Raw genomic sequence first — 57,671 nt, 5'->3', positions numbered from 1 at the left:
GTAATGGGTTCCATGAGTAATTTGCTCAGACAGCATCTGAATTATTCCTTACCCATGTATTTAGAAGATACGGTCGAACACTTGTTGGGTTCTAAGCAATTAGAACCTAATACTACCGTGTTATTAGCTCAGGCTCGATTTACCATTGAACAGCTCCAAATTGCGGGAGATATTATCTTAATTTTTAAGGTCGGGTCCTTTGATGCCTTACTAACAGCCCTAGAGATGATAGAAGAGAGTGAGGAAGAATGAATGAGATCCAACAGGTTGAGGATAAATTTGGAATTCTCGACCGAGTTCCCGTGGGGGCTTGCGTCCTGCGGGAAGATTTTATTGTTCTGTTTTGGAATAGTTGCCTAGAGGATTGGACAAAAATTTCAAAAAGCGAAATCGTGGGCAAGAATTTGGGCGATCGCTTTCCTCATTTAATTCAACCGAAGTATCACCACCGTCTTCAACAAGTATTTGAAGGCGGTCCTCCCACTATTTTTTCTTCCCAACTGCATAAACACCTGATTCCAGCCCCTCTTCCCGATGGGGAATTTCGGATCCAACATACCACAGTAACCGGGGTTAAATCTTTTGAGGGTCAGGGGTTTTACGCTCTTTTAGCCATCGAAGATGTCACGGACCTCACTCGCCGCCTTCAGGATTATCGATCTATGCGCGATCGCGCCCTAGAAGAAATTGAGGAACGCAAGCAAGCCCAAGAAGCATTGCATCAAAAAACCCTAGAATTAGAAGTGCGTCAGCGAGAATTAATCTTGCTCAGTGAAATGAGCGATTTACTCCAAGCTTGCCTAACGGTTAAAGAAGCCTACAGTGCGATCGCCCAATCCTGTAAATTACTTTTTCCCAACATTCCCGGTGCCGTTTTTATTATTAACTCCCTCAATAATTTGCTCGATGTCGTTGCTAGTTGGGGGATTACTTTTAGCAGTCAGAAAGTATTTGCGCCCAATGAATGTTGGGCTTTGCGACGGGGGCGGGTGCATTTTGTCGGGAATATGCAAAATGGATTAATTTGTCAACATCTCCATCAAAATCTCTTACCCGCTGAATATTGCTGCGTCCCGATGATGGCTCAAGGAAAAGCCCTAGGCGTCCTCTATTTATGTGCCCCAGATAAAGGACCGTTATCGAATACAACCCAACTGTTAGCCATGACCGTTGCGGAACATATTGCCCTAGCCTTAGCGAATTTAAAATTGCGCGAAACCCTGCATAACCAAAGCATCCGCGACCCCCTAACAGGTTTATACAATCGCCGCTATTTAGAAGAAGCCCTGGAACGGGAAGTCTATCAAGCTGAACTGAAAGCTTATCCCCTCTCCCTGATCATGATCGATGTGGATCACTTTAAACAATTTAATGATACCTTTGGTCACGAAGCGGGAAATCAAGTCTTACGACAATTGGGAGAGTTTTTCCAAAAAAATATCCGCCCTACGGATATCCCCTGTCGCTATGGAGGCGAGGAGTTTACTTTAATTTTACCCGAAGCACCTTTAATAGTTACTCAAGAGCGGGCCCAACAATTGCGAAAAAAGATAAAATTATTACAAGTGGAATATGCTGGACAATCCCTCGGCTGCATCACCCTTTCTTTAGGGGTTGCCAGCTTTCCTGAACATGGTAAAACTGGACTCGCTGTTCTCCGTGCCGCCGATGTCGCCCTCTATCAAGCTAAAGCTGCCGGTCGCGATCGCGTCGTTACCGCCTCTTAATCCATAAAAACCCCGAAACCGCAGCCTCTCCCGATTTATAGTAACGAATTCAGTCGTTATCCCGCTGTCGGAGTAACAACTTCAGTCCTGTCTCAATCCTTACCAACACCGGCTATTTCCTACAGATGCCCGTCTGTTCAGTCTACTCTCACATTCCCCCATGTCCTACAACCTGAGACAGTCCGCCCTCCGATTACAGCAGAGGATTTTGAGCGGGTATCCCCACAGCGCGAGGAAATTCAGGACGAGTTGGTGCAACCTTTCTCAAATAAACACAAGTGCGAACACTATCCGTTAGCGGGGTCGTGAATTTCTCCACAAAATCCACTATCCCACCCAATTGCTCAATTCCAGCCGAAACGACTTGCGCTTCTTCCTCAGTCCAATGACCGCGATACAAAATCCCCAACCCGCCTACTTTCAGCAACGGCAGGGCATATTCTGCACAAACCATCGTCGGCCCGATCGCCCGCGCGAAGGCAAAATCATACTGTTCCCGATGTTCAACTGCACGACCCATATCTTCCACTCTGCCGACGATCGCCTTAGCATTTTCCATCCCCAACTGGTTAATTAAACTTTGAAGAAAGGTAATTTTTTTGCGAGTGGAGTCCAGGAGAGTTACCTGCCACTCAGGACAAGCGATCGCCACCGGCAACCCCGGAAAACCCGCCCCAGTTCCAATATCGATCGCCCGAACTGACCCCTTCCCTCCTTCCCCAGGAACCCTCTCCGTTATGGACGAAGAGACTTCCTCAGAGGCAGAACCGAAGGGTTGAGATAATAAGGGCGTAATTCCCCGCAGAGAATCCCACAGATGCTTTTCCCAAAACTCATCTGGTGCAGTAATCCGAGTTAAATTGAGGGATTGATTCCCTTCCAGAATCCCTTCATATAAGCTTTGAAATTCCAGCAGATGACCTGCATCGGGCTGCCAATTCATCGTTTTTTCCCATAATTTGAGATTTTCTGGCAGAAGGGGTTTGTAAGATTCACTCATAGTTAGTCGTTCAAATACAAGCAGGTTGGGGGCTGGGGGAGGTTGAGGTAAGGTGGAATTCCAGAAGGACTCGAACCCCTGATCAAAAACCTGGGGTTCTCAGAAATCGGGGGTTAGCAGTGGAATTGAGACCGGCGATAAAAAGCTAGAATTGGGCGATCGCTCAAGAACTGACCACCGAGAGTTGAGTGCTGATGGCGAGTTTATTCGGTTCGACACTTTGCAGTTCCCCATGATTCAGGGTCCAACAGCAATCGGCGATCGCCAACAAGTCCCCCGCATCATGGGTCACCACCAACAAACTCCAATGCTTCTTCAACTTCGCCAACAACATGACTAAATTGCGCCGCATGGACCAATCTAAACCTGCCGTCGGTTCATCCAGTAACAGCAAATGAGGCTGCCGGATTAATTGTACTGCCAATGCTAGTCGGCGTTGCTGTCCACCACTGAGGGATTGAGGCGCTGTTTGCAACGACAAGCCATCCAAACCCACTTCTTTGAGGGCCTCATGAACCCGTTCAGACCCCAGTTCTGGATGCCCTAAGCGCAACTCCTCCAGCAGGGTCCCACAACAAAAATGCCGTTCAGGGAACTGAAACACCAACCCCCCTAATTGTTGCAAATGGGCGGGAGTCAACAGTTGATCCCGCCAAAAAATGTCACCTTGGGTTTTTTCCGCCAACCCTCCCAAAATTTCTAACAAGGTGGATTTACCAGAACCGCTTGGCCCAATAATCAAGCCTAACTGTTGTGGGGCAAATTCTAGGTCAATGGCCTTGAGAATCGGCGTGGGAGTCGCGGTGGGATGGTAAGTTAGGTTTTTCAGATAAAGCATTGAAACCCTTGTCCACAATAGGGGGATTAAACGAGATTGCACAGACTCAACAGCATTCTACTGTTCAGATGTCTATTCTATTTTGACAAACTTAACCGGATTACACTACTGTGCAATAGTTTGGAACTTGCCCCTAATCAGGGCGTCACTACCTGCCTAGTGTAGAACACATCACTTTTTAGTCCGGACTTCTCCTGTAACGGGATTGGGATTCTAAAATGGAAAGAACCGGCCTGAGTCGATCGCGACTCAATAGGGATTTAGAATTTTTTGGCATCATCGAGGCAAAACAGACGAGGTAGAGTATGAACTATCGGTTTTCTATGGCGGGTCGGTTACTCGCTGCGATCGCAGGCACTGCGGCGATTGCCTTGACTTTCAATATCAGTCCAACTCTGGCTTTAGACCCCTTCCGCACCGAAAATCGTCATGAAATTGGCGATCAGACTGAAGCCGCATTTAGAACCCTCTTTGAACAGGGAAATTATCAAGAGGCACTCCGCAAACTTCAACAAGCTGAACAAAGCGAACCCAATGAACCCTTAGTCTATGCGATGCAAGGGGCTTTAGCCTATTTAGATGAAGACTGGGATCGCTTAAATGATTATGCAACCCGCACTCGCACCACTGCCGAATCTTTGTTAACCGAAAATCCCTTACGCGGCAATCTTTATATAGCTGTCGGGCATTTTTTAGAGGGCGCTTATATTTTGAGTACGGAAGGAACATTGCGCGGCGTTCCCAAAGCAATGGCTAAACTGCGAGAAGTGTTCAAGCATTTTGATGCGGCAGAAAAAATTGAGGCGAATGACCCAGAGTTGAATCTGATTAAAGGATTCATGGATTTAATGTTAGCCGTGAATCTACCCTTTGCCAATGCCGATGATGCGATCGCCCGCCTGGAAAATTATGCGGCTCCTTCTTATTTAGCCTATCGGGGAATCGCCTTGGGCTATCGCGATTTAGAGCAGGTTGATCAAGCTTTATCAGCAGTGAATCGGGCTTTAGAGATCACCCCAAACAATCCAGAACTGTTTTATCTCAAAGGGCAAATCTTAGTTAAAAAAGGCAACGATTTGAATAATATGGAATTGCTGCAACAAGCTGAATCTAATTTTCAGACGGCCCTGGCTCAAGCCAATGAGCAATTTCCCGAAACTTTAAGACGGCAACTGCAACGAGAACGCGATCGCAACGTTCGCAAAATGCAAGAGTTAGCTTCTGCCTCCTGAGAACCTAGAAACCCTCTCCCTCGAAAAAGTTAAAAAGCAGGTTTCTTGATAAAAATTCTGGGAATCCGCCATAAATCTTCGGGGCGGTGAAACCTGCTTTCTTCGGCCACTGATTGAACAAGAATAAACCGACGCCTAGATATGTTAATCTATTAAACGTCGGTTTTTTGACCTTTAATCTCCCCTTGATGTAGAGAAAGAGAAATATGCAAGTAGAGTTTCGGGAGTTTAACCCCTTTGATGTCTGGATCTGGTTGGAGTTTAGCACCAGTCCAGGCAAAAGTGAAAAACAGTACGTTGAGGAAGTCTTCGATTCTTGGTTTTTTCTCGGCAAACTGGGGGGATTTAATGCAGAAAATCTCCAAGTTCAGGACACCGGATTAGAAATAAGCTATATGCAGTATGATTCGGTGACTGCTGAAAAAAGTTTGATGGCGCTGATGCACAATATGGGAGATTTTGAATATAATGGGACCTGGGCACGCTGCTGGTTTGACCTCGGGACCAGTGATGCGATCGCCCTTGATGTTCTCATTAATGCCCTTGATCGCCTCAGTCAAGAATTTGTAGTCATTGAACGCCTGATTATTGGTGGAGAAAATGCTGATTGGCCCGTCGCTGATAGTGACAGTCGTTCCCGATTCGCTGATGATAATTAGTTAAATTATTCAATTTTCCCAGCTTAATTTACTGGGAAAATTTAATTTGATTTTATTTCTAAAAAAATGACTAAAAAACCTAAAATTCGCGTCATTACATTAGGTCTAATTCAAGACAAAAATCGCCTGTTTGTTTCCGAAGGCTATGATTCAGTCAAACACCAATCATTTTATCGTCCTTTAGGAGGCGGTCTTGACTTTGGCGAAACTAGCCTGGAAGCTTTAAAACGGGAATTTCAAGAAGAAGTCAAAGGAGAATTAACCAATATTCACTACCTAGGTTGCCTAGAAAATATTTTTATATATAACGGCAAACCGGGCCATGAAATTATTCAACTCTATCGCTGTGATTTTAGAGATCGCAAATTTTATGAACTCGATTCTGTCCCCTTCTTTGAAGGAAACCGCCAAGGAAAAGCCCTCTGGATCGAGATAGACCGATTGACATCCGGTGAGTTAGTTCTTGTCCCTCACCAATTGTTAGATTTTATTCAAAAATTAGATTGAATAGAAATGCTTAATAAAAATCATTTTTGGAGTTAAAAATGCTATTAGAAATTAATAGAATCACCGTTCCCCCGGGACAGCGAGTCCTACTCAAAGAGGTAAGCTGGAAAGAATTTGAAGCCATTTTAGAAGACTTAGGTGAACATCGAGGAGCGCGAATTGCTTACGACAAAGGAACCTTAGAAATCATGACTCCACTACCAGAACACGAAAGGGCAAAACTCTATATAACCAACTTAGTACAAATTCTCCTAGAAGAACTCGACCTTGAATTTTGTCCTCTGGGTTCGACTACATTTAAAAATCAAGTCATGGCACAATGCATTGAACCCGATAATTGCTTTTATATCCAAAATGAGGCAGCAGTCCGTGGTAAGGACCGATTAGATTTGACGGTAGATCCGCCTCCAGATTTAGCTTTAGAAATTGATGTCACCTCGCGCACCCATGTGATGATTTATCAAGGGTTAGGTGTAGGGGAATTATGGCAGTTTGAGAAAGGAACCCTCAAAATTAGCCGCCTGCAAGAAGATGGTATCTATCAAGAATGCGATCACAGTCAAAATTTTCCCAATTTTCCCCTAACTGAGGTCATTCCCCAATATTTAGAACAAGCCAAAACTGCAGGCAGAAATAAAACCATGAAAGCCTTTCGCACCTGGGTTCGGGAAGTTCTAGCAACCTTTTAGGAGCCAAAGCCTGTTGTTTTCTGTTAACCCATGTCAAAAGCCGGTCAACACCCTCAGTTCACCGCAACCCTTGCATTGTATGAGTCAGAGTTTAGACTTCTAAAATCTCCAATCTCAACCCTCTGATTTTTATTTTTCTTCCTTGCTCTCCCCAGATCCTCCCGGTGAAGCTTCATATAAAGCATCTAGGCGTTCTCGGGCATCATCCATTGTCATGGATTTCATCACCATTAACGGTTCATTGACTACATTTCCTGACGCATCCAGCAGTTCGGGATGGGGGACCGGACGTTGATACCGTCCCATTATTGAATTCGGAGACCCTGAGTTCCACCGTCCTGGTGGATAGGTTCTGGATTCACTACTCAGCATGACCAAACTGCGAATCAAGTTTCCGACGGCGAGAAACGCCAAAATGGTAAAGGCAAAAATGTAAACTAAGTGCAGCATATTGATATTCTCCGGCACAGTCAGGTGATTAAGGGGTAACTCAGGGGGGTAGATTAAAGCGTGTTTCTCAAGGGAAGCACTCAGTGTCTAATCTTCCAGGGGATCTAGGGATTTAATTTAGGGTTAGTCGAGGCCACTGCCACCGAGGACCGCCTAGACGGAATTTTCCATGCGAAACCGCATCGACACTTGCCAGCATTCCGTTAGCAATTTGTGCCACGGCATCAGCACTTCCATTTCTACGCCCACCTGACCCTCCGTGGCCCTGAGTAGCATTTGAGCTGTGGTGACTTCTTGCTGTGCATATTGCACTCTAGCGAGTAACTCGGTTTGGCCCTCTTTCCCCAAAAAGGAGATTTCCTCATTTTCCAATAACTTGCGCGATCGGGCAAACCAATATTGAAAATCCTCTAATAACGGTTCTAGTAGAGTTTTGAGTAAGTTAGGCTCGGGAAGATTGGGATTGAGCATGATTTTTAGATAATCGGGGTACTGAGGCTAATTTTAACTTATTTTACAAAACTTAACATTATGCGACAGAGTTTACAAGGGGTTAGCGATCGCCTGGTAACAATTGGCGATCGCCTTAGAGTTCCCCTCTTACCCTTGACATTTACCCTCTAATCTGCATAATTCCCCACTTCAACTGCCCCCTCTCCGTGGGCCTCCTGTCGCAACAACTTCAGCCAACCACTCCCATTGGGGAACCGACCCTTTAAAATAGAACAGAAGGTAATACAAATCCGCGATTAAAATCCAAAGCAAATGGCTAACTCATCTCCGGCTGTCGAAGCACCCGCCGAAAAAATTTACTTGCCGCGTACCAGCGAATCTGAGCAACTCAAAAAGATTCGCCACACCACCTCTCATGTGATGGCGATGGCAGTCCAGAAGCTTTTCCCCAAGGCCCAAGTGACTATTGGACCTTGGATTGATAATGGATTTTATTATGATTTTGACAATCCTGAGACCTTCACTGAACAGGACCTCAAAGCCATCAAAAAAGAGATGGTCAAAATCATCAACCGGAAATTACCCGTCACCCGTGAAGAAGTCACCCGAGAAGAAGCGGAAAGACGCATCAAAGCCATTAATGAACCCTACAAGTTAGAAATTCTCGGGGACATCAAACAAGAACCGATTACCATTTATCACCTCGGGGAAGAATGGTGGGATTTGTGTGCGGGTCCCCATGTTGAAAATACCAGCGAACTTCACCCCAAGGCGATCGAACTCGAAAGTTTAGCTGGGGCCTACTGGCGCGGCGATGCCAGCAAACAACAACTCCAGCGCATCTACGGCACCGCCTGGGAAACCCCCGAACAACTCACCGAATACAAGAGACGCAAAGAAGAAGCCCTCAAACGAGATCACCGCAAACTCGGCAAAGAACTCGGACTCTTTTTGTTTGCCGACCCCGTAGGTCCCGGATTACCCTTATGGACCCCCAAAGGCACCGTTTTACGCAGTGTGCTCGAAGACTTCCTCAAACAGGAACAAGTCAAACGCGGATATCTCGGCGTTGTCACCCCTCATATTGCCAGAATTGACCTATTTAAAACCTCCGGTCATTGGCAACAATATAAAGAGGATATGTTCCCCATGATGGCAGAGGATGAAGAATCCGCCGCAGAAGAACGGGGGTTTGTGCTTAAACCCATGAACTGTCCGTTCCATATCCAAATTTATAAAAACGAGTTGCGTTCCTATCGGGATTTACCCATGCGTCTCGCGGAATTTGGCACTGTTTACCGCTATGAACAATCGGGAGAATTGGGGGGATTAACCCGAGTTCGCGGCTTTACCGTGGATGATTCTCACCTGTTCGTGACTCCAGAACAACTGGATGATGAATTCCTGAGTGTGGTGGATTTAATCTTATCGGTCTTTAATAGTTTGCAACTGAAAAACTTTAAAGCCCGGTTGAGTTTCCGTGACCCCGAATCTGATAAATATATCGGGTCGGATGAGGCATGGAATAAGGCCGAAAATGCCATCCGTCGCGCTGTTGATACCCTAGGGATGGAGTCTTTTGAAGCGCCAGGAGAAGCGGCATTTTATGGGCCAAAACTGGATTTTATTTTCCAGGATGCGCTTGAACGTGAGTGGCAGTTAGGAACCGTCCAAGTGGACTACAACTTGCCGGAACGCTTCCAATTAGAATATGTGGGCGAAGATGGCACGCGCAAACGTCCGGTGATGATTCACCGTGCACCTTTTGGGTCATTGGAACGGCTGATTGGGATTTTAATTGAGGAATATGCCGGAGATTTCCCCTTCTGGTTAGCACCAATTCAAATGCGCTTATTGCCGGTGAGTGATGAATTTCTACCCTTTGCGAAAGAGGTAGCCACTCGGATGCGAATTGAGGGAATTCGGGCTGAAGCCGATACCAGTGGAGAGCGTTTAGGGAAGCTGATTCGCAATGGAGAAAAGGAAAAGATTCCGGTGATGGCTGTAGTTGGGGCTAAAGAAGTGGAAGCGAATCAGTTAAGTATTCGCACCCGCGCCGGTGGGGAGTTGGGAACGATGGCGGTGGCAGAGGTGATTGAAAAGATGAAGGTTGCCAATCGCGATCGCACCAATTTCTAGTTCCCATTTTTAGTATAGATTTAGGGCGGATAATCCTACTTTTCCTAAATCTATACTTGTCGCCCTCACCCCCAACCGATGGCAGCCCAAAACGGGAGAGTGTAGCAGCAGAATTTATCAAGTAGGACAAGGATAGCGATAAAACAGTGCTGAAATAGGGAGTTAAATTATGCCTTCTCCATTTCCAGGGATGAACCCATATTTAGAAGGGCCAAATTTTTGGCCCGAGGTTCATAGTCGTTTAATGATAGAAATCGCAGATTTATTAGTCCCTCAGTTGCGACCCAAATATCGAGTTGCTATCGAAAAACGGGTGTATGAAAGTGCTGCAAATGATAGTTTATTGGTGGGAATTCCTGATGTCGTGGTGGAGCGTCGCCCTCTTACGCCACAGCAAGATTCTAATGTAGCAGTAGCAGCGCCTCCGACTCAAAAACCTCTGCCGGTGGAAGTGCCGATGAGGATGGAATTTCGGGAGGCCTATTTAGAAGTGCGGGAGATGGCAACCGGGGAAGTAGTAACGGCGATCAAGGTGCTTTCTCCGGCAAATAAGCGCCGAAGAAAAGGGCGCGAGGTGTATGAAGAAAAGCGGAGCCGCATTTTAGCCAGTCGGACTCATTTGGTGGAAATTGACCTGTTGCGGGGTGGGGAACCGATGCCGGTTTTAGGAAACGATGTGGAGGCGCATTATCGGATTCTGGTCAGTCGAGGCGATCGCCGTCCTTATGCAGACTTATCTCTGTTTAATTTACCCGAGACAATTCCCACGTTTCCCCTCCCGCTACGTTCTGGGGATACGGAACCGATAATTGATTTAAACCAGTTATTAAATCAGTTATATGACCGGGCGGGATATGACTTTGTGATTGATTATAGCACGCAACCTATCCCCGCTTTCTCTGAATCTGAAGCAGCTTGGGTGGATACACAGTTAAGAGAGCAAGGAATAAGGGAATGACCCTGTGATGGGTTAGAGTCCCCTCATCCCTGGGTTTGGGTGCTTTTTTGTTAAAATTGATTTTTTAGTCATGTCTATAGCAATGTTGAAGCTATCGATGGGAGTGTAGGCGATCGCCATCACTTTTGTCAACCCCCTATTCTTTGATGCGCGGTCACAGGGAAGGAAAATGTCGGATAATGGGAGAAGATGAAGATGTTTAAGAAGAGTCATTAGGAGTACATGGACTGGCAAGCAGTGGTAAAGTCGATTGATGAGTTAGTCTTTAGGGAAACCGGAGAACACCTAGATAGTCTGCAATTGGCGATTTTAACGGGAGTCCTTAACGGACAGAAGTATGCTGCGATCGCCAAAAAGTACGGATGCACTACGGGTCATGCTAGGGATGAGGGATACGAACTGTGGCGATTGTTATCGGAGGTGTTTGGCGAAAAGTTAAATAGGTCTAACTTAGTCGCCACAGTTGAGCGTTTAGGATTTGTAAATTATCAGCATCATATTATCAGTAATTCTGTTAATATTGAACATATCAATATTTGCAACCAACCTGAAACTGGTGACTTGAAAAATAGAGACAATTTCGATGCTGAATTTAAGGAAAAACATACTATAAAGAAGGATAAATACCGGGTTGAAGAGGTATTGCGAGAGACAAAATTCAAGGCGGTTGAAAAGTTGAGTCAACTGGGCTTAACCGCCGAACAAATTGCTGAATCTCTGGATTTACCGTTCAATGAAGTTCAGGAGTGGATGGAATAAATTAGCTGCGATGGGATGAAGAAAGATTATTTACTATTGCAATAGGGATTCTGGATGACACTGTTGGGTTCAACACTATCCATGAGCCATTGATTTCTACTCCTATCAAAGATTAAATTAAAAATCAAACTTTCACATGGAGTTTGACCATTTTTCATCTGATATTTTAACCAGACCTTGATTTTGGCTTTACTATTATTTTTCGCAAAAGTTTTAAAAGCATACACTTCAACTCGTCTAATAGAATTCCACCAGTTATCGTTAATTTGGGTGGCTGCTTGTCGTCGCCAAGGGTCGCTGAGTAGCTTGATAGCTTCTTGCCTATTTGTGGTTGCTAACTGATAATATCTAACGATTGTTTGTTTGGGAGCGGAGTTGTGCGGTGTACTTTTGCTGGATGATGACAAGTTTTGAGATGTGAAAAAACCTTCCACTACCTCGAAGGAAACCACTAAAATACAAACACCAAAAATCAATCCCATAATTGCTAGAAATTGAGGGTAAGTTATTCCAGATATTGACTTGAGATAGGGTTTCACTTTTCGTTCAATTCAAGAGAATCGGTTTAACTATATCATCAGGCTAACCCTTTTTGCGATCATACTCATCCCAAATTTCAAATTCTGTTCTAAGAACAATACTCTTGCTAACCTCAGAGTTGTAAAAAATTTTTAATGACTCCTCAGTTTGGACAATTTCACTAGCAAATTTAACTAAACCATTACTTGCTATTTGGATCTTATTATCCTTTTTAGTGGCCAAATGAAAGTTTGGATTTGAGTCATCTCTTCTTTTCATGTTTTTTCCTACCTGCTTCTTAAAACTAGATAATCCCGATATTCTTAGGTAACTCATTGGCTTGATAATTAGTCTTTGTTGCTAATAGCTTGCAACCTTTTTTCCATCTTTTTAATAAGTTCATTTCGATACATTTTTTTTACTGATTCAGGGTAACTGGGTGGTAAACATTCTAAACCAGCAATTTCCCTGCCAAAAATCTCAAAAATATCTTTCATTTTTCTGTTTTCAGCTTCAATTTTTGTTCTGGAAACTTCAACATCTATATCTTGTACAACTCTTTCATAGGTCAAACGAATATCACGCCAAGCCTCTCCAATCACAATAGTAACTGCTGTAACTGGAGTTGCTAAAGCTCTACCAACAAACCCTAACACTATTTTCCGTTCAATATCGCTGGGAATTACTATTTCTCCACGCTCATTTTCATAGTAAACAGGAACAGATTTTCCAGCTACAGTAATCTTATCGTCAATCATTAGTTTTATCTCCTAAACTATTTTTATGAATTCGCATCAACAAAACTGACTAAAATTAAAATAATAACCCAGAAGTGTTGAATGATAGAAAAAGTTGCAAAAATTTCCCGAATAAACTATAATACGAAACTGATAAAAACTGAAAATTCTAACTGGAATGACATTTTCTAACTTTCCTAAAATTATAAAACGCTATCTTGCGGACCTGCCCAAAGATGATTATCCGGTGTTGGACACTTTCACATTTGTCTCCTGCTGGTTAGGTTTTAGTTTTGACCAAAGTCTCGATACGATGACTTCGCTATTTTTTCGGTTAAACAGCCGAAATATTCCTATAGATAAATCAACTTTTTCAAAAGCCAGTAAGAATAGAGATGTTGGTATATTTGAAAAGTTGTTTCAAAAATTAAAAGACGATGTAAAACGAAAAAAAGGCAAAGACAAGCTGATTTTATTCCCACTCGATTCAACAATAGTTACCTTAACCAGTAAATTATTATGGCAACAGGAATACCATCAAGTCAAGTTATTTGCAGGAACTGACAATGAACGCGGAATCATTGACGGAGTACACATTCATTTTGGCCAAGGTCACGATAGTGAATATGGAGACGAAACCATAGCAGCTACGCCTCAGAATGGAGTTGCTGTAATGGATAGAGGATTTTCAAGCTCCGAGCGAGTTCAAGAATTACTGAAAAAAGAAAATCAGTATTTTGTACTACGAATTAAAAACAATTCTACCCTGAATCTAAAAGAAGATGGAACTTATGAAGTCTGGAGCGGTAAGCGAACTGTTCAAGTCAGAGTTGTGACTTTTTGTGATTTAGAAAGTCGGACAGAATTTAGATTTATGACTAATTTGCCGGAATCAGGAGAATTAGCATATAGTAATGAAGAAATCGGAGAAATTTATCGAAGGAGATGGCAGATTGAATTACTGTGGAAGTTTTTAAAAATGCATTTAAAGCTATCTCGTTTAATCACAAAAAATCCCAACGGTATCTCGATCCAAATTTATGCTGCATTGATTTGCTATCTGCTCCTTCAGTTAGTGGAAATCCCCATTAGCTTTGGAAGTAAACCCTTAGATAAGTTAAGGTATTTACAGGCTTTTATGTCTGAAAATATCAGCTATGTCCACTGGTTCAAAAAACTCGTTTTGAATGGCTAAAATTAGCAGTTGACAGGATTAGTGTATCTATTTTTAGGTTTCTCTTAAAACTCATTCAACACTTCTGATAATAACCACCCATATCAGTATAGGAATCCACCAAGTAAATCCCGTGATTGCAGCGGCAATAAAACCAGAAACTACAATAGCTCCTCGTACTGCTAATTGTGTTTCTTTAGGATTTGCATGACCTTGTTTAAGTTTGAGCTGAGATGTAGCAGTTTTCATGGGTAAATTAGGTAGTAGTGGGGTATTTTCTGGCAGGTGTTTGTTGAGCAAACGAGCGACTAAGATAATAAATTTTTGAGCGGGATAAACTAAGACAATAATTAAGATGAAAGAAGTGCAAAATTCAAGCATTACCAATAAGGTTGTATAAAGTTTACTTTAATTTAATTTAATTTACTATTTAGGATCGAAAACAACTTATCTAAAAAACCTTGATTCAAATTTTGTCTATCTATAGCTACTTTTACCATTTCCTCTAACAACTCATTTTGATATTTATACTTGTCTTCGTCCGGATATTCTCCATCAACTATTTGCCCAATAAATTTACCAAATTCTTGATAAATCATTTCAATTACTTTTTTCTCTTGTTCTAATTTATTGGTATAAGCATTGCTGTTAAAAAAATGATGCCCTTTTTTCTCTTCTAATCTGATTTTGAGAATACGAATTAGATGTCCGACAACAATAGTTACTGATTTTGCCGGAATTTTCAAAACATTTTCTAAAAATGTCTCTGCAATTTCTCTATCCATTTTATCTGGAATTATTAATTGCCCAGCTTCATTTTTAAAATAAATTTCGATAATTCCTTGCTTCCCAGGAAATTTTATAACCTTTTGTTTTTCTTCAATTTTCCGGATTTTATTCTCTATCTTATTCCTGTATTTATCTAACAAACTGTAAACATAAATCTCGGTAGCTTTTTCAGTATATTTATCTTGAGAAGCTAATCCATCTATAATAGATTTGGCTGTTAATTGCGCGTCAACAATAATTTTTTTGAATTCGGTTTCCGAGATTAGACCTTGACTTCTGAGATCTATTAATTTCTCAGATACGTGAGTCTGGTAGGCGTTTAAATCTGTCCGTATTTTTGAGACTAAATTTTCCATATGTTATTAGACCTCTAGGATTAACCTAATAAATTAAAAAAATCCAAAATCATAGTCAAATATAGCTTTATTTAGTTGGAGGTATTACAATCATATATTTAATGCTTGTTGATCCCATTATGTGAACCTATGAGATTTGTTTCTTTGTTGTCATTGTAAGCTGATACTGCTAATATTGACAAGTCGGAAAAACCCGGAAAAAAACGGAAAACCCCGGGACTTTAATTAAATATGGCTCTGATGGACTTTCAGTGAAAGCCTGGGGTTATGGATCTCATGGTATCAAGAATGAGTTCGGAATCTCTCGGATACCCTGCCTGCATATTTGAGCTTTCTCTAAGCCAGGACTTACACATAACCTTTATAGAGCGACTTCTAAAACTGACAAACCGCCATGTACTAAGGGACTCCAAAAAATAAAATCTTCTCGGGGAGATTTCCTCAACCGCCCTTGATATCCTCATCTCGTCCCCCGAGGATGGGGGTAAGCTAGAGGAATAAATATTTAATGGAAGGGGGGCTTCGGAATTCCTTAAGACCTCTAATGCCCCATTTTTTTATGGAAATCCCTAATGATGGGTTAGCCTCCGGAGCTTTTCCACTTCCTTCGCTCCACCCCACCACCAAGCTATTTTCTCCATTCCGGTGACCTCACCGCCCTCCCAAACAGCGACTCGCTGAGTTCGGGACTGGACAATCCCTGTGAGCCATTTTAAGGAAAGGTCTGGTTACCTGGCTCCCTTTTTGTTGCTTTCCTCGGGTTTGTGGGGTCTCAACTCTGGCTCCAGGACTGGGAATGGATCCTCTATTAGACGGATTGGATCCTCTTAATCCCGATTTGGAAGCCCGATCGCCTCCCATAACCGCATTCCCCGACATCAAGGCTGTTGACACTACATCTAGTATTAACACCGCATCTCATCTCTACTAATAGCGTAAAACCCGGTAAAAATGGCTCTTGATTGGACTGAATTTTCAGAGGTAATTGTAACGAAATGTTACAATAGTGCCATCAAAGTGGTTTAGCATCTTGACAGTCTGGAAATGAATCGCTAACATGGTTCACATACCCGGGTAAATCAATTCAGCGTCCTATGCAAGACAAGCAAAAGGTTACATTGTATCTGCCACCAGAACTGCATCGCCAGCTCAAAATACGAGCCGCAGTAGACTCCGAGCCAATGTCAACCATTGCCGAACGAGCCATAGATTTTTACCTGACTCACCCCGGCGTGGTAGACGAACTAGAGTCATTCCACGGGCGCACCCATAGGGTCTATAACTGTCCCGACTGCACCAGCTCAATCGTGATGCGCGATGGAGAAATGGTATCCCTCAAAAACCAGCCGAGTATATTGGCTGACGAAGGGTTGACGGTTGAGAAAGTGCCAGCGGTTACCGCGAACACGGATCAACAAGGTGAGGAACAACTCGTTCCCTGCTAAACCCAAACACTTCCACCGGGAAGTAAATTTAGTGCTCCGCATCTAAACCCAGGGGCAATAAAGATCTAGCAATATTGTTGGCACCGTTTGTAGAAGGTCGATGGTCATGAAAGAAGAGCTCAATATCTTAATCCAAGCTCAATATCCTTTAATCTACCTCGTGACCTCCGAGGAAGAACGGGCCGAGCAGGCGATCGCAACGATTGCTCAGATCAAGCCCCAGCGTAAAGTCTTTATCTGGACTGTAACGCACGGGATAGTGGAGTATGGTCAACCCCGCAACGTTACCCAACACAATACTGTGTCGCCAGAAGCGGCCATTGAGTGGGTGGTACGGCAGCGCGAGCCTGGTTTGTTTATCTTCAAAGATTTACATCCCTTTATCGATTCTCCAGCAACCACCCGATGGTTGAGAGATGCGATCGCCAGCTTTAAAGGCACGCAAAAAGCCATCATCCTCATGTCACCGCTCCAGCAAGTTCCCATTGAGCTTGAGAAAGAAGTTGTTGTCATTGACTTTGCTCTGCCGGACTTGGCAGAACTCAATCAGGTGCTATCCCAGCAACTAGAGACGAGTCGGACTCGTAAAATCACGACTGAAACGCGGGAAAAACTTTTAAAAGCCGCCCTAGGTCTGACGCGAGATGAAGCCGAAAAAGTCTATCGCAAAGCGCAAGTCACGAGCGGAAAACTGACGGAAGCTGAAGTAGATATCGTCCTATCCGAGAAAAAACAACTCATTCGACGTAATGGGATTCTCGATTATATAGAAGAGGACGAAACCCTAGATTCAGTTGGAGGTCTGGAAGAACTGAAACGCTGGCTCAGACAACGGTCTAATGCCTTTACGGAAAGGGCGCGAGAATATGGTTTACCTCAACCGAAAGGGATGTTAATTCTCGGGGTTCCGGGTTGTGGCAAGTCAATGATTGCCAAAACGACGGCCCGCCTATGGGGTTTACCCTTACTCCGATTGGACATGGGTCGTGTGTATGACGGTTCGATGGTGGGGCGATCGGAAGCCAACCTCCGCAACGCCTTGAAAACAGCCGAATCCATTTCCCCCGTGCTACTATTTATCGATGAATTAGATAAAGCATTTGGTGGAAGCGGTGGATCATCGGACTCCGATGGAGGCACATCTAGTCGCATCTTTGGTTCCTTCCTAACCTGGATGCAAGAAAAAACCTCCCCCGTGTTTGTGATGGCTACAGCCAACCGAGTCGAAAGACTACCGGGCGAGTTCCTCAGAAAGGGACGATTTGACGAAATCTTCTTCGTTGATCTTCCCAACAATGAAGAACGCCAAGAAATTTTTAAGATTCACTTGAGCAAACGGCGTCGAGAGATCGATCGCTTCGATATCGAGCAATTGGCGAAAGTCTCGGATGGATTTTCCGGGGCAGAAATCGAACAAGCTGTGATTGCAGCCATGTACGAGGCGTTTGCTCAAGACAGAGAATTTACGCAGCTAGACATCATCGCTTCGATTAAGTCTACGCTACCGCTGTCGAAGACTATGACCGAACAGGTCACCGCCCTGAGAGATTGGGCCAGACAGCGTGCTAGACCAGCTGCTTCTTCCGTCGCTGAATACCAGCGGATGGAGTTCTAAAAGCTTTCTCCTGGGTTTTCCAGGAGCAAAGGCTAACCCATATATACCCGGGTTAGCAGTGTCCGAAAACCGCGATCGCGGTTCCCTTCAAACCCAAATGTTGTCGTTTCTTTAACTATCTTACTGGAGGAAATCCAAATGTCTCACTTTAGCACTCTTCGTACCAAAATCACCGATGCCGAAATCCTCAAGACTTCTCTGCGCGACTTAGGCATCAGCGTTAAATCCGATGCGGACGTTCGTGGTTACAATGGACAGCGTGTTCGTTCCGACTTGGTTGCAGTTCTCGAAGGCGAATATGATCTGGGCTGGTCTCGCAACAGCGACGGCACCTACGACTTGATCGCTGACCTGTGGGGTGTTGCTAAGAAGCACAACCAGACCGAATTGATCAACGCTATTAACCAGAAGTACGCGGTTAATAAGACTCTCAATGAAGTTCGTCGTCCCGGTCTGCAAAACGCTAACGTTAAGCTCGTTGTTCAGTAAACATAGAGCGCGTTCCCTTGAATTACGGGTTAACCTACCATAGGTTAGCCCGTTTTTTCTGTTTAGGGTGAGATAAAATTGCGGCCAGGAATATCGGGGGAGTGTAGATGAAATTTATACAACGAACCTCAACTCAGTTAAAACTACAAATCATCCCCTTGTTGATTTGGATGGTGGGGGGGATAGTTATACTTGTCGGGGTGGAGGAGAGTCACAAGATAGGGAGATACCGTGTGATCTGCGATCGCCTGCCAGATTCAGGTCACTGTGAAGTCAGCCAGTCCAGTTTCTGGCAAACCCACCGCCAAACCTTTCCTGTAAAAGACTTACAAGGGGCTGAGGTTGTCGTGCGTAACAGTCGTAACCGGAATACCGCTTACAAAGTCGTTCTCCTCCTTCCAGGAAGACTCATTCCCCTTCATGATTTTTTGAGTTCCAATCGCCGCGCTCATCAGAAACAAGCCGATCGCATCAACCAATTTGTGCAAGATTCAACCCAGTCCAACTTGACGATCTCTCGAAATATGTTTGGGTTGATGATTACATCCTTCCTCTTCTTCTGTGGGATGGGTCTGTTAATCATGGCCTGCTTCGGCCAAATCATTATCCTAAAATTGGATAAACGCTCCAATCAATTTATTCTTACTTGGCGAGGACTTTTAGGGACCAAACGGATTGAACATCCCCTGGGGAATATTGCCCGGAGTTATGTGGAACCGGGTATTAGTCGCCGTAGTGGTCACAAAACCTATATCATCAAAGTGATGCTTACCTCTGGAGAAACCTTTGCCTTAACGTGCTATTACAGTTCCGGATATGAGGGAAAACTCCGGATCACTCAAGAAATTCACAGCTTTTTGGGGATAGAACCAACAGAAACAATCGATGCGAGATCTTTAGTTCCTTAACCTGGAGAACTCTTTGGTTTCATGCTGGGGGGAAATCAAAAACGCCAACAACAGTTAGAAGAGTATCAGGAGAGAATTTCCCGTCAGCCGGAGGATATTGAGGTCCCCTACAGCATCGCCAGCATTCTAGCCTTGCAAGGAAAACAACCAGAGGCTAAAGCACACTTAAAAAAATTTTATTCCTAGTTCGCTGTCGCGGGAAAAATTGCCTCAATCCATCCCGATTGGCCCTCGACTCATTTAGGACCCCTGGGAATCACCCATCGAAAACACAATAGTGTGATTAATTCCAAGATTATTCAGAAACAAGTCCTAGGGTTAGAATAAGCCTGAGTCAAATCCTATTGATACTGTTTATATGCAAACTTTCTCCGTTGAGCTAGAGCGAAAAATTCGAGAGTTAATCTACCAATGTGGGACCCGGGCTGAAGACTTGGCGAAACAACCCTACTCCGTTTCGGAAAAAGGGCCAGAAGATTATGTCACCAGCATAGATCGAGAACTCGATCGCCTATTAACTGCGGGATTTTCTGAGTTATTTCCCCAAGATGGAATTATTACGGAAGAAAACGAGCGATCGCGACTGGCATTTAATGGCGATCGCGAACAACTTTGGTGCATTGACCCCCTCGATGGCACCGAAGGATTTATTCAAGGGAAGCCCCATTACTCGGTGATGATTGGCTTACTCTCCAATTTTCAACCGATCGCCGGTTGGATTTACGCCCCAGCTTTAGATCAGATGTATTATGGCGGGACCGACTGGGGACTGTTTCAAGCTGTCGGAGGTTCAGCCGTGGAACCCTTATCTCCTGTGGAACCGCCACCACCGAACTCCTCTGCCTGTCCAATTATGCTTGGCGATCGCGACCAACGGAATTTTGGGGAGGCGATCGCCCAATTAGTCCCTGGCGTTTGTTATTCTTCCCTCGGAAGTTTTGGTCTGAAAGTGATGGAAGTCATTTTTGGGCGCGCCGGACTCTATCTCTATCTCAATGGTCGAGTCAAACTGTGGGATACCGCTGGTCCCGTGGCCCTCGCCAAAGCAGCGGGGTTAGTCTGTTGTGATTTAGAGGGAAAACCCTTGAGTTTTGAACCCTCTGCACTGTCATCAGATACCTTGATTCACAAACAACCAATCATAATTGGGTGGCCGAGTTATGTAGAAGCCCTGCGATCGCCGATTTGTGAAGCGGTATTAGCCACTCAAACCCCATAAAACCATCAAGGATGAAGCCGGAACCTTCATCCTTCCGATGACTGCAACTGAAGCTGTAACGGTTTATCCCCTTGAATTTCCAGCCCTAGAAAATTGGGATTTACTGGGGCTTTTTGACCCTCCGACGGCCAGAAGACCCAGCGACTGCCTCGGGGTAACTGATTCACACTGGCGCTATTTTGAGTCAGCCAGATTAAGGGTAAAAAGGGAGGTTCTCCTACCGTTGCATCTTCTTCTCTAGCTTGGGTTGCGGCTAAAGCCTCTAAAACTCGGTTATTGCCATGAACCAAGCCAGTTCCGGCAGTCCAAAGTCGGACATTGAGTTGGCAGCGTTCGGCATAGCAGTATAAAGAAGCTGCGGCGATGACGGCGGCTTCAAAATCTTCTAAATTCCAAGAACTACCGCTATCCAGGGCGATAATGACTTCTTGTCCCCCAGTGGACACTTCTAATTCCCGGACCCGCAGTTCCCCGAGGCGCGCACTGCTGCGCCAATGGATTAAGCGAGTGGGGTCGCCATATCGGTAGGGTCGGACTGTACGGGTGATGCCTTCTGTAGCCATTTCAGCGCGCCGATCGCTATGAACCAGGAGGCTATCTTCTTGACCCATGCGATCGACCAGAGGACAGCGAGTCAGGGGTAAAACTTGGGGATAGACCACTGCGGTAGCGGGGACTTGCCGCGATCGCCTGCACCAAAATAAACCCAGGGGAGTGGCTGATCTTAACTGGACCTCATGCCAGCGATAAATCCCCCGTCGTTGGGTGGGGTAGTAGTAGACCCAATGATGAATGCCATGCGGGGGGATTTCTTCGATGGCCGATTTCATGGGTTTTCCCAACACGAAAGGAATCATATCCTCGACTTGCACCAAGATTTTTGGCTTTGCCGTCTCATTGGCGATCGCCAGATCAAGGGTGAGGTCTTCCCCAGCACTCACGGGTTCGATGGGGGTGCGCTGGACTTGTAAATCCTGGAGCGATCGCACCGGCAACCAGGCGGCAGTTCCCAACAACGCAAAACTCACACCACTGATGACATAGAGCCATCCTGCCATTGTATTGGTTGCAGCGGCAAAGAAAAATATCGCTAGGATTAACAGTAGCCAACCGGCATAGGCAGGGGTGACCCAGTGAGTTTCCAGCCAGTTGGCGATTCGATGGGGGATGCCGGTTTTTTTGGAGCGAGCTGCAATGGGTTCTGCTACAGTCATACTCGATGCCTTGGCCCTTCCAGTGGTGGGGGGTTTAATTTTTCTATGGTAAACGCAATTTTAATGTATCGCTACTGCCCTTGAGAGTGGCGGCATAATTTCCAAAGAAAAACTGGGCTAGAGTAGCTCTAACCCAGACCGAGGGTGAACAATGAACACTGTGAATGATTCCAGGTAGGTCCCCGATTGAGGCGGTGGGGGTTAGCCTTGTCCTTGGAACTTCTAATTCTGGTAGCCGCGACTGCTTTGGGGATGTCGCTTGTGCTTTCGAGTTCTATATTAACTCAGTGATTGCACGGATGTCAATCCTTAAATTTTTCAGGGGTTTTGAAGACACTTCCGGACATTTGCTGCAAAACATCTCCAAAAACCTGGTATTAAAAAGGTTGATACCCTTTTTAATACCAGTCAGGGCGATCGCCCTGTTCTCCGTATTTGTCCTGATACAGGGGCTGAGGCTACAAAACTTAACCTGAACCGTTTCCATGCTGAGATCGGGCCGATGTAGCGTTCCCCAGTCATGACAACGGGCAGATTTCATGACTTGATAGCTTTCGTTCGCCACGGCAGTACAATGAACATAGCTTACTGAGTGAGTCTAACGACTCAGGGAGGCAATCCGAGGCACGCCTTGGGTCCTCAGTTGGTAAAATCTGCCTGGGTCTGACCTCGCGATACCTGCTTAATTTATTAGGCCCGAGGAATCGCGATCGCACTCCATGCCGGAATCCAACAGTCCCGCTTTGAGCGGGTCAAGACTTACTTAAAAGTCTTGGTCAGTATATTGGTTGACCGAACGTTCTTGTGGCGTCCGAGATAGTAACAACGTGGACTTAAAACAGCTCTTCAAAACCCCGAATCCGATTATTGGTGTTGTCCATTTACTGCCCCTGCCGACCTCTCCGAGGTGGGGGGGCAGCCTCAAAACTGTCATTGAGCGAGCCGAGCGAGAGGCCACAGCGTTGGCCTCAGGCGGGGTTGATGGCATTATTGTCGAAAATTTCTTTGATGCTCCATTTACGAACGGCCAGGTCGATCCAGCCGTCGTGAGTGCCATGACCCTGATCGTGGATCGGCTGATGAACTTGGTAACGGTGCCGATCGGAATCAATGTTTTGCGAAATGATGGCCTGAGTGGATTGGCGATCGCCTCCTGTGTCGGTGCCAGCTTTATCCGGGTCAATGTCCTCACTGGGGTCATGGCGACGGACCAAGGCTTAATCGAAGGACAAGCACATCAACTCCTACGCTACCGGCGAGAACTCGGCAGCGAGGTCAAAATCCTGGCCGATGTTTTGGTGAAACACGCGCGGCCCTTGGGTTCCCCCAATCTCACCACCGCTGTGCAAGAAACCATTGAGCGCGGTTTAGCTGATGGGGTGATTCTCTCCGGTTGGGCCACTGGGAACCCCCCTTCTTTTGAAGATTTAGAACTGGCGATCGCGGCGGCGAAAGGTACTCCGGTCTTTATTGGCAGCGGTGCCAACTGGGAGAACATTTCTACCCTAATGCAGGCAGCCGATGGGGTTATTGTCTGTAGTTCCCTCAAACGACATGGACAACTGGAACAACCCGTTGATCCCATCCGCGTCAGTCAATTTGTAGAAGCTACTCGCCGGAGTCTCTCCCTAGACACTCCTTCCCCGTCACTGGCGGCTATCAAGCTGCATTCGGGGTGAGGGCCTTTTGAAAACAACTCCATGAAGGCATCAGGATGAAGGGGAAAAATTCATCCCTCATCCTGATACTGATCCGGCGTTGTCATCCGGGTTCCTGAAATCATCCTTCCTCACTCATTTGGTCTCCCTCCCCCTTCATCTCTTATCCCTCCCCTTCATCACGGCGGCATTTACCCTTTGGGGTTGAGCATTCCCCCTTCCCCTGAGCGAATATGCCACAATCAAATTGTCCTGGCTTTGCTACTTGAGCAATTGAAGGCGATCGTTCGTCGAGAGGAACGATTCTAAATCCCTTGCCTCTTCAGGTCATTGACCCGCCCAAGTCTTAACTGACTCAGTGATCGGCAACAGGTCCCTACCCCATAGCAAGTCTTAATCATTCTGACAATCGAATTAAGGGGTGGGAGCAAGATGCTCCCTTCAAGTCTTAGGGAGCATTTTGCTCCCACTCCCGGTAAAAATTGTCCAATGCCTTGAGAGGTGCTATATCCAGGAAGGCGAAGCCAATTCCTGGCTCTAAAACTAGAGTGTTCAAGAGTTTTACCCTGATGAAGAGAGTCTGTTCAACAATAGTACGGACCGATACCATAATTTAAGCGGGTATGACTCCCGGAATGGAAGGGGTACCTACCCCAAAAATATGATGCGTACAGGGTAAAACGTTTGAGGCGGTAATTGTCCCGTTGAAAGTGCATCACAAAAGCACCCCAAGCCAACTTACCCCAAGGCGATAGTCATCCTCAATATCAATGCTCACTCGGGTTAAACCCCTGTGATGCTCGTTTCCTCCGAGGGTTAACAATTCTCGGTTTGCACATTACTAAATTTTGCTTATGAGACGCCGACGTTCTACTCCGTGGATTTACCGCTGGTCGCGTTATATCATCGGCGCGATCGCCGTTTTGGGTCTTTTAGAAACCGCTTTTTTGACCGTCGTTGAGTTTACTGGATCCGCTGCGGCGGTTTGTCCGACCACCGGCTGCCAAATTGTCCTGGAAAGCGAATATGCCAAAATCTTTGGGTTGCCTCTGACCCTATTTGGGTTTTTAGGCTATACCACTATGGCGATTTTGGCCTTGGCTCCTTTGTTGATCAAAGAAGAGACCCAAAAAGATTTGAAATCGCAGGTAGACAACACCTCTTGGTTGCTGATGTTTGCGATCGCCTGCACCATGCTGGTATTTAGTCTATACCTGACTTATGTCATGTTGTTTACCCTGCAAGCGCTCTGTCCTTACTGCGTGGCTTCAGGGGTATTTTCGGTGTTGCTGTTTGTCTTAACCCTGATTGGGCGAGATTGGCCCGATCGCGGTCAACTCTTCTTTACCGGCATTATTGTCGGCATGATTACCCTGATTGGAGCTTTGGGTGTCTATGCCAATGTCAATAACCCAGGGTCTCCCGCTTCCGCAGATAACTCGATTGTTCAGCGTCAGGCTGGAACCCCGCCCTCCAATACCGGCTGGCCGATTTCTACCTCATCCGGTGAAGCTGAAATCGCCTTAGCCCGACATCTGACTGCCGTAGGGGCCAAAAACTATAGCGCCTATTGGTGTCCGCACTGCCATGAACAAAAGGAACTGTTCGGACGAGAAGCCGTGAGTGAGATTAACTACATTGAATGCGATCCGCGCGGCAAAAATCCCCAACCTCAAGTCTGCAAAGCCGTTGGAATTGAGGGATTTCCCACCTGGATCATTAACGGGGAAAAATATCCAGGGGTGCGATCGCTCTCTGAATTAGCGGCATTGTCCGGCTATCAAGGGCCAAGTAACTTTAAAAACGTCTTACCGAGTCCCTAACTCAAGGTGAACCCCAGGATCCGAGAAATTCCCAATGCGGTTTTAGGCTGGACTCGCAGTGGGAAAGTCCGGATCCCAGTCCTTTTTTTGAGCAGATTAAATTCCAGAGAAAGCCGGTATTTGATGAAAATGCAGCCCCTTAAAGGTCCAAAACTTCGATGGACAGCCCTGAGAGAACGGTGGCAACAAAGACTTCCCGACTGGAGTGGGAGCCTCTGGCTTCCCCTTAAGGCGGTTGTCGGTGTTGCCGGGTTTGTGTTAATTCTGCGCTCTACAGGACTGTTACAGTCTCTGGAATGGGGGGCTTATGACCAGATGTTTCGGTGGCGTCCCCCGGAACCGAGGGACGATCGCATCCTGATTGTGGGAATTAACGAAACGGATATCCGGGAATTTCAAAGCTGGCCGATTTCCGATCGCGTCTTAGCCGAACTGCTGCAAAAACTGGATAGCTACTCTCCCCGGGCGATCGGTCTGGATCTCTATCGGGATATTCCAGTAGAACCGGGTCACGCTGAGTTACAACAGGTCTTTGCCACCACCCCCAATCTGATTGGGATTGAAGAGGTTCCCATCGCCAAAAACCTCGTTGGGGTCCGGCCTCCGAAAGTCTTGGTGGAATTGGGGGCGGTGGGATTTAACAATGTGGCGATCGATTTCGATGGCAAAGTCCGTCGTAATCTGCTTTATCTCTGGAGTGAGGACAAATCCTACCAAAGTTTTGCCTTAAAGCTGGCCTTACTCTATCTGGAAGGGGAAGGGATTAAACCGCAACCTTCATCGGAACATCCGGACCATTTCCAACTGGGTCCCCACACCTTTCCCCGGTTTGAGGGTAATGATGGACCCTATATCAGCCAAGATAATGGCGGTTATCAAGTGCTGGCTAACTTTCATCTGGGTTCCCCGGATAACTCTGAACTGGTGCCCTATCAGGAGGTGTCCATGCAGGATGTTTTACAGGGTAAGGTTCCCCCAGAATCGGTGCGCGATCGCGTGGTCTTGATCGGTTCGACGGCTACGAGTCTCAATGATTTTTTCTACACCCCTAATAGTGCAGGATTGTTCCCCGCCCCTCGAAAAATCTTTGGGGTCCAGCTTCATGCTAATTTTGTTAGCCAAATCCTAAGTGCGGCCTTAAATGACCGTCCTCCCTCGATTGTTTTCTGGTCTGAATCTATCGAATGGCTGTGGATTGTGCTCTGGGCGATCGCCGGTGCCCTGATTAGCTCAACTGGGCGATCGCCCATTCGCCTAACGGGCAGCATCCTCCTGGCTTCCCTCATCCTGTTTGGGACCGCTACCCTGCTCTTTATCCTCGGCTGGTGGGTCCCCTTAATTCCTCCCCTCTTAACCCTCCTGGGTTCAGCGGGATTGCTCACGTCTTATATTGCTTATCATGAAGAAAAATTAAAACGCTCTTTTGCCGAATCCAAAGACTTTTTAGACCAAATCATCAATACTATCCCCGACCCCATTTTTGTTAAGGATAAAAACCATCGCTGGATTGTCTTAAATGAAGCCTATTGTCAACTCATTGGCTATCCTTTACCCGTGGTTCTTGAAAAGTCAGATTATGAAATTTTTTCCACTACTGAAGCCAATCTGTTTTGGCAGGAAGATGAATGGGTCTTAACCACGGGTTTACCCCATGAAAATGAAGCTCAGTTGACGGATGCTACGGGAACAATCCATTATATTGCGACAAAACGGTCTTTGCATAAAGATTCAGCCGGGAATATCTTTCTAGTTGGGGTGATTCGAGACATCACTGAACGCAAAAAAATGGAAGAAGAACTCAAACGGACCGCATCAGAGTTAGCTCAGTCTTACCAAGAATTAAAAGTCTCAGAAGACCGCCTACGCCACCAAGCCTATCACGATACCCTAACCAATCTTCCTAATCGCAAATTGTTCTCAGAACGGCTCAACCAAGCCTTAGAATGGGCCGCAATTAATCACCAAATTGTAGCGGTTTTATTTATTGATTTAGATGGATTTAAACAAATTAATGATACCCTCGGACATGACAGCGGGGACCTGTTATTAAAAGAAGTGGCACGACGACTCACCGCCTGTTTGCGGGGGAGTGACACGGTGGCGCGTCTGGGGGGAGATGAGTTTACCGTGATTTTACCGGCCATTCCTCGCCCCCAAGATGTGGCGAGTGTCGCTCAGAAGATTATGACGACCTTGGGGGAACCCGTGGCGATCGCGGGAGACTTGATTCATGTCACCGCCAGTATCGGAATTAGCTTATACCCTTTAAACGGGGAAGATGCAGATCTTTTAATTAAGCTTGCAGATGCAGCAATGTACCGTTCTAAAGAACTCGGTAAAAATCAATATGAATTTTATGAGGTTTCTGAAACTTCAGGACCGGAGAAGCTCAAGGATCCAGGATATTGACGGGTTTTCTCTCGATCTAGATCGCCTTAATTGTGCCACCCTAGAGCCGCAATAAAACGGGGGGGATATTCGCATTAATTATGGAAAGTATTAATCTATGTTAAGAATTGAATCAATCACGACATAAACCCTCTCCATTAACCGAATTGTCAAGGTTACTAAACATTTCAAAACCGATCTAACGATTTCCCCTAGGAGAGTCCGAGTAAATACGGATACCCCTCAACCTGAGCGGGGTTCAAGGCGGATGAATTTGATTGAAATCACAGGTTTTCACCCCCAAACCTAGGGCTAACCCCGGAAAAACTTCTTCAGTAAATCCACGGGACCACTCCTTAAAAAATTTTTTTCAGCTACTGGACAAATCCGTGAATCTACTGATAAACTAATACAACAGGGGGACATCTAGTAGGAAGGTTATTTTATGGGGTCAAGGGTGTTATGTTTACGTTCCTTCGGTCTAGTACAATCACTCTATTTTCAATCAGCAGCTTGCTAGGGACAACTCTAGTCGTCACGAGCCTGCAATCGAGTTGGACTCCTGAATCGCTCCGGAATACCACCGGCTCGAATTTGGAGATTTCCATTGCCGAATATGAACCGCCAAGACCGAGTAACGGTAAGCCCCAGGGGGAAACCCCTGGAGCTGGAACCCGCTGCATTTAGGTCTCAGACTGGTCCTCAAGATTTAGGGATAAACCCTCCCGTTGCTTTAAACTCTGGCCTACTCCTGACGCTTCATTTTAATATTTATAGGAGAGCCAAACCTGTGAATCCACGAAAGAAAGAGTAATCGGGAGAAATAGCAGAACCATCACAGGGGAACCCTGCGCCAAGATTGGTTCTGAACTACCGTATGAGCTTGCCAATTAGGATCGGTATGGGGATAATCTAATCGATAGTGCCCGCCCCGACTTTCGGTTCTAAACATTGCACTCGTGAGAATCAAGTACGCTCCATCCAGTAAATTACGGGTTTCCGACCATTGAACGAGCAGTTCATTGACATGGGGAATAGAAAAACAGACCCCCTGACCCTCCACCGGATTTAATAAATATTGAGAAATAGGAAGAGCGGCAAATTCGCCTTGCCAGATGTTAATTTGCCCGATCGCCGCTTCTAAGGCTGCTTGTCCCCGCACAATTCCGGCACTTTGCCAAACCAGCAACGGGAGCGATCGCCGCAGTTCTTGAATATAAGCTTGTTGTGCTGGTAAATCTTTCCCCAACCGACTAATCTCTAAAGTAACGGTCTCTTCCCGAACCCATTCTCCCGGATTCGGAGCAATTTCGATGGCCCCTAACTGAGCCCCAAACACCAGACATTCCAACAAAGAATTACTCGCTAACCGATTCGCACCATGCACCCCCGTATTGGTCGTTTCACCCACGGCATATAAACCGGGAATCGAAGTGCGTCCGTACAAATCCGTTTGAATCCCCCCCATCCAGTAATGGGCCGCTGGGGCCACCGGAATCGGTTCCTTAAACAAATCCACTCCCCAAGTTTGACAAACCTGGATAATATTCGGAAAGCGATGACGAATCCGTTCGTCCGGAATGGGTCGCAAATCCAGCCAAACACATCCTGGAGTGGTATGGCTTCCCCAATTCTGGAGATGCATAAAAATAGACCGACTGACCACATCTCGCGGCGCGAGTTCTCCTGCGGGATGGTAGTCAAACATGAAGCGATATCCGCGATCGTCCAGCAAATGAGCGCCTTCACCCCGGACCGCCTCACTGATTAAAAATCTCGGGGCGTCTGCTTTGGTGAGGGCGGTGGGATGAAACTGAAAAAATTCTAAATCTCTTAACACAGCACCGGCACGCCATGCCATTGCCACCCCATCCCCGGTACTTACCGAAGGATTGGTCGTTTGGGCGAAGACTTGACCACCGCCCCCGGTGGCGAGCACTACGGCACCGGCACGGACCCAATAAATCTCACCCTGATACACCAGGCGAACGCCTTGACAGCGTTGGGTTTCAGGGTTGATCCACAGATTCAAAACAACGGCATTTTCGATCGCCTGAATATGAGGGCAGCTCAAAACACGACTGCTCAGGACGCTGACAATGGCTCGACCCGTGGTATCTGCCGCATGAAGCACTCGGCGATGGGAATGAGCCGCTTCTAGGGTTAATGCCAGGGTGCCTTGATTGTCCCGGTCAAAGGCGACGCCCAGTTTGAGCAAGTTTTGAACACAGTCCGGTGCTTGTTCGGCGAGAAACTTGACCGCCTCCAGATCACACAACCCCGCACCGGCAACGAGGGTATCTTCGATATGGAACTTGGGGGAATCATCGGAGGCGATCGCAGCGGCTATACCCCCTTGCGCCCAATCGCTTGCGGACAAGGGCAAGCTATCTTTCGCAATTAAACCCACGCGGTAAGTATCGGGGAGGCACAGGGCTGCATACAAACCCGCAGCACCAGCACCGACGACCAATACATCAAAAGCGGTGGGTATCGTCTGATTGAGACCGGGATCGAACTGTGACGGATTGCTCAATGAAAAATCGCCCCTTGTCAAGTAGTTGAGCCGATTATATAGGCCAGGGTAAATCATTTGGATCATTCCGGTCGCGGTAGCGCCAATTTCTCCCTAACCCTCCGGGGTTTTATCTCGGGGGAAAAGGACCTAACGCCTATTGCTCCAATGATTTAGAAGCGCTATAGAAGCTCTTTATATTACCTTAGTTGACAAAGGACGAAATTAACGATCTCTGTTCTATCGGAACAGGACATCGTTTAGTAATAGCCGTTATTGATGCGATCGTCGCCTTCAATTAACGAGACTTCAGGGTCAGTGACGGTAAAATTATCCAGATTGGCTTGTAGCAATTCTTTTTGGCGATCGCTCAGGCTGGCAATGTTTAAAACATCCTCAACTTTCTCGTAGGGGGCATTTTGGACAATTAGCCCAGCCAGGGTCGGATATAGTCCCCGATACTGCCGGAAAGCCCGAACGTTGGTGTTATTTAAGTCAATTTTTTCGCCAAACTCAGTCGCCAGCTTATCATCGACGGGATTGCGATACTGGGTTTGGGCTACTAACATGGTCGATTGCAAGGAGACCCCGCTCCAGCCAGCCGCGACGGCATTCTGGGGAAATCCTAACCATCCCAAACAACCCACGACTAAGCCGAAGACTGCGACCAGGCGAACCAATCTTTGCATAACTTTATTCCTTTGTTTCTCATAAACAGCCTTTTAATAGAGACTACCATTTTACCTACAGATTTTTTTTGGATTTCTTCCAAATCCGCAGATTTTTTCCCGAGAGGGTCTGGATCAAAGGGGTCCCGCCCCATGAAAGGCGGGGCAGTACAGAAATTGCCCCCACCGATGCGGTGACTTCCCCTAATTGCAGGAAGTCCTTAATTTTGATTTAAAAGGGGAATTTTAGCGGTTGGCGGCTTGGGAACGCAAAAACGCCTCCAGGTTGGCGAAGGAGCAAGCATAGGTGATGGTTGGCTTTTCGTAGCCCTTGAGAAGGACGCTATGCTGCTTGAATAAGTCCTGATGTCCAGGGACGGTCCTACAGTATTTATAAGTCGTTTCACCCAGGGCAATATCTAGGCCAATTTCTTTGGTGGCGGACTCCAAGCGAAAGGCGGCATTGACGGTATCTCCTAATGCGGTGTAGTCGGGCCGATCGCCGGATCCGGTATTGCCTACCATGCCATATCCGGTATTGACTCCGGCCCCTATTCGGAGAGGAAAGGGCAGGGGATAGCGTTTGTTGAGGTCTTCAGTAATCTCATGTAAGGAATTGAGGGCCTGGAAAATTCGCAGCATCTCTTCGTCGCTGACTTCTTGGGTGCTGTGAAACCAGACTGCCATGACGGCATCGCCAATATATTTATCGACCCAACTGCCGCGATCGCGAATAATATTCCCGGCACAACGGAACCAGGTCCCAATTACTTCTGAGAGGATTTTCTCATCGAGTTGTTGGGTCAAAACGGTAAAATTTCGGATATCAACGACCATGACGGAGATTAACCGGCGCACGTGTAAAGCGGCAGTGACGGTAAAATCCTTCGCGGTTCCTAACTCTTCCGAGCATTCGCTGATATCGCTGGTGGGACAGAAGAATTCGAGGTCGGTTTGGCCGAAGGTCAGGCGATCGCTATTGTGCAAGATCACGGGGATACTCACCCGGCGACCATTGACAAAGGATCCATTACGACTTCCGAGGTCGATCAAATAAAATTCCCCGGTGTCCATACACTGCAGCATGGCATGGGCGCGGGACATCCAGCGGTCCCCAATTGCGAAATTATTATCTTCACTTCGTCCAATAGTCCAACAGTTACCTCCCACTAACGGGAGATAGCGGTTCCCTGCTTCAGTTCGCAGTACGAGATGAGGAGTAGGTGGGAGATTTGCCACAGGTTAAGCACCAACGTTATGGAATTGTAACGCTCTTAATTTTAAAAGGAGTAACCCTAGACTGACGGTCTACCACCTTTCTGAGGAAAGCTTTAGGAAAGTTGTGGGTTCCGGGGGGGGTGTTTTTCAGTTGGAACAGGTCCCCTTCAACAATGCTTACCCCTTTTTAAGTCAGATGCTTAACCCTGTAAGAGGGGATATTCAAGCTCTAATTGACCCTTTAGGCGGCTAGGGCTGCCAGCCAAAACAAGCTGTCTACCACAATTGTACTCAATACTGCACCCCCAAACGCCCACCATTTTAGCTGATCCGAGCGCAAGGGTAAACTCCCCACAGCGAGTAAGAGCATTCCGAGGACCGCAGCCCAACCACAGCCCCAGGGGGTGTTGACGAGGGCGATCGCACTCTGAAAAATCGGAATCGCCAGTTCGGGTTCGACTTGCATCAACTGTCGCCAGTGCGGAATTAAGTTTACTACATAAAAATAAACGTCGGTGACGGTGGTACCGAATAAGGACCCTAAATAAAACCAACTCCCGATCGCCAGTTGACCGCGCCACAGACACCACAGAGCCACGGGTAGCCCGATCGCCTCTAGGGGTAAGTGCAGCATAGGTTCCCATCGAAACCATCCCCAGTAGATGGCTCCAGCCAACCAACTGCCGGTAAATCCGATTAATAAATCACCCCAAATCTGGCTCTCATCTCGCGATCGCAACACTTGCGCCAGCCCTAACCACCCCAGACTCAAGGCAACGGCCAGTAGGGGCAGATGGCGGACTAAAGGGGCTTCAAAAAACACGGGGACCGATACCAGAAAGGCGGCAGCGGCAAATATGCGCCACCGTTGACCGATCCCGATTGAGGTAAATGAACGATTCAGACTAAGGCTTGCAGATTTCACGGCTGCTCCAGAGGAGGTGTAGGAAGACCAGGATCGATTTAACAATTCTTTAATATTCTTTACTTAACTTCATCTTATTTAAGATATCACAAGAAATATCCCCCCCTAGGGGATTTCCCTGTCTAAATTTTACTCGATTCCTGAAATTCCTGGGGAAAAAACCGGACCAACCGAGGCGATCGGTCATAAATGACCGGGGATTTTATAGAATCAATGCAAAATTTTGCGCTCCAGCTTGTTGCTACATCTTAAATTCCCAATTGAGAATATAATGCGTGTGTTCTGCTTTGAGGCATTCTCAACAGGGGACAACAGCCTAGGGCAGAGTGGCTCAACGCTCATGTCAACTTAAACAATCTAGGAAAAAAGAAGATTTAGAACTTCTCCTGGAATAAATCCATCCACTATGAAGGTCAAGTTTAGATTTTCCAGACAGATAACATCGGCAAAATTCATGGGACTATCACGCAATCAGTTTTTCACCCTAGGAAGTTTCACGGCCCTCGGCATGGCGATCGCCTGTACAACCAAAGCACTCAGTAGCGAACTCTTAGGATCCAGCGGCCTAACCGACATGACCAATGGCCTATCTGGGTTCCCTGGGAGTCCCCAACTCTTAGCAACCACTGAAACTGCTTCGGATCTGATCAAGAGCACTGAACCGGAAACGACGATCAATCTATTTCAGGCGATCGTCCTGGGGTTCGTTCAGGGAATGACCGAATTTATCCCGATTAGCAGTACCGCCCATTTACAAGTTGTCCCCGTGGCCCTGGGTTGGGGAGATCCCGGCGTTGCCTTCACCGCTATCCTGCAACTGGGAAGTATTGGGTCCGTGCTCTGGTATTTTTGGCCTGATTTGAGTACCCTAGGCAATGGAGCCGTGCGGGCCCTGGTGCGACGTGAATATGATGATCAGGACTTTCGGATTGTCCTAGGCATTCTCGTCGGATCGATACCCATTATCGTATTTGGGTTAATTATTAAATATGTGATTCCCGAGTTTTACGAGGAAAATCTTCGGACTATCACCGCGATCGGCGTTGTCTCCATCTTAATGGCAATTTTGCTCGGGATTGCTGAACGGTTTGGGACGCGAAAACGCAACTTTGGGCAACTGAGTCTTCAAGATGGTCTATTAATGGGACTCGCCCAGGTCCTCGCCTTGGTTCCTGGGTTCTCTCGGTCCGGTTCTACCATTACTGCCGGATTATTCATGGGATTAGATCGCACCACTGCCGCCCGGTTTTCCTTTTTGCTGGGCATTCCTGCGATTACCTTAGCTGGATTAGTCGAACTCAAGGATCTGTTGACCTCTAATTTGGACAACATCGGCATGGTCCCTCTGGTGGGAGGATTAATTTCATCCGCCCTCTTTTCTTATCTTTCCATCGCATGGCTGATTAATTTCTTAAAAACCCAGAGTACCTGGGTTTTTATTTGGTATCGAATAGCCTTTGGCTGTGTCATTTTAATTACGCTGGCTTTGGGTTGGATACAACCCTAGTTCAGGGTACAGAAGGCCAGTCTGCTCATTTCCAAGGGTTTAAGGGAGGGGCAGAAAAGAATAGGTTGATTGGGTTATTCCATGCCATCCACGTTACCGTACCTCAGACAGATAACGGGTTGATCAAAGCAATAACCGATCAATCTGAGGTAATTTACAACCCCATCTTGTACTTAACCCCACTACAAGGGGGAGATTTGATAGTTTGGCATGGACTAAGCATATAATAGGGAAGCAGCAGATTCTAAGGGAGAACGGAATGATGCTATCAGTTCCAGGCTATCAAATTCTTGCCAAAATTTATGAAAGTTCCAATACCCTGGTCTATCGAGGACGCCGAGAGTTCGATGGACAACCCGTTATCCTGAAAGTTCTCCATAAAGACTATCCCACGGACCAAGAACTCGCCAGTTATCAACAAGAATATGAATTAATTCGCTCTTTTAATTTAAATGGGGTTATTAAAGCGTATAGCCTGGAAAAGTATCAAAATACCTTAATGATGAGTTTAGAGGATTTTGGGGGAGAATCCTTAAGACAACTCATTACATCCCAAAAATTTACCCTTCTGGGATTTCTCAACCTGACCATTAAAATTGCCGAAAGTTTAGCCGAACTCCACTCGGCTAATATTATTCACAAAGATATTAATCCAGCGAATATCGCCTATAACCCGGTTACGGGACAATTGAAAGTCATCGATTTTAGTATCTCTACGGTATTGACCCGAGAACATCCTACCGTGGAAAAGTCTGCGGCTTTAGAGGGGACTTTGGCTTATATGTCCCCAGAACAAACTGGCAGAATGAACCGATCGCTCGATCGCCGCAGTGATTTTTACTCATTGGGGGTAACGCTGTATGAACTTTTGAGCGATCGCCTGCCCTTTGAAACCACCGATGCGATCGAATTAGTCCATTGTCACATTGCGATCGAGCCAGTTCCCCCTCATCACCATAACCCAGAGGTGCCCAAAGCTCTTTCGGACATTATCCTCAAATTATTAGCTAAAAGTCCCGAAGACCGCTATCAAAGTGCCTGGGGGTTAAAAGCTGATTTAGAGGAATGTCTCAGCCAACTGAGAACCACCGGGACCATTTCCGAGTTCCCCCTAGGAAGGCTGGATATTTCCGATAAATTTCAAATTCCCAAAAAATTGTATGGTAGGCAATCGGAAATCGAACGATTTATGAATGCTTTTGAGCGGGTCATGGGCGGCCATACAGAAATGATTTTAGTGGGGGGATATTCGGGGATTGGAAAATCAGCGTTAGTTGATGAAATTAAACATAAAATTAATCAGAAAAAAGGCTACTTTATTTCTGGGAAATTTGACCAATTCCAGCGATATGTTCCCTACTCAGCGATCGTTAGTGCCTTTTCTGATTTAGTCGAACAACTCTTGACCGAAAGCGAAAAAAAGCTAAAGGTTTGGAAAGGGAATCTTTTAAATGCCCTCGGTTCTAACGGTCAAATTATTATTGATGTTATTCCAGAAGTTGAGCTAATTATTGGTCCTCAGCATCCCGTCAATCAACTGGGTCCGAGTGAATCTCAAAACCGATTTAATTTAGTTTTTCAAAACTTTATTCGCGTCTTCTGCACCCAACAACATCCGTTAGTTATTTTCCTAGATGATTTGCAGTGGGCAGATTCTGCAACACTCAAGCTCATTGAGTTAATGATGACTGATGAACAGACCCGGTATCTATTTCCCATTGGAGCTTATCGGGATAACGAAGTCAACCCCACGCATCCATTGACCCTCACCTTGGATGGATTGCGCAAACAAGGGGCGACCATTAATCAAATGACTTTAACACCGTTGGGAATTGACCAAATCACCCAACTAATTAGTGAGACGTTGCATCAGGACCGGACCACGGTACAACCTTTGGCGGAATTGGTGGTGCAGAAAACCCAAGGGAATCCCTTCTTTGTCAATCAATTTTTGAAGACCCTGTATCAGGAAAATTTGCTCACGTTTAATCCCAATGCCGGTACCAACCAAATTGGAGGATGGCAATGGGATATCGACCAAATTAAGGCAGTAGGGATTACAGATAATGTGGTCGAATTGATGGTCAGCAAATTGCGGAAGTTACCGGAAGCGACCCAAGAGGTTTTACGGTTAGGGTCCTGTTTAGGGAACCAATTTGACTTAAATACCTTGTCCTTAATTTATGCTAAGGAATCATTTGGAACTTTTTCCGATATGTCTCCGGCGATCGCAGAGGGATTAATCCTACCCATTACCCCAGAAGAAGTCACGGATCCCAGTTCGATTAATCCGCTATTAATTCTGAGTTACAAGTTTTTACATGACCGAGTACAGCAGGCGGCTTATGCTTTAATTGAAGACTCGCAAAAAAAGGCAGTTCACCTGCAAATTGGCCGGATGTTAGTCGCCAGTACCCCGGAAGAATATTGGTCCGATAAAATCTTTGAACTGGTGGATCATTTGAATGTAGGCCGATCGCTGATTGATGAAGAGGCAGAAATCATCGAATTGGCGACTTTAAATTTAGAAGCGGCCAAAAAAGCTAAAAATGCCACCGCCTATGTCGCCGCCCAGCAATATTTAAAAGCGGGGATGGACCGTCTCACCGACACCATTTGGGACGGCGATTATGAGTTAGCCTTGGAACTCTATAAACAACGCTCATTGGTGGAATACCTCAATGGCAATTTTGAAGAATCCGAAACTTTTATTAAGGAAACCCTCAACCGGACTCACTCAGTTTTAGAAAAGGCAGAAGTCAACAATCTTCTGTTACTTCAATATGTCTTGCGCGGTGAATATAGCCAAGGGATACAAACCGGACGGAAAGCCCTTGCACTCCTGGGAATTGAACTACCAGAAACCGATATCCCCACGGCGATCGGGGCCGAATTTGTCGCGGCAAAATCCAAATGGGAAGGAAAAGAGATTGCCCGGTTAATCGATGAACCTCAAACCACTCGCCCCGAGACCAAAATAGCTTTAAAACTGCTCACCACTGTTGCAGCTCCAGCCTACTTGATTGACCCGCAACTTTGGACGGCGATCGTCCTCAAAGGGGTGAATCTTTCTCTGGAATATGGCAGTATCCCAGAGTCTTGTATTTCTTATACTAACTACGGAGTATTGCTAAATTCAGTTTTCGGAGACTATAAATCCGGCTATGAATTTGGATTATTAGCCCTAAATTTGATTGAAAAATGGGGAAGCCTTGAACTGAAAGGTAAGGCTTGCGCTGGATTTGCTAATTGCTTGAGCTTCTGGTTTAAACACATTAAAGAATCCAATCGTCTCAATAAAGAAGGCTATCAAGCCGCATTGGAATCGGGGGATTTAGAATATGCCGGATATCTTCTGAATAATACCCTTCTCAATGGGTTTTTTGAGGGCCAAAATCTAGCCCAAATTAACAGGGAAACAACTTCTTGTTTTCATTTTACCCAAAAAACCAAAAACCAAGTCTCAAGTGATCTCTCCCTAGGCTTGCAACTGATCCTCTGTAATTTAATGAAAATCACACCCGATCCCCTAGAATTTTCATTTGAAGAAACCAGCGAAGCCGAGTATTTGGCAGGCTGTTATCAGGACAACAAATTTTATGCGCTCTGTAATTATTTAATCCGAAAATTACAGGTACTCTATCTCTATAATCGCCTAGAAGAAGCCAAGAATTGTGCCTTAGAAGCGGAAAAATATCTGCTGTATATTACCGGCACTCTGCCTACGACCGACTATAATTTTTATCAATCGCTGCTGTTTTGTTCACTCTATGCAAAAGCATCACCAGAAGAACAAGCGGAATATGAGCAAAAAATCGCCGCTAATCAACAACAGATGAAAGTTTGGGCTGAAAATTGTCCCGATAACTTTGAGCATAAATATCTGTTAGTGGCAGCGGAACTCGCCCGAATTGCGGGAGATGAAGAGGAAGCCCTTGACTTGTACGATCGCGCTATAGAATCCGCCCGCAAATATGAGTTTATCCAGAACGAAGCTTTAGCCAACGAACTGGCGGCACAATATTGGTTCCAACGGAATAAACAAAAATATGGCCGAGTTCATTTGCGAGAAGCCTACTATGGATATCAACGCTGGGGTGCAGTGAGAAAAGTCACTGAACTAGAGGCGATTTATCCGCAATTACTGACTAAAGCCCCGGGGAATCCTGGGGCGATCGACACGCGAACCACAGCGATTCATACCACCACGGACAATCATGCCGGTATCCTCGATTTAGCCTCAGTGATGAAAGCATCCCAAGCCATTTCTGGAGAAATTGTCTTGGATAAATTGCTGGCAAAATTGATGAAAATCTCCATCGAAAATGCCGGTGCACAAAAAGGCTGTTTAATCTTACCCGCAGAAGGTAAACTCACAATCGCCGCTGAAGCATCCGTTGATCGCGAAGAAGTTATTATCGCTGAATCTGCACCGGGAACCCTGGGAGGGCGATCGCTGGAACCGGATCAAGTCCCCGTCACCATCATCAACTATGTTGAACGGACCAAATCCGATGTCGTCCTCACCGATGCCGCCACTGAAGGCAAATTCACCGCTGATCCGTATATTATTTCCCATAACTTAAAATCGGTTCTGTGTCTCCCTATCCTCGATCGCGGTCAATTAATTGGCATCCTCTACTTAGAAAATAATCTCACAACTGGAGCTTTTACCAGCAACCGTTTAGAAGTCTTAAGACTCCTTTCCGCACAAGCCGCAATTTCCCTAGAAAATGCCCTCTTATATGCTTCTGTTGAGCAAAAAGTCCAACAACGAACTCAGGAGTTAAACGAAAAAAATACCCGCCTCGAACAAACTTTACATGAACTGCAACGCACCCAAGCACAACTGATTCAAAGCGAAAAAATGTCTGGACTCGGACAAATGGTCGCCGGTGTAGCTCATGAGATTAATAATCCCGTTGGATTCATTTATGGCAACCTCACCCCTGCGTCCCAATATGTTCAAGAACTGCTGAATTTAATTGAAACTTATCAGCAGGAATACCCTAATCCCACCCCAATTATCACCGAAACCTTGGAAGAACTCGACCTAGAATTTCTGGTCGAAGACTTGCAGAAACTGCTTGATTCCATGAAAGGAGGTGCAGAACGGATTCGGAATATTGTCCTCTCTCTACGAAACTTTGCCCGTCATGATGAAGCGGATATGAAACCCGTAGACATTCATGAAGGTATCCAAAGTACCTTGATGATTTTGCAACCGCGACTGCGATGCGAAGGAGAACAGCGAGGAATTCAGGTTATAGAAAACTATGGCACCTTACCCCGGGTCACCTGTTACGCCTCGGAACTGAATCAGGTGTTTATGAATATTTTGAGTAATGCGATTTATGCCTTAGAAAAAGACGAAAATACAGCGACACCCACGATTCAGATTCATACCGAACTCAGTAGTCGCAACTCGGCGATCGTTCGTATTTCCGATAATGGTCCAGGAATGAGTGATGAAGTCTTGAGGCGGATTTTCGACCCCTTTTTCACCACCAAACCTGTGGGTTCCGGGACGGGTTTAGGGTTATCCATTAGCTATCAAATTGTTGTCGAAGCACATGGGGGGGAACTCACCTGTACCAGTGCACCGGGAAGCGGAACCGAATTTGTGATGGAGATTCCCCTGCAACCGCGCACAAGGTTTAGTTAACCCAGCCTATTCAAAACCCGGTTTCTTTAAGCTACCGGGGTTTAAAATCCACCCAACATCTACCTGACTCGCTAAAATTCCATGAGTGAATCTGCCATCCGTCCTGCCGTCATTACCAAAGTGATTCCCGACTCCATCGCTGCCGAAATTGGGTTTGAACCTGGCGATGCGATCGTTTCTATCAACCAACAAAAACCCCGAGACTTAATTGATTATCAATTTCTCTGTACCGATGAACTCCTTGAACTCGAAGTCATCGACACCCGAGGCAAAACCCATCAAGTAGAAATCGAAAAAGACTATGATGAAGACCTGGGACTGGAATTTGAATCCGCCTTATTTGATGGACTGATTCAATGTAATAATCGCTGTCCCTTTTGCTTCATCGACCAAAAACCCCCAGGAATGAGAGATACCCTCTATCTCAAAGACGATGACTATCGCCTCAGCTTCCTCTACGGTTCCTACCTCACCCTCACCAACCTCAGTCAAAAAGAGTGGAACCGCATCGAACAAATGCGCCTCTCTCCCCTCTATGTTTCCGTCCATGCCACGGAACCCGAAATTCGCACTCGCTTATTAAAAAATCCTCGCGCCAGCCAGATTCTCGACCAATTAAAGTGGTTTCAACAAAAACGCTTACAAATTCATGCTCAAGTCGTTGTTTGTCCCGGCATTAATGATGAAAAACACCTCGAAACCACCCTCTTAGACCTCGCTAAATTTGGTAAGGGAGATATTCCTGCCGTCGCCTCCGTCGCCGTCGTCCCCGTCGGCTTAACTCGCTTTCGTCCCGAGGAAGATGAACTCATCCCCGTAACTGCCGAAAAAGCCCGAGAAGTCATCCAACAAGTGCAAGCCTTACAACCGAAATTCAGCAAAAAATTAGGATCTAACTTTGCCTGGTTAGCCGATGAATGGTTCTTGATTGCCGGGGAAGAAGTACCCCTAGAATCCGACTATGAAGACTATCCCCAAATCGGCAACGGCGTCGGTTCTATCCGACAATTCTTAGATGAATTTGAGGAAATTGCTACGGAATTATTGCCGCCCAACGTATCTCCTCCGCGACAATTCACCTGGGTAGTGGGAAATGCCGTAGAAAAAGCCTTTCAACCGATTGTAGACCGATTAAATTCGGTAGAAGGGTTACAGATAGAAATGGTAGCCCTCTGTAGCGATTTCTGGGGACAAACCATGAGTGTGACTGGCGTTTTAACAGGTCAAGATTTGCTCCACGGATTGCAAAATAGAAAGTTAGGCGATGCCATTTTGCTGCCGGATGTCATGTTAAAACATGGAGAATCTAGGTTTTTAGATAATATGACAGTAGAAGATTTGGCGGCTCAATTAAAAACGCCAATATTACCCGTGAGTGGAATTGAGGGGCTGATTTTAAGTTGTATTAATGGGCTATCTGAGTTGGTGGAGATGTCAAAATAAGCCCGCACCCTCAAGGGTCTGGCTCCACAAACCAACTCCGCCCCGCTAACTACATGGGCAATCGCCCGAGATTTCATTTTATTAATACTTAACAAAATAACTAAATTTTGATGTTAAAAGCATCTTTATCCTGCGCCTGTGGGGGCTGAGTTCTTGTAGCTGGACCATGCCTGCCTGTCGGCCCACCTGGGCATCACCCATAAACTTAACAAAATTTAATCAATTAAGCTATACTGTAGCCTGGATATATCAAAATGATTATAAAGGCTTGAAGTCTCTGTTTTAGGACTCCTACAGCGTCAATTATGGAGCCATTTACCCCTTGCTGAAACGCTTGGAGCAACGGGGTGACATTGGGGCGATCGCCCGGTAATCTGGAGACACAGGTCCTAATCGGAGGATTTATGGTATTACCCCCAGTCGGGGCGATCGCTGGCTGGAGAAAATGCTCGAATACCCCCAGGATACCTGGGTAAAAAGTCGCCCTTGTTTTGCGATTAAATTTTTCTTTTTCTACGACTTAGAACCGGAGAAACGGAGGGAATTAATGGAACCTCGGTTAATGCTTTGTTGTGCCCGAGACAAAAGTTTCTCAGAAAAACCCTTCTTGCCGGAGGATTTCTATCAAGTCGTCGTCTGGAATTGATATTTCGATTTTCTGAAATTAGAAATCGACTGGGTGCAACAAAGCTTAGGTTTAAATATCAACAATTAATCGGTTAGTAAGTCTGGCTCAATGAGTTATTTTGGGATAGCCAAGCTTAAGACTCTGCGCCCGATGTGCGATCGCGCGCCTCCCGCTTCTTCAAGTTCTTCAAGGTCGAATGAACAGCGATCTCCTAGCGCAGTAGCGGTAAGTACCTAAGAAAATCTACTTCTTAAGTAGCAGCAAGATCTAGTTCTTTAGCAGTAGATTTTCTTAGGAATTAATAGTTAGCATAGTGAGTGTAGTAATACCCCCGGATATTTATGACGAATAATAACCCGCATTTTAACAAGCCTTTTGCATATAATCCTGACTCTGAAGAAAAAAATGTGGACAATAGCGAGAACCAGCCACTTCTGGCTCAGACTAACGAAAATGCAGAATCTCAGGAAGATGAATCATCAGGCTCAGGGATTGGTGCGAGGATAGCTGGAGCAGCAGTCGGTGGTATCCTCGGTGCTCGCTCTGGAGGCATTGTTGGTGCGGTAGCAGGCTCAGTTGCTGGCGCTATCATTGGTAAGGGTACTGCTGATACGGTTAACCGTGCTGTAGATAATTTAGGGGATGCAGCACACACGGTCGCTGACGGTATTACCCACACGGTAGAAGAGTTAGGGACAGTAGTAAAGGAAACTGCTGAGGACGTTAAACCCTCTATCAAGGCTACAGCAGAAGCAGTTAAGGAGACTGTTGAGGAAACCAAGCCTTCGATTAAAGGTATAGCCGAATCTGTCGATCAGACAGTTAGGGAAGCAAAGCCTTCTGTAGTAGATGCAGTCAAAAGCGCATCCGAGGAAGTCAAACCTACGATTAGAGAAGTAAAAGAGTCAGTCAAGCAGACCGTGGAAGGTGTCAAGCCTTCTATACAAAGTGCAGCGGACTCTATTAAGAGCACTGCCGATGAAGTTAAACCTTCTGCCAAAGCTGTAGCTCAGGAAATTGAGGGGGCAACTAAGGAGCTGCGATCGACTGTAAAAGATACAGCGAAAGCAGTTGAGCCATCTGTAAAAAGCGCAGCCCAATCGCTTCAGTCATCTGCTCAAAGCGCAGCCCAATCTGCTAAAAATGCAGCGCAGGATGTTAAGCATGATGTTAAGTCATCGGCCCACAATGCTGCCGAATCTGCTAAAGATGCAGCGCAGGATGTTAAGCATGATGTTAAGTCATCGGCCCCAAATCCAACGCCTTATGCTAAAGGTGCAGGGTATGATGTTAAGTCATCTGCCCCAAATCCAACCCCATTTTCTCCAGGGATAGGGCATGATGTTAAGTCATCTGCCCAAAAAGCAGCCCAATCTGCTAAAGGTGCAGGGCATGATATTAAGTCATCTGCCCAATATCTAGCCGACTCCGCCGCAGAGAAAAACAAGGAAAAGGAGAGCGATATTCACATCTCCGGCAGTCCTGAAGTTAAGGACAAAGTGGTCATTAATGACCAGAGAATCATTAAGGACTAGGTAAAGTAAGAACTTAACTCTAGCTTGTGAAAGTTAGGGCTAAGAGAGTTTAACAGAGAGTGGATCTTAGAAAAAGGTCCACTCTTTGCTATGTAATGGACTCTGACAGTACCTGAAGCAATGTAGAGAAAGTTTGCAATTTCCTGATTGCTCCGTCCGGCTACAATCACTGTCAAGATTTATTGTTCGCGCCTCGTGAGCGGATTTTTCCGTAATTGTTTAGCCTCTGAGGGGATAACGGGGACTGAAAAATCTCCGTCCCGGGTCCACAGTGCAGTAGTGATTTTTGGGGACAACCCATGAGCGTTACTGGTGTTTTAACAGGTCAAGATTTGCTCAACGGGTTGCAAAATAGAAAGTTAGGCGATGCAATTTTGTTGCCCGATGCGATATTAAAACATGGAGAAACAAGGTTTTTAGGTAATGTGACCGGGGAGCATTTGGCGGCTCAATTAAAAACCCCTATATTGCCAGTCAGTGGGATTGATGGATTAATTTTAGGTTGTATTAATGGGATGTCCGAGTTAGTGGAAATGTCAAAATAAACCCGCACCCTTAAGGGTCTGGCTCCACAAACTAAGCCCGCCTGTGCCGACTAACGACAGGGACAATCCCTAAAGATTTCATTCCAATGAAACTTGACAAAATAAATAAATAATGATATACCCAATATCTTTGGCCCCCCACTGTGGGGACTGCATTACTGTGGCTGCACCTTGTGGGGGTGTGGGCAAACATTGACCTCCCCAGAAACTTAACAAAATTTAATCGATTAGGCTATACTGTAGCCTACATATATCAAAATGATATAAATGCTTGAACTCTCTGCTTTAGGACTCCTGCAGCGCCATCCCCTACATGGATACAGGTTGAAGCAAGAACTGGAGCTATTTATGAGTAGCTGCATGAGCGTCAACTATGGAGCCATTTACCCCTTGCTGAAACGCTTGGAGGAACGGGGTCACATTGCGGCGATCGCCCGAGAATCTGGAGACGCGGGTCCCAGTCGCACGATTTATGGGATTACCCCCACGGGGCGCGATCGCTGGCGGCAGAAAATGCTCGAACATCCCCAGGATAGCTGGGTGAAAAGTCGCGCTCGTTTTGCCATTAAATGTTTCTTTTTCAGTGACTTAGAACCGGAGATGAGGCTGGAATTAATGGAGCATCGTTTAGGGCTTTGTCGTGCTCGATATAAAAGTTTCAGTGAAAAAGCTTTGCCGGAGGATTTCTATCAAGTCGCTGTTTGGAATCGACATTGGGATGTTTTGAAATCAGAAATCGAATGGGTGCAAGCACAAATTGCCATTGAAATGAAACAACAGGGGAATCGGGATACAGCCCAAACCCAGGTAGGAAAAAATTACTCCGGCGATCGCCAACTTTCCTAATCTGTTTAAATCCCTTACTTAATTAATAAATCCCCGATAGAACTTTAACATTTTGATTAACAAGTCGAACAAAAACAGGGAAATCCATGAAATCACCTAACGATTCTAATGCCGAACTGAAAACTAAAGAACCTGTAAATTCTGTTGCTCATGAAACCGAATTAGAGCAACAGCTAGACCAACCCTTACGCAATAAAAAACGCCGGTTTAAATGGGCTAGTAGGCAGGGCCGATCGCTGGCTTCTGCTCTGTTTCTGTTGTTATTAGTCGCCGGGGGTGGCACCGGCTGGTATTTTTGGCAATCGCGGCAAACCGCAATGGCGAGTAGCGAACAGAAAGGTGCAGCGGAACAACCCAAAGGGGTAGCGGTGCGATTAGCGACCGTGGAAATGACCAATTTAAGGGAAACCTCGGAGTTTGTCGGGACCTTAGAGGCCCAACAGGCAGCAGTGGTGCGCCCAGAAATGGCCGGAAGGGTGAGCCAGATTGAGGTCAAAGCGGGGGATAAAGTCTCCCAAGGCGATATTATTGCCCGAATTGATACCCGGGAAATTGAAGCTAGACTTCGCCAAGCCCAGGCAGCCCAAGCTCGGGCGCAATCTCGGGTGGCAGAGTTACAAGCGGGAACCCGACCGGAGGAAATAGCCCAAGGAGAGGCCCGTTTAGCCGCAGCGGAGGCCCGATTGGCGGAGGTCCTCGCGGGGACTCGTCCTGAAGAGATTGCTCAGGCACAAGCGCGTTTGCGGCAGGCTCAGGCGCGGTTGGCGGAATTACGAGCGGGGAATCGTCCGGAAGAGATTGCTCAAGCGGAGGCTAGGTTACAACAGGCGCGATCGCGTCTGGAATCTTTACGGGCGGGGAGTCGGGGGGATGAAATCGCCCAAGCTGAAGCCCAAATTGCGGATGCTCAAGCGCGGGTGGAATTAACCACGGAACGGGTGGAACGGAATCGGGAATTAGCGGATCAAGGGGCAATTTCCCGCGATCGCTTTGATGAAGTCGTCACGGAAAGTCGTCGTGCTCAAGCGGATTTACAGCGATTTCGCCAACGGGTGGAGGAGTTGGAAAACCAGCGACGTGAGGAAATTGTAGGTGCTGAATTACAAGTGACGGAGGCGGAACAAGCGTTAGCCCAGGTACAAAGTGGGGCGCGCCCGGAAGAAATTGCTCAGGCGGAAGCGGAGGTTGCGGAAGCCCAGCAATTGCTGAATCAGCGAGAAAATGGCGCACGTCCCGAAGAAATTGCCCGCGCCGAAGCGGAAGTCGAAGAAACCAGGCAAGAGTTACGGCAATTAGAGAATGGGACCCGACCCGAGGAGATTGACCAAGCTAAGGCACAGTTGGCAGAGGCGATCGCCCAAGTGAGAGAGTTGGAAGTCCAGTTACAAGATGCCAATGTCGTCGCACCCTTTGAGGGAATCGTCGGCGATATTCCAGCGAAAGTGGGCGATGTCGTCAGTGTCGGGCAGGAATTAACGACTTTGACCCAAAATGATGCTTTGGAATTGCGGCTGTCAATTCCCCTGGAACGCGGGCCTGAGTTGAAGTTGGGGATGCCGGTGGAAATTACTGATGCCAACGGACAACCCTTGAGTATGGGGAGAGTGAGTTTTGTCTCTCCCACGGTGAATTCTGATTCCCAAACGATTTTAGCGAAGGCAAGTTTTGCCAATCAAGGGCAATTACGCGATCGCCAGTTTGTGAGGGCGAAGTTGGTTTGGGATGAACGGAACAATCGGATTGTGGTGCCAACTACGGCGATTACGTTCCAAGGGGAGGAGCGATTTATCTTTGTGGCGCGAGGGGAGGACCCGGCGACTGCGGAACGAGTGCCGGTACAACTGGGATTAGTCCAAGGCGATCGCGCGGAAGTGATTGAAGGACTGGCAAACGGCGATCTCATTGTCATTTCTGGTTTACAACGGCTCTCCGATGGGGATCAGATTCGTCCGATTGTCGATGAACCACCGGCAGCGAATCCCGAATCTTCCCCGAAGGCAGCACCATCGCGGTAAGCCTCGGTAATTTCAGTAAAGTGAGAATCTAACTTTTAAATTAGTTCTCACTTTCTTTAAAACAATCAGGAATTAGCCCTTAATAATCGCGAATCCCTAACCCAATGTTTACTACTTTTTTTGTCAAACGCCCGGTTTTCGCTTCCGTCTGTTCCCTCTTGATTATCATCATTGGGTTAGTCGGTTATACAAGATTGCCGGTTCAGGAATTTCCCAGTATTGATCCGCCAGTTGTGACAGTATCCACGGTTTATCCCGGTGCCAGTCCTCTGGTGGTAGAAACCGAAGTTACAGAAATTTTAGAAGGTCAACTAAATGGGATTGAAGGGATTAAAACTCTCACTTCCCAAAGTCGAGAAGGGGTGAGTTCCATTACCCTTCAGTTTAACCTCGATCGCGATATTGATTTGGCCGCCCAAGACGTGCGATCGCGAGTTGATCGGGCGTTGCGTCAACTCCCCGAGGATGTCGATACTCCCCAAGTCACCAAACAGGAAGGCGATGTTTCTCCCATCGTGTGGTTTGCCTTATTTGGGGAAAATTATACCTCCCTCGAATTAAGTGACTATGCCGAACAGTTTATTACAGACAATATGGAAACTGTTCCTGGGGTCAGTAACATCTTTATTGGGGGTCAACGGCGCTATGCGATGCGATTATGGATCGACCCAGTGAAGTTGGCAGCGCGGAATTTGACGGTTTTGGATATTGAACGTGCCTTACGTCAAGAAAACTTAGAAATTCCCGGGGGTTTAGTCGAGGGAGAACAATCGGAATATTCCGTACGGGTTCTGGGGAGATTGCAAACGCCGCTGGAATATGAAGACTTAATTATTCAGCGCAATCCTGATGGGACGCAAATTCGATTTAAAGATGTGGGACGGGCGGAAATTGGTGCAGAAAGCGATCGCTCGTTTGTTCGTTTTAAGGGCATTCCCGCAGTTTCTCTAGGGGTTGTAAAGCTCTCCAGTGCCAATACAATTGATGTGGCGCGCGGTGCCAAAGCCAAAATGGAGGAACTCTCCAAAAATTTCCCCGAAGGGTTAAATTATCAGGTAGCTTTTGATACTTCGGAATTTGTAGAACTCGCCATTGATGAAGTTTGGACTTCCCTTTTTCTGGGAACATTGCTGGTTATTCTGATTATCTTTGTCTTCCTACGGGACTGGCGATCGACTTTAATTCCGTCACTCACTATTCCCATTTCCTTGGTAGGCGCATTTGCCATCATGTTTATTCTCGGGTATTCCATTAATACCCTGACTTTATTTTCCTTGACCTTAGCGACTGGGTTAGTCGTGGATGATACGATTGTTGTCCTAGAAAATATTGTCCGGTATATTCAAGAGAAAAATATGAAACCCTACCAAGCAGCTTTGCTTGGAGTGAGTGAGGTAGTCTTTGCCGTAATTGCCACTACCGTTGTGTTAATTGCTGTGTTTGTGCCGGTGGGATTTTCCGGAGGAAATACCGGGCGATTATTTACCGAATTTGCCCTCACTCTCGCAGGTTCGGTGGTAATTTCTTCTTTTGTTGCCTTGACCTTAGCACCGGCATTATCTGCCCGCATTTTAAAGCGAGATGCAGAAATGAAAGGCGGAGTATTTGCGATTATCGAATTCTTTTTTGATCGCATGGAACGGGTATATCGGTGGTCTTTGCGAAAAATCATGCCCTTTAAAGCGATTGTCGTCATTGCCTTTATTGGGTCCTTAGCTTTGACCGTCTTCTTATTTAATCAAGTCCCTAAAGAATTCATTCCCAGCGATGACCGAGGGGCAATTTTTACGATTGTTCGAGGTCCGCAAGGGGTGACGATTAATTACACCGATAATGTGATGCGACAGGTAGAAGAGGCGTATAGTAAAATCCCGGAAGTTAGAAGTTATTTAACCATTGGTGCATTTGGTCGGGGGACTCCTGGTCAAGTGAATCAGGGATTTGCCTTTGTTCGCCTCCAACCTTGGGCGGAACGAACTGAAGCGGGTCAGTCTCAACAGGAGATTATTGGTCGCTTATTCGGTCAGTTTTCCCAGATTACAGATGCGGTCGTTTTACCCATTAATCCCCCTTCTTTACCGGGTGCGGGGTTTAGTCAACCTGTAGAATTTGTGCTGCAAGGCACTGATTTAGAGGAACTGGCTCGGGTTTCGGAAGAGTTGGCAAATCAAGCCAATGAGTTGCCGGAATTAATGAACGTTGACACAGATTTAACCCTGACTAAACCCGAATTATTAATTACCATTGACCGCGCTCAAGCCGCAAATTTAGGTATTTCGGTCCAGGATATTTCCCGAACCTTACAAATCATGTTTGGGGGACAGCAAATCACTAATTTTAACCGAGGAAACCGCCGGTATGAGGTGATTGTTCAATCGGAAAAAGAATTCCGATCTTCTCCCCAAGATATCGAACAAACCTATATTCGCACCGAGTCGGGACAGTCGGTTCCCCTCAGTAGTGTGGTGACGGTTAGTCCTTCAACGACACCCCCGCAAATTAACCACTATAATCGCTATCGGGCCGCAACTATTTCGGGTTCTCCCGCCCAAGGATTTACCTTGGGAGATGCCTTAAATGCTTTGGAAAATTTAGCTCCTTCCGTTATTCCGGCTGATATGCGAGTGACTCTCGCGGGTCAGTCTTTGGAATATCGAGAATCCGGACAATCGACCCTATTTATCTTCGGGTTATCCCTGGTCTTTATTTTCTTGGTGTTAGCGGCTCAGTTTGAAAGCTACATTGACCCAATTATCATTTTATTGGCTGTTCCTTTGTCTCTTTTAGGCGCATTTTCAGCCTTGTTACTGGCGGGGCTAGACTTAAACATTTACAGTCAAATTGGGTTAATCATGCTGATTGGTTTGGCAACGAAAAACTCTATTTTGATTGTAGAATTTGCCAATCAGCGTCGGGAAGAAGGACTCTCAATTACCAAGGCGGCGATCGATTCGGCTAGGGTGAGATTTCGTCCCATTTTGATGACCGCTTTTTCTACCATTTTCGGATTGTTACCCCTAGCATTTGCCACGGGGGCGGGGGCAGCGGCCCGGGTCGCGATCGGGATGTCCGTTGTCGGCGGAATGTTTGTTTCTACGGTATTAAGTTTGTATGTCATTCCGGTGTTTTATACCATTGCGATGAAAGCGCAATATCGGTTAATGCACAAAGGACATGATGAAACAGACAGCACAGTTTCGACAGAACCTGTAGAACAGGAGTCGGTTTCCAATGGGAATGGTCAGATGACCCAAAACTTGAAAAAAGTAGAACAAGAACAAGGCGATCGCAAGAATCTCCCTTCTGGGCGACGCTAACTGACTTGGAAGTTCCATCCTAGTCCGATGGAACTTCCAACCCTCTCTAACTTAATCTTAAAAATCTAAACTTTAAGAAAATAATAAATATTTACCGCTTGCACTTAAAATCACAATGTACTAAAATTTATTGTAACTCTTTTTATAACCACACCCTTGAAAATGGCCCGAGAGGAATTATTACAAATTCGGATCAGCACACCGGAAAAAGAGCGCCTGCAATTAGAAGCAGAGCGACGCGGAGTATCCATGTCCGAAGTGATTCGCGACTATATCAAACGTTTGCCTAAATCCAAAAAAGAATTGTAATTAAGAGATAGAATATGTCTAATCCCCAAATTGCTCCCTATGGCTCCTGGAAATCCCCGATTACCTCCGATGCGATCGTCGCTGGGAGTATTGGACTCGGGCAAATTTTTGGGGAGAATCAAACCCTGTATTGGCTGGAAATGCGACCCCAAGAAGGAGGAAGAAATGTCCTCGTTGCGCGATCGCCTCAAGGAGAAATCCAGGATATCATTCCTGCACCCTTCAACGTTCGCACCCGCGTTTGTGAATATGGTGGCGGTGCTTTTACCCTCAGCAATGGCACTGTTTATTTCTCCAACTTCAGCGATTCTCGTCTCTACTGTCAACCCCTGGGAGAGGAACCACAACCCCTGACCCCGGAAGTGAATATGCGCTACGCTGATTTGACCGTCGATACTCCCCGGGGACGCTTAATTGCAGTGCGAGAAGACCATACCAGCGCAGGAGAACCCGTTACCAGTTTAGTTAGTATTAATTTAGCAGATGGTGCACAGATGCGCGTCTTAGTGGCAGGAGAAGACTTTTATGCCACCCCGCGCCTGAGTCCCGATGGTCAATATCTCTGTTGGTTGAGTTGGAATCATCCTAATATGCCCTGGGATGGTACTGAACTGTGGGTTGCTCAAATTAACCCCGATGGTTCTCTCGGCGAAACCCATCACGTTGCAGGAGGCGTTAACGAGTCCATTTTTCAACCGCAATGGTCTCCGGATGGTACGCTGTATTTTGTATCTGATCGCTCAGGATGGTGGAATCTCTACCGATCGCACCCTACCACCGGCACTATTGAACCCGTCTGCGAAATGTCTGCTGAATTCGGACTCCCTCAATGGGTGTTTGGGATGTCTACTTATGGATTTGCCAGCAGCAGTCAACTGATTTGCACTTATACCCAATTCGGGATCTGGTATTTAGGCAGCATCAATCTGACAACCGGCATCCTCCAGGAAATCACCACCCCCTACACCTCCTTTAGTTCCCTGCAAGTCAACGGCGATCGCGTCGCCTTCATCGGCGGTTCTCCCACCGAACCCACGGCGATCGCGCAATACCATCTCAACACCGGCGAATTACAAATCCTCCGCAAATCCACCACCTTAAACGTGGATCGCGCCTACCTCTCCCAACCGCAACCCGTCGAATTTCCCACAGAAAACGGATTAACCGCTTATGGCATCTTTTATCCTCCCAATAATCAGGATTATATTGCCCCCGAAGGTGAACTACCGCCCCTATTAGTCAAAAGTCATGGCGGACCCACCTCCTCTGCCAGCAGCAGTCTCAGTTTAAGCATTCAATATTGGACTTCCCGGGGATTTGCCATCCTGGATGTCAACTATGGTGGCAGTAGCGGATATGGACGGGAGTATCGACAACGCTTAGAGAATCGCTGGGGAATTGTCGATGTCGATGATTGTGCCAATGGCGCAAAATATCTCGGGGAACAAGGATGGGTGGATAGCAACCGACTGGCGATCGCCGGAGGCAGTGCAGGTGGTTATACAACCCTCTGTGCCCTCACCTACCGGGATGTTTTCAAAGCTGGTGCCAGCTATTATGGAGTGAGTGATTTAGAAGCTTTGGCAAAAGAAACCCATAAATTTGAGTCCCGCTATCTCGATAAATTAGTTGGTCCTTATCCAGAAGCGAAGCAAATTTATATTGATCGTTCTCCCATCCATGCTTGCGATCGCATTTCCTGTCCCGTCATCTTTTTCCAAGGATTAGAAGATAAAATTGTTCCCCCAAACCAAGCAGAAGCGATGGTTAATGCGTTAAAACAAAAAGGTATTCCCGTCGCCTATCTTCCCTTTGAAGGGGAACAACATGGTTTCCGGCGATCGGAAAACATTAAACGCGCTTTAGATGGAGAATTTTACTTTTATTCAAGAATTTTTGGCTTTGAACCCGCCGAAAACTTAGAACCCGTCCCCATCGATAATTTCTAACAACAACCCCGCCCAATTGTCTAGTCAGAGGCAGAACAATGAGCAAAAACAATGTCAAAGCGATCTCCGACACCCTAAAAACCCAAATTCTGATTTTAGGTGGCTTTGTCGCCATCATGTGGATTGTCCAAATTCTCAACCTCTTCCTATTCCGAGGAACGTTAACCTTTTATGGTGTCTATCCTCGCCACCCGGATACTTTACGAGGCATTATGTTTATGCCTTTTTTGCATGGCGGCTTTCCCCATTTAATCGCTAATACTATCCCATTTGTGACCCTAGGCTGGTTCGTCATGGTGCGGGAAATTCGCGATTTTTGGGTTGTCACTGCCGTAACCATGTTAGTCAGTGGATTAGGGGTTTGGCTATTGGGTTCTACCGGATGGCATATCGGGGCGAGTGGACTCGTATTCGGCTATTTAGGTTATCTCCTCTCTCGCGGCTTTTTTGAACGCAACTTACCCTCAATTTTTCTATCCATCATTGTTGGTGTATTGTATGGGGGAATTATCATCGGAGTCTTACCCCTACAAGCAGGAGTCTCATGGGAAGGACATTTATTCGGATTGATAGGCGGTGGAATTGCCGCTTGGTCGTTGTCCCGCCGTCCGTCAATCCCTTAACCGGGCATAATTTGGCGATCGCCTCGGTGAGCGCTTGCTGATATAATAACATTTCTCAACACTATTCGCGTACATTCTTTTGAAGTGCGAGTATTTTGTTCGTGAGTGTTTTAAGCGCTACATATCAAATTTTTAAGGGTGAGAACAATGGCAAAAAAACAAAAATTCCCCTATTTAGTCGGGTCCAAATGGACTTCCAAACAAAAAACTTGGGGATGGAGACATTTTCAAGTGGTGAATCGCAAAAACGAAGGCAAATGGGTGTTTGCAGAAATGGTTTCTGCTTGTGACCCCAACGTTCGCTTTTGGATTAATGCCACCCAATTTAAAGATAAAACCCTCTGGCAAGCTGGTTGGCAAACTTTACAAGAAATGCAATCCCCGCCTGAACAAGACTTTTTAGATACTCTAATTCACCTTTCATGATACAGTCAGGAAAGAAAAATCCACTTGACCTAAATTTCCATGAGTGCTGCGGTTACCGTCGAAAACGTCCAAAAAGTTTATAACAAAGTCCCGGTGGTCAACGACTTATCGTTTACCATTGAACCAGGAGAAATGTTTGGCTTGCTAGGACCCAACGGTGCAGGCAAATCCACCACAATTCGGATGCTCACCACCCTAACACAACCCAGCAGTGGGAGTATCAAAATTGCCGGATATGATGTACATCGTCAACCCATCCAGGTGAAGCAGTGCATCGGCGTTGTATTACAACAAGTCAGTGTGGATAATGACCTCACCGTCTGGGAAAATATGGAGTTTCACGGGCGACTCCATCATATTCCGAACCGGGAACGGCAAGAGAGAATCAAGCAATGGCTGAATTATGTCGAACTCGGCGATCGGCAAGATAGCCTGGTAAAAACCCTATCAGGCGGCATGAAACGGCGCTTACAAATTGCCCGAGCCTTGTTACATCAACCTGATATCTTATTTTTAGATGAGCCAACCGTAGGACTTGACCCCCAAACTCGGCGCAGGTTATGGGAAATTATTAAAGATTTAAACCGCCAGGGGATGACAATGTTGCTCACCACCCATTACATGGATGAAGTGGAATACCTGTGCGATCGCATTGGGATTATGGATGGGGGAAAATTAATTGAATTGGGGACACTCAGACAGTTTAGAGAAAAACATGGAGAAGGGTTGCTGATGAAACAAATAGGCGATCGGTGGGAATATAAATTTTTCTCCGACATTGCCGCCGCGAACACTTACCTAGAACAACAACCGGACAAAACCGGGTTAATGGTTCGTCCTTCTAACCTAGAAGATATTTTTGTCGAACTCACCGGACGTCAGTTAGACTAAGAAACTCAGAACGTTTAACTAAACAAGTTAAATGTCGAACGAACTCCACAGCGTTTAAAATATTTTGTGGTTAGAGGTGTTGGATGCACGGAAATCGTCAATGTCAAGTTTAGCCAGCCAGATTGAAGCCATACTGTACTTAAAAGGGAAACCGCTTGCGATCGCGGAAATTGCCGAATATGCCAACTGCGACAAAGAAACCGCAGAAGAAGCACTCATTCAACTCATTAATGATTATGCTCACCGAGACAGCGCTTTAGAAGTGCTAGAAACCGAAAACGGCTACAGCTTGCAACTGCGAGAAACGTTTCAAGACTTCATGCATCGCTTAATTCCCGCAGAATTAGGCGTCGGTGCCTTGAGAACCTTAGCAGCGATCGCTATCAAAGGCCCCCTCAGCCAAACCGACTTAGTAGAACTGCGCGGTTCAGGAGCCTATCAGCACGTTCAAGAGTTAGTCCAACAAGGGTTTGTCCGAAAACGCAGACAACCCGAAACGCGATCGTTCTCCCTGCAAGTCACCGCCAAATTCCATCAATACTTCCAGCTAGATCAACTACCCAAACAGCTAGAATTACCCTTCCAACAAGAACAAAATTCCGAAAGCGATGAACCCGATGAATTTGATGAAACCCCAGAACAATTCTCGGAAGAATCACCCATTGAATAGAGAGGAAAAAACGCTCTGTGTTCTCATTCCTAATGGTTGAAGGTGAAAAAAAGCGAGGGAAATAGGAATTTCTAAGCTTGACTCAACGCTTGTAAAAATTCCAACACCACCCAATCACTGTCTTCCGTACATTGGGTAACCGGGTAATGGTGGATGATGCGGATTCCCTGAGTTTGCAGAAGGCGATCGGTTTCTGCCTCATCCTCCTCCACCCCCTCCACGACGAGAATCCCCAATTTACCCTCAGAACAAACCAGAAAATGAGGAGTTTGATTTGTCCGACCCTCCGGAGTCGTCAATCGCGCCGTCGCGTTCGGGAAAAACAAAACCCCCGCGCGATCGAGTGCTTCTGCAATCTTCACCTCTGCCTGGGATCGAAACTGCCAACCATTCCAGAAATGAGAACTGGATTCAGAATTTGAATAGGCGATCGGGTTTATTCCCGGTTCGGCGTTGCTCTCAACTTTGTCTACTCCAACCTTATAATCCGGCCTTTTCCCTGTGTAGAAATCAGATTGACTATCTTGAGCTTCACTTATTATAAGTTCCATATAGCTTGGCTACGCTTAGGTTAGCACCACTCAGGCTCGAACCGCATAAGCTTGCACCACTGAAATTCACGCCAATAACCTGATTGCGATGTACAGTTATTTTATTCCGCCGTAAATATCGCTTCAGAACAGACTGGAGATTACCCTTTTTAACCTTTTCTCCGAATGCTTCTGAGAGTAACTTCCTGAGTTTAGCACCTGGATCCTTTAAATAATCAGGGTCATACCCAGTAGTTTTAGAAATTTCGCGATAAGAGAGACCTTTGCAAGACTGACGCAACACGATCTCTTGAACGTGGTTGAGGCGTTGATAATCGAGTACCGTTTCTATGATCGCGAGACCTTCCTCAATCGTCATCGCTCCAAGTTCCTCAAAAGTCATGATAATTTAACAAGAGGGAGTCAGGTAATCCAATCCTCATGCTGCTGCAACTGAGTATGCTGCAAGTGGGTATCCGCGAACTTTGTACTGTCCAGATGTAACACCTAAAAATCAAAAAAATAAGTAAAGATTATTTAAGATTTTAAACAATATGATTGACAGAAAAATTTTGTGTGTACAATAGACGATAAGCGCTGCTATACCATCAGGCTTATCGCTGGGTTAGTCGGTCGGATAGTGTGATCGGCGATAGCTGTCAGTATTTAAGTTTCTTCTAGCTAAATACCAGGAGTTTTTTGGATGAATTCAAGCAACAGTCAAAGGCATTCATTTGGAAAGGCATTTGAAAATCCACTTTTCCAAAAAATAATCATTTATATTCTATTGTTTTTATTCCTACAATTTTTGCTTTTTCAACTGAATGGAGCAGTGCGGAGTACATTTTATTCTATAAAGCAGGCGCTTTTACCTACAACCGAAACAACTGTAGAAATCAGAAACATCCTAATTAGCGGACTCCAAAATATAAATGAACTGACAACTACTCAGATGTCTACTAAAGCTACAGTGGATTTTAAAGAAGAACGGAAAATTTTTGAGCGGGTACCTTTAGGGGACACTCATGTAGTTTATGAAGCAGTGGGAACCGTGCAAGCGGGAATAGACTTAGATCAACTTGAGGTTAAAAAAATAGATCTAGCCAACCATAAGGTTCGGATTATATTACCACCGCCTCGAATCATGAAAGCATTTCTTGACGTTGAGGGCTCTCATGTTGTTATACATTTCCGCCGTTGGTTTGGCCGTCCAGTAGAATCAGACCTACAAGAACGAGCGCAAAGAGAAGCTTTAGCTATAATTAAAAAAGAAGTCTGTACCAATAATATTTTGGATAACGCTAATCAACAGGCTAAAAAGGTGGTCGAAAACATTTTACATAGTTCGGGCTATCAAGAAGTTATTGTAGATACTCAACCCCCCGGAATTAATGCTTGTCGGGGAGTGTAAATCAGAGGAATAAACTGATTTACACTCAATTAAAACTACAAAACCCCAACACTTTCGTATTGGGGTTTTGTCTAATATTGACCGGGCACCGAGCTATTTTCCCAGGAGGCAACCCTCCAAGTATCTTCGCCGCAGTCGCGTTTCACGTCCGAGTTCGGGAAGGAATCGGCGTGGGGCCACGAAGCCATAGGCACCCGGAAAGGTGTGAGAGTGATAAACCCTCAAGACTGCATAAAGAAAAGAAATCAAAGATTAAATTGAAGCGGTGATGAGGTCAAGCCCTCGGTCTG

At 46.1% G+C, this 57,671-nt stretch carries 53 protein-coding genes and 1 rRNA gene (1 of these 54 running past the window's edge); 36 read left to right on the top strand and 18 right to left on the bottom strand.

From position 1 onward, the window contains the following. Positions 1-252 carry the end of a chemotaxis protein CheC gene (locus tag NG796_RS14245; RefSeq protein WP_261207498.1) on the top strand. It extends 363 nt beyond the left edge of the window, so only the last 252 of its 615 coding nucleotides appear in the window; its start codon lies off the left edge, out of view; the stop codon is at positions 250-252. Next, a complete protein-coding gene (locus tag NG796_RS14240) occupies positions 249-1,727 on the top strand; it encodes a diguanylate cyclase (protein ID WP_261207497.1) in 1,479 nt (492 codons plus the stop codon). Before NG796_RS14245 ends, NG796_RS14240 begins: the two co-directional genes overlap by 4 nt. Before the next feature lie 193 nt (positions 1,728-1,920). On the opposite strand, the gene rsmG is transcribed toward NG796_RS14240, so the two are convergent. Continuing rightward, entirely contained in the window at positions 1,921-2,727 is an 807-nt protein-coding gene (rsmG, locus tag NG796_RS14235; RefSeq protein ID WP_261207496.1) for a 16S rRNA (guanine(527)-N(7))-methyltransferase RsmG, read from the bottom strand. 163 nt (positions 2,728-2,890) lie between these two features. Next, on the bottom strand, positions 2,891-3,565 hold the full coding sequence (locus NG796_RS14230; protein ID WP_261207495.1) for an ABC transporter ATP-binding protein: 675 nt from the start codon (positions 3,563-3,565) through the stop codon (positions 2,891-2,893). 305 nt (positions 3,566-3,870) lie between these two features. Between NG796_RS14230 and NG796_RS14225 the strand changes: the two genes are divergently transcribed. The 4 genes from NG796_RS14225 (at position 3,871) to NG796_RS14210 (ending at position 6,652) form a co-directional block, all read left to right on the top strand. Next, positions 3,871-4,797, top strand: coding sequence for a Sll0314/Alr1548 family TPR repeat-containing protein (locus tag NG796_RS14225; RefSeq protein WP_261207494.1), 927 nt, complete (start codon positions 3,871-3,873; stop codon positions 4,795-4,797). Between the two features lie 206 nt (positions 4,798-5,003). Beyond that, positions 5,004-5,456, top strand: a complete 453-nt coding sequence (locus tag NG796_RS14220; RefSeq protein ID WP_261207493.1) for a DUF3531 family protein — start codon at positions 5,004-5,006, stop codon at positions 5,454-5,456. 66 nt (positions 5,457-5,522) lie between these two features. Beyond that, on the top strand, positions 5,523-5,963 hold the full coding sequence (locus tag NG796_RS14215) for an NUDIX hydrolase (RefSeq protein ID WP_261207492.1): 441 nt from the start codon (positions 5,523-5,525) through the stop codon (positions 5,961-5,963). 38 nt (positions 5,964-6,001) lie between these two features. Beyond that, complete coding sequence (locus tag NG796_RS14210; RefSeq protein WP_261207491.1) at positions 6,002-6,652, top strand: Uma2 family endonuclease; 651 nt, start codon at positions 6,002-6,004, stop codon at positions 6,650-6,652. A 129-nt stretch (positions 6,653-6,781) separates the two neighbouring features. Here the strand turns inward: NG796_RS14210 and NG796_RS14205 are convergent, their stop codons facing one another. After that, positions 6,782-7,102 (bottom strand): DUF2973 domain-containing protein, encoded by a 321-nt coding sequence (locus NG796_RS14205; protein WP_261207490.1) that lies wholly within the window; start codon positions 7,100-7,102, stop codon positions 6,782-6,784. Between the two features lie 153 nt (positions 7,103-7,255). Then, complete coding sequence (locus NG796_RS14200) at positions 7,256-7,573, bottom strand: DUF2605 domain-containing protein (protein WP_261199390.1); 318 nt, start codon at positions 7,571-7,573, stop codon at positions 7,256-7,258. Positions 7,574-7,867: 294 nt separating this feature from the next. On the opposite strand from NG796_RS14200, the gene thrS reads away from it, so the two are divergent. The 3 genes from thrS to NG796_RS14185 all read left to right on the top strand — a co-directional run bounded on the left by thrS (position 7,868) and on the right by NG796_RS14185 (position 11,411). Further along, positions 7,868-9,694, top strand: coding sequence for a threonine--tRNA ligase (gene thrS, locus NG796_RS14195; RefSeq protein WP_261207489.1), 1,827 nt, complete (start codon positions 7,868-7,870; stop codon positions 9,692-9,694). Positions 9,695-9,863: 169 nt separating this feature from the next. Beyond that, positions 9,864-10,652, top strand: coding sequence for a DUF4058 family protein (locus NG796_RS14190; protein WP_261207488.1), 789 nt, complete (start codon positions 9,864-9,866; stop codon positions 10,650-10,652). Positions 10,653-10,874: 222 nt separating this feature from the next. Next, positions 10,875-11,411 carry a hypothetical protein gene (locus NG796_RS14185; protein WP_261207487.1) on the top strand — a complete coding sequence of 179 codons (537 nt, stop codon included), beginning with the start codon at positions 10,875-10,877 and terminating at the stop codon, positions 11,409-11,411. 26 nt (positions 11,412-11,437) lie between these two features. On the opposite strand, the gene NG796_RS14180 is transcribed toward NG796_RS14185, so the two are convergent. The 3 genes from NG796_RS14180 to NG796_RS14170 form a co-directional block, all read right to left on the bottom strand. Next, complete coding sequence (locus NG796_RS14180) at positions 11,438-11,950, bottom strand: hypothetical protein (protein ID WP_261207486.1); 513 nt, start codon at positions 11,948-11,950, stop codon at positions 11,438-11,440. Between the two features lie 43 nt (positions 11,951-11,993). After that, complete coding sequence (locus NG796_RS14175; protein WP_261207485.1) at positions 11,994-12,209, bottom strand: hypothetical protein; 216 nt, start codon at positions 12,207-12,209, stop codon at positions 11,994-11,996. A 68-nt stretch (positions 12,210-12,277) separates the two neighbouring features. Then, on the bottom strand, positions 12,278-12,688 hold the full coding sequence (locus NG796_RS14170; RefSeq protein ID WP_261207484.1) for a hypothetical protein: 411 nt from the start codon (positions 12,686-12,688) through the stop codon (positions 12,278-12,280). A gap of 157 nt (positions 12,689-12,845) precedes the next feature. Here NG796_RS14170 and NG796_RS14165 point away from each other — a divergent pair, with 157 nt between their 5' ends. Continuing rightward, positions 12,846-13,862, top strand: coding sequence for an IS4 family transposase (locus NG796_RS14165; protein WP_261207483.1), 1,017 nt, complete (start codon positions 12,846-12,848; stop codon positions 13,860-13,862). A 51-nt stretch (positions 13,863-13,913) separates the two neighbouring features. Here the strand turns inward: NG796_RS14165 and NG796_RS14160 are convergent, their stop codons facing one another. After that, a complete protein-coding gene (locus NG796_RS14160) occupies positions 13,914-14,222 on the bottom strand; it encodes a hypothetical protein (RefSeq protein ID WP_261207482.1) in 309 nt (102 codons plus the stop codon). 32 nt (positions 14,223-14,254) lie between these two features. Next, entirely contained in the window at positions 14,255-14,986 is a 732-nt protein-coding gene (locus tag NG796_RS14155) for a hypothetical protein (RefSeq protein ID WP_261207481.1), read from the bottom strand. A 1,094-nt stretch (positions 14,987-16,080) separates the two neighbouring features. On the opposite strand from NG796_RS14155, the gene NG796_RS14150 reads away from it, so the two are divergent. The 6 genes from NG796_RS14150 to NG796_RS14125 all read left to right on the top strand — a co-directional run bounded on the left by NG796_RS14150 (position 16,081) and on the right by NG796_RS14125 (position 20,662). Continuing rightward, a complete protein-coding gene (locus NG796_RS14150; RefSeq protein WP_015149338.1) occupies positions 16,081-16,431 on the top strand; it encodes a hypothetical protein in 351 nt (116 codons plus the stop codon). Positions 16,432-16,537: 106 nt separating this feature from the next. Further along, a complete protein-coding gene (locus tag NG796_RS14145; RefSeq protein ID WP_261207480.1) occupies positions 16,538-18,046 on the top strand; it encodes an AAA family ATPase in 1,509 nt (502 codons plus the stop codon). Between the two features lie 138 nt (positions 18,047-18,184). After that, positions 18,185-18,535, top strand: a complete 351-nt coding sequence (locus NG796_RS14140) for a DUF1257 domain-containing protein (RefSeq protein ID WP_015149336.1) — start codon at positions 18,185-18,187, stop codon at positions 18,533-18,535. Between the two features lie 107 nt (positions 18,536-18,642). Then, positions 18,643-19,443, top strand: a complete 801-nt coding sequence (locus tag NG796_RS14135; RefSeq protein ID WP_261207479.1) for a hypothetical protein — start codon at positions 18,643-18,645, stop codon at positions 19,441-19,443. Between the two features lie 21 nt (positions 19,444-19,464). After that, positions 19,465-19,629 carry a hypothetical protein gene (locus NG796_RS14130; RefSeq protein WP_261207478.1) on the top strand — a complete coding sequence of 55 codons (165 nt, stop codon included), beginning with the start codon at positions 19,465-19,467 and terminating at the stop codon, positions 19,627-19,629. 172 nt (positions 19,630-19,801) lie between these two features. Further along, the gene (locus NG796_RS14125) at positions 19,802-20,662 is read left to right on the top strand and encodes a 3'(2'),5'-bisphosphate nucleotidase CysQ (protein ID WP_261207477.1); all 861 of its coding nucleotides are present in this window, start codon (positions 19,802-19,804) and stop codon (positions 20,660-20,662) included. 26 nt (positions 20,663-20,688) lie between these two features. Here NG796_RS14125 and NG796_RS14120 read toward each other — a convergent pair whose 3' ends face one another. Next, complete coding sequence (locus NG796_RS14120; protein ID WP_261207476.1) at positions 20,689-21,876, bottom strand: DUF58 domain-containing protein; 1,188 nt, start codon at positions 21,874-21,876, stop codon at positions 20,689-20,691. A gap of 827 nt (positions 21,877-22,703) precedes the next feature. Between NG796_RS14120 and btpA the strand changes: the two genes are divergently transcribed. The 4 genes from btpA (at position 22,704) to NG796_RS14100 (ending at position 28,432) form a co-directional block, all read left to right on the top strand. Beyond that, the gene (gene btpA / locus NG796_RS14115; protein WP_261207550.1) at positions 22,704-23,555 is read left to right on the top strand and encodes a photosystem I biogenesis protein BtpA; all 852 of its coding nucleotides are present in this window, start codon (positions 22,704-22,706) and stop codon (positions 23,553-23,555) included. 833 nt (positions 23,556-24,388) lie between these two features. After that, positions 24,389-25,357 carry a vitamin K epoxide reductase family protein gene (locus tag NG796_RS14110; protein WP_261207475.1) on the top strand — a complete coding sequence of 323 codons (969 nt, stop codon included), beginning with the start codon at positions 24,389-24,391 and terminating at the stop codon, positions 25,355-25,357. A 123-nt stretch (positions 25,358-25,480) separates the two neighbouring features. Further along, a complete protein-coding gene (locus tag NG796_RS14105) occupies positions 25,481-27,766 on the top strand; it encodes a CHASE2 domain-containing protein (protein WP_317619311.1) in 2,286 nt (761 codons plus the stop codon). Positions 27,767-28,207: 441 nt separating this feature from the next. After that, positions 28,208-28,432 (top strand): hypothetical protein, encoded by a 225-nt coding sequence (locus NG796_RS14100; RefSeq protein ID WP_261207474.1) that lies wholly within the window; start codon positions 28,208-28,210, stop codon positions 28,430-28,432. A 148-nt stretch (positions 28,433-28,580) separates the two neighbouring features. Here NG796_RS14100 and nadB read toward each other — a convergent pair whose 3' ends face one another. The 4 genes from nadB to NG796_RS14080 form a co-directional block, all read right to left on the bottom strand. Then, positions 28,581-30,338, bottom strand: a complete 1,758-nt coding sequence (nadB, locus tag NG796_RS14095) for an L-aspartate oxidase (RefSeq protein WP_261207473.1) — start codon at positions 30,336-30,338, stop codon at positions 28,581-28,583. Between the two features lie 182 nt (positions 30,339-30,520). Beyond that, positions 30,521-30,949: a photosystem II complex extrinsic protein PsbU gene (gene psbU / locus NG796_RS14090; protein WP_261207472.1), complete on the bottom strand. Its 429-nt coding sequence runs from the start codon at positions 30,947-30,949 to the stop codon at positions 30,521-30,523. Between the two features lie 225 nt (positions 30,950-31,174). Next, entirely contained in the window at positions 31,175-32,167 is a 993-nt protein-coding gene (locus tag NG796_RS14085; RefSeq protein WP_261207470.1) for an adenylate/guanylate cyclase domain-containing protein, read from the bottom strand. 220 nt (positions 32,168-32,387) lie between these two features. Beyond that, complete coding sequence (locus tag NG796_RS14080; protein ID WP_261207468.1) at positions 32,388-33,071, bottom strand: DUF3120 domain-containing protein; 684 nt, start codon at positions 33,069-33,071, stop codon at positions 32,388-32,390. 454 nt (positions 33,072-33,525) lie between these two features. Here NG796_RS14080 and NG796_RS14075 point away from each other — a divergent pair, with 454 nt between their 5' ends. The 5 genes from NG796_RS14075 to NG796_RS14055 all read left to right on the top strand — a co-directional run bounded on the left by NG796_RS14075 (position 33,526) and on the right by NG796_RS14055 (position 43,849). Further along, entirely contained in the window at positions 33,526-34,578 is a 1,053-nt protein-coding gene (locus NG796_RS14075) for an undecaprenyl-diphosphate phosphatase (protein WP_261207466.1), read from the top strand. Positions 34,579-34,837: 259 nt separating this feature from the next. Continuing rightward, positions 34,838-40,243, top strand: a complete 5,406-nt coding sequence (locus tag NG796_RS14070; protein ID WP_317619310.1) for an AAA family ATPase — start codon at positions 34,838-34,840, stop codon at positions 40,241-40,243. Positions 40,244-40,324: 81 nt separating this feature from the next. Next, the gene (locus tag NG796_RS14065) at positions 40,325-41,686 is read left to right on the top strand and encodes a TIGR03279 family radical SAM protein (RefSeq protein WP_261207464.1); all 1,362 of its coding nucleotides are present in this window, start codon (positions 40,325-40,327) and stop codon (positions 41,684-41,686) included. Between the two features lie 445 nt (positions 41,687-42,131). After that, positions 42,132-42,332 (top strand): hypothetical protein, encoded by a 201-nt coding sequence (locus NG796_RS14060; protein ID WP_261207462.1) that lies wholly within the window; start codon positions 42,132-42,134, stop codon positions 42,330-42,332. Positions 42,333-42,655: 323 nt separating this feature from the next. Beyond that, positions 42,656-43,849 (top strand): hypothetical protein, encoded by a 1,194-nt coding sequence (locus tag NG796_RS14055; RefSeq protein WP_261207461.1) that lies wholly within the window; start codon positions 42,656-42,658, stop codon positions 43,847-43,849. Here the strand turns inward: NG796_RS14055 and NG796_RS26580 are convergent. Next, the gene (locus NG796_RS26580; protein WP_411268812.1) at positions 43,846-44,019 is read right to left on the bottom strand and encodes a hypothetical protein; all 174 of its coding nucleotides are present in this window, start codon (positions 44,017-44,019) and stop codon (positions 43,846-43,848) included. The two genes, NG796_RS14055 and NG796_RS26580, sit on opposite strands and share 4 nt — an antisense overlap. Before the next feature lie 81 nt (positions 44,020-44,100). On the opposite strand from NG796_RS26580, the gene NG796_RS14045 reads away from it, so the two are divergent. The 10 genes from NG796_RS14045 (at position 44,101) to scpB (ending at position 55,440) form a co-directional block, all read left to right on the top strand. Next, complete coding sequence (locus tag NG796_RS14045) at positions 44,101-44,394, top strand: DUF512 domain-containing protein (RefSeq protein WP_261207547.1); 294 nt, start codon at positions 44,101-44,103, stop codon at positions 44,392-44,394. Positions 44,395-44,661: 267 nt separating this feature from the next. Continuing rightward, complete coding sequence (locus tag NG796_RS14040) at positions 44,662-45,240, top strand: PadR family transcriptional regulator (RefSeq protein WP_261207460.1); 579 nt, start codon at positions 44,662-44,664, stop codon at positions 45,238-45,240. Positions 45,241-45,326: 86 nt separating this feature from the next. Then, a complete protein-coding gene (locus tag NG796_RS14035) occupies positions 45,327-47,255 on the top strand; it encodes an efflux RND transporter periplasmic adaptor subunit (protein ID WP_261207459.1) in 1,929 nt (642 codons plus the stop codon). Between the two features lie 104 nt (positions 47,256-47,359). Beyond that, complete coding sequence (locus NG796_RS14030; protein WP_261207458.1) at positions 47,360-50,572, top strand: efflux RND transporter permease subunit; 3,213 nt, start codon at positions 47,360-47,362, stop codon at positions 50,570-50,572. 162 nt (positions 50,573-50,734) lie between these two features. Then, positions 50,735-50,881: a ribbon-helix-helix protein, CopG family gene (locus NG796_RS14025; protein WP_261207457.1), complete on the top strand. Its 147-nt coding sequence runs from the start codon at positions 50,735-50,737 to the stop codon at positions 50,879-50,881. A gap of 14 nt (positions 50,882-50,895) precedes the next feature. Continuing rightward, positions 50,896-52,830 carry a S9 family peptidase gene (locus NG796_RS14020; RefSeq protein WP_261207456.1) on the top strand — a complete coding sequence of 645 codons (1,935 nt, stop codon included), beginning with the start codon at positions 50,896-50,898 and terminating at the stop codon, positions 52,828-52,830. 38 nt (positions 52,831-52,868) lie between these two features. Next, the gene (locus tag NG796_RS14015; protein WP_261207455.1) at positions 52,869-53,453 is read left to right on the top strand and encodes a rhomboid family intramembrane serine protease; all 585 of its coding nucleotides are present in this window, start codon (positions 52,869-52,871) and stop codon (positions 53,451-53,453) included. A gap of 147 nt (positions 53,454-53,600) precedes the next feature. Next, the gene (locus NG796_RS14010) at positions 53,601-53,879 is read left to right on the top strand and encodes a TIGR02450 family Trp-rich protein (RefSeq protein WP_261207454.1); all 279 of its coding nucleotides are present in this window, start codon (positions 53,601-53,603) and stop codon (positions 53,877-53,879) included. 39 nt (positions 53,880-53,918) lie between these two features. Next, entirely contained in the window at positions 53,919-54,770 is an 852-nt protein-coding gene (locus tag NG796_RS14005; RefSeq protein WP_261207453.1) for an ABC transporter ATP-binding protein, read from the top strand. Positions 54,771-54,870: 100 nt separating this feature from the next. After that, complete coding sequence (gene scpB, locus NG796_RS14000; RefSeq protein ID WP_261207452.1) at positions 54,871-55,440, top strand: SMC-Scp complex subunit ScpB; 570 nt, start codon at positions 54,871-54,873, stop codon at positions 55,438-55,440. Positions 55,441-55,511: 71 nt separating this feature from the next. Here scpB and NG796_RS26470 read toward each other — a convergent pair whose 3' ends face one another. Continuing rightward, a complete protein-coding gene (locus NG796_RS26470) occupies positions 55,512-55,991 on the bottom strand; it encodes a hypothetical protein (RefSeq protein ID WP_317619309.1) in 480 nt (159 codons plus the stop codon). Further along, positions 55,972-56,373 carry a pentapeptide repeat-containing protein gene (locus tag NG796_RS26465; protein ID WP_317619308.1) on the bottom strand — a complete coding sequence of 134 codons (402 nt, stop codon included), beginning with the start codon at positions 56,371-56,373 and terminating at the stop codon, positions 55,972-55,974. Before NG796_RS26465 ends, NG796_RS26470 begins: the two co-directional genes overlap by 20 nt. Before the next feature lie 300 nt (positions 56,374-56,673). Between NG796_RS26465 and NG796_RS13990 the strand changes: the two genes are divergently transcribed. Continuing rightward, positions 56,674-57,381: a DUF4230 domain-containing protein gene (locus NG796_RS13990; RefSeq protein ID WP_261207450.1), complete on the top strand. Its 708-nt coding sequence runs from the start codon at positions 56,674-56,676 to the stop codon at positions 57,379-57,381. An 80-nt stretch (positions 57,382-57,461) separates the two neighbouring features. Here the strand turns inward: NG796_RS13990 and rrf are convergent. Then, positions 57,462-57,579, bottom strand: a 5S ribosomal RNA gene (gene rrf / locus NG796_RS13985). Positions 57,580-57,671: the final 92 nt, after the last annotated feature.

This window comes from Laspinema sp. D2d (assembly GCF_025370755.1).
Classification (GTDB): domain Bacteria; phylum Cyanobacteriota; class Cyanobacteriia; order Cyanobacteriales; family Laspinemataceae; genus Laspinema.
The sequence above is the reverse complement of the archived record's forward strand: the minus strand, read 5'-3'. Positions and strand labels throughout refer to the sequence as shown.

Bases quoted from the DNA above. Each gene is read 5' to 3' on its own strand.
- NG796_RS14030 (WP_261207458.1), top strand. From the start codon at position 47,360: ATGTTTACTACTTTTTTTGTCAAACGCCCGGTTTTCGCTTCCGTCTGT.
- NG796_RS14100 (WP_261207474.1), top strand. From the start codon at position 28,208: ATGTTTACGTTCCTTCGGTCTAGTACAATCACTCTATTTTCAATCAGC.
- NG796_RS14175 (WP_261207485.1), bottom strand. From the start codon at position 12,209: ATGAAAAGAAGAGATGACTCAAATCCAAACTTTCATTTGGCCACTAAA.
- rsmG (WP_261207496.1), bottom strand. From the start codon at position 2,727: ATGAGTGAATCTTACAAACCCCTTCTGCCAGAAAATCTCAAATTATGG.
- NG796_RS14125 (WP_261207477.1), top strand. From the start codon at position 19,802: ATGCAAACTTTCTCCGTTGAGCTAGAGCGAAAAATTCGAGAGTTAATC.
- NG796_RS14205 (WP_261207490.1), bottom strand. From the start codon at position 7,102: ATGCTGCACTTAGTTTACATTTTTGCCTTTACCATTTTGGCGTTTCTC.
- NG796_RS14005 (WP_261207453.1), top strand. From the start codon at position 53,919: ATGAGTGCTGCGGTTACCGTCGAAAACGTCCAAAAAGTTTATAACAAA.
- NG796_RS14150 (WP_015149338.1), top strand. From the start codon at position 16,081: ATGCAAGACAAGCAAAAGGTTACATTGTATCTGCCACCAGAACTGCAT.
- NG796_RS14145 (WP_261207480.1), top strand. From the start codon at position 16,538: ATGAAAGAAGAGCTCAATATCTTAATCCAAGCTCAATATCCTTTAATC.
- NG796_RS14225 (WP_261207494.1), top strand. From the start codon at position 3,871: ATGAACTATCGGTTTTCTATGGCGGGTCGGTTACTCGCTGCGATCGCA.
- scpB (WP_261207452.1), top strand. From the start codon at position 54,871: ATGTCAAGTTTAGCCAGCCAGATTGAAGCCATACTGTACTTAAAAGGG.
- NG796_RS14120 (WP_261207476.1), bottom strand. From the start codon at position 21,876: ATGACTGTAGCAGAACCCATTGCAGCTCGCTCCAAAAAAACCGGCATC.
- psbU (WP_261207472.1), bottom strand. From the start codon at position 30,949: ATGCAAAGATTGGTTCGCCTGGTCGCAGTCTTCGGCTTAGTCGTGGGT.
- NG796_RS26470 (WP_317619309.1), bottom strand. From the start codon at position 55,991: ATGGAACTTATAATAAGTGAAGCTCAAGATAGTCAATCTGATTTCTAC.
- NG796_RS14070 (WP_317619310.1), top strand. From the start codon at position 34,838: ATGATGCTATCAGTTCCAGGCTATCAAATTCTTGCCAAAATTTATGAA.
- NG796_RS14165 (WP_261207483.1), top strand. From the start codon at position 12,846: ATGACATTTTCTAACTTTCCTAAAATTATAAAACGCTATCTTGCGGAC.
- NG796_RS14170 (WP_261207484.1), bottom strand. From the start codon at position 12,688: ATGATTGACGATAAGATTACTGTAGCTGGAAAATCTGTTCCTGTTTAC.
- NG796_RS14240 (WP_261207497.1), top strand. From the start codon at position 249: ATGAATGAGATCCAACAGGTTGAGGATAAATTTGGAATTCTCGACCGA.
- NG796_RS14035 (WP_261207459.1), top strand. From the start codon at position 45,327: ATGAAATCACCTAACGATTCTAATGCCGAACTGAAAACTAAAGAACCT.
- NG796_RS14190 (WP_261207488.1), top strand. From the start codon at position 9,864: ATGCCTTCTCCATTTCCAGGGATGAACCCATATTTAGAAGGGCCAAAT.
- NG796_RS13990 (WP_261207450.1), top strand. From the start codon at position 56,674: ATGAATTCAAGCAACAGTCAAAGGCATTCATTTGGAAAGGCATTTGAA.
- NG796_RS14220 (WP_261207493.1), top strand. From the start codon at position 5,004: ATGCAAGTAGAGTTTCGGGAGTTTAACCCCTTTGATGTCTGGATCTGG.
- NG796_RS14025 (WP_261207457.1), top strand. From the start codon at position 50,735: ATGGCCCGAGAGGAATTATTACAAATTCGGATCAGCACACCGGAAAAA.
- NG796_RS14200 (WP_261199390.1), bottom strand. From the start codon at position 7,573: ATGCTCAATCCCAATCTTCCCGAGCCTAACTTACTCAAAACTCTACTA.
- NG796_RS14040 (WP_261207460.1), top strand. From the start codon at position 44,662: ATGCTTGAACTCTCTGCTTTAGGACTCCTGCAGCGCCATCCCCTACAT.
- NG796_RS14010 (WP_261207454.1), top strand. From the start codon at position 53,601: ATGGCAAAAAAACAAAAATTCCCCTATTTAGTCGGGTCCAAATGGACT.
- NG796_RS14075 (WP_261207466.1), top strand. From the start codon at position 33,526: ATGGGACTATCACGCAATCAGTTTTTCACCCTAGGAAGTTTCACGGCC.
- NG796_RS14020 (WP_261207456.1), top strand. From the start codon at position 50,896: ATGTCTAATCCCCAAATTGCTCCCTATGGCTCCTGGAAATCCCCGATT.
- NG796_RS14105 (WP_317619311.1), top strand. From the start codon at position 25,481: ATGAAAATGCAGCCCCTTAAAGGTCCAAAACTTCGATGGACAGCCCTG.
- thrS (WP_261207489.1), top strand. From the start codon at position 7,868: ATGGCTAACTCATCTCCGGCTGTCGAAGCACCCGCCGAAAAAATTTAC.
- NG796_RS14215 (WP_261207492.1), top strand. From the start codon at position 5,523: ATGACTAAAAAACCTAAAATTCGCGTCATTACATTAGGTCTAATTCAA.
- NG796_RS14055 (WP_261207461.1), top strand. From the start codon at position 42,656: ATGACGAATAATAACCCGCATTTTAACAAGCCTTTTGCATATAATCCT.
- NG796_RS14060 (WP_261207462.1), top strand. From the start codon at position 42,132: ATGCTCGAATACCCCCAGGATACCTGGGTAAAAAGTCGCCCTTGTTTT.
- NG796_RS14130 (WP_261207478.1), top strand. From the start codon at position 19,465: ATGCTGGGGGGAAATCAAAAACGCCAACAACAGTTAGAAGAGTATCAG.
- NG796_RS14230 (WP_261207495.1), bottom strand. From the start codon at position 3,565: ATGCTTTATCTGAAAAACCTAACTTACCATCCCACCGCGACTCCCACG.
- NG796_RS14065 (WP_261207464.1), top strand. From the start codon at position 40,325: ATGAGTGAATCTGCCATCCGTCCTGCCGTCATTACCAAAGTGATTCCC.
- NG796_RS14140 (WP_015149336.1), top strand. From the start codon at position 18,185: ATGTCTCACTTTAGCACTCTTCGTACCAAAATCACCGATGCCGAAATC.
- nadB (WP_261207473.1), bottom strand. From the start codon at position 30,338: ATGATTTACCCTGGCCTATATAATCGGCTCAACTACTTGACAAGGGGC.
- NG796_RS14015 (WP_261207455.1), top strand. From the start codon at position 52,869: ATGAGCAAAAACAATGTCAAAGCGATCTCCGACACCCTAAAAACCCAA.
- NG796_RS14160 (WP_261207482.1), bottom strand. From the start codon at position 14,222: ATGCTTGAATTTTGCACTTCTTTCATCTTAATTATTGTCTTAGTTTAT.
- NG796_RS14135 (WP_261207479.1), top strand. From the start codon at position 18,643: ATGAAATTTATACAACGAACCTCAACTCAGTTAAAACTACAAATCATC.
- NG796_RS26465 (WP_317619308.1), bottom strand. From the start codon at position 56,373: ATGACTTTTGAGGAACTTGGAGCGATGACGATTGAGGAAGGTCTCGCG.
- NG796_RS14210 (WP_261207491.1), top strand. From the start codon at position 6,002: ATGCTATTAGAAATTAATAGAATCACCGTTCCCCCGGGACAGCGAGTC.
- NG796_RS14110 (WP_261207475.1), top strand. From the start codon at position 24,389: ATGAGACGCCGACGTTCTACTCCGTGGATTTACCGCTGGTCGCGTTAT.
- NG796_RS14155 (WP_261207481.1), bottom strand. From the start codon at position 14,986: ATGGAAAATTTAGTCTCAAAAATACGGACAGATTTAAACGCCTACCAG.
- NG796_RS14185 (WP_261207487.1), top strand. From the start codon at position 10,875: ATGGACTGGCAAGCAGTGGTAAAGTCGATTGATGAGTTAGTCTTTAGG.